This window comes from Streptococcus sanguinis (assembly GCF_003943735.1).
In the GTDB taxonomy this organism is placed as follows: domain Bacteria; phylum Bacillota; class Bacilli; order Lactobacillales; family Streptococcaceae; genus Streptococcus; species Streptococcus sanguinis_E.
Map to the genome: position 1 here is coordinate 1 of NZ_RJMV01000007.1, position 57671 is coordinate 57671.

At 44.5% G+C, this 57671-nt stretch carries 54 protein-coding genes and 2 pseudogenes (1 of these 56 running past the window's edge); 17 read left to right on the forward strand and 39 right to left on the reverse strand.

What is annotated here, in order from left to right:
• Positions 1-233: IS30 family transposase (locus D8877_RS08120; RefSeq protein ID WP_125352983.1), on the forward strand; the 233-nt coding region annotated here is incomplete at its 5' end.
• Between the two features lie 71 nt (positions 234-304).
• Here D8877_RS08120 and D8877_RS08125 read toward each other — a convergent pair.
• Together D8877_RS08125 and D8877_RS08130 are read right to left on the reverse strand one after the other, a co-directional pair.
• Positions 305-856: a CvpA family protein gene (locus D8877_RS08125; RefSeq protein WP_125352985.1), complete on the reverse strand. Its 552-nt coding sequence runs from the start codon at positions 854-856 to the stop codon at positions 305-307.
• 10 nt (positions 857-866) lie between these two features.
• Positions 867-1157 (reverse strand): hypothetical protein, encoded by a 291-nt coding sequence (locus tag D8877_RS08130; RefSeq protein WP_002919703.1) that lies wholly within the window; start codon positions 1155-1157, stop codon positions 867-869.
• A 188-nt stretch (positions 1158-1345) separates the two neighbouring features.
• Between D8877_RS08130 and rnhC the strand changes: the two genes are divergently transcribed.
• The 4 genes from rnhC to D8877_RS08150 all read left to right on the forward strand — a co-directional run bounded on the left by rnhC (position 1346) and on the right by D8877_RS08150 (position 6330).
• Positions 1346-2236: a ribonuclease HIII gene (gene rnhC, locus D8877_RS08135; RefSeq protein WP_185760203.1), complete on the forward strand. Its 891-nt coding sequence runs from the start codon at positions 1346-1348 to the stop codon at positions 2234-2236.
• 3 nt (positions 2237-2239) lie between these two features.
• Positions 2240-2869 (forward strand): signal peptidase I, encoded by a 630-nt coding sequence (lepB, locus tag D8877_RS08140; RefSeq protein ID WP_002901501.1) that lies wholly within the window; start codon positions 2240-2242, stop codon positions 2867-2869.
• Positions 2870-2928: 59 nt separating this feature from the next.
• A complete protein-coding gene (recD2, locus tag D8877_RS08145) occupies positions 2929-5292 on the forward strand; it encodes an SF1B family DNA helicase RecD2 (protein WP_125352990.1) in 2364 nt (787 codons plus the stop codon).
• A 93-nt stretch (positions 5293-5385) separates the two neighbouring features.
• Positions 5386-6330 (forward strand): hypothetical protein, encoded by a 945-nt coding sequence (locus tag D8877_RS08150; protein ID WP_125341131.1) that lies wholly within the window; start codon positions 5386-5388, stop codon positions 6328-6330.
• 314 nt (positions 6331-6644) lie between these two features.
• On the opposite strand, the gene D8877_RS08155 is transcribed toward D8877_RS08150, so the two are convergent.
• From D8877_RS08155 to dinB, 5 genes are all read right to left on the reverse strand, one after another.
• Entirely contained in the window at positions 6645-7283 is a 639-nt protein-coding gene (locus D8877_RS08155) for a TetR/AcrR family transcriptional regulator (RefSeq protein ID WP_046164935.1), read from the reverse strand.
• Positions 7284-7358: 75 nt separating this feature from the next.
• On the reverse strand, positions 7359-8114 hold the full coding sequence (locus D8877_RS08160; RefSeq protein ID WP_125341132.1) for a CPBP family intramembrane glutamic endopeptidase: 756 nt from the start codon (positions 8112-8114) through the stop codon (positions 7359-7361).
• Positions 8104-8898 (reverse strand): CPBP family intramembrane glutamic endopeptidase, encoded by a 795-nt coding sequence (locus D8877_RS08165; RefSeq protein WP_125341133.1) that lies wholly within the window; start codon positions 8896-8898, stop codon positions 8104-8106. The genes D8877_RS08160 and D8877_RS08165 overlap by 11 nt, the downstream gene beginning before the upstream one ends.
• Positions 8899-9216: 318 nt before the next feature.
• Positions 9217-9543 carry a hypothetical protein gene (locus D8877_RS08175; protein ID WP_125341134.1) on the reverse strand — a complete coding sequence of 109 codons (327 nt, stop codon included), beginning with the start codon at positions 9541-9543 and terminating at the stop codon, positions 9217-9219.
• 211 nt (positions 9544-9754) lie between these two features.
• Positions 9755-10819, reverse strand: coding sequence for a DNA polymerase IV (gene dinB / locus D8877_RS08180; protein ID WP_125341135.1), 1065 nt, complete (start codon positions 10817-10819; stop codon positions 9755-9757).
• A 369-nt stretch (positions 10820-11188) separates the two neighbouring features.
• On the opposite strand from dinB, the gene pflB reads away from it, so the two are divergent.
• The 5 genes from pflB to D8877_RS08205 all read left to right on the forward strand — a co-directional run bounded on the left by pflB (position 11189) and on the right by D8877_RS08205 (position 17506).
• Positions 11189-13504, forward strand: a complete 2316-nt coding sequence (gene pflB, locus D8877_RS08185; RefSeq protein WP_125341136.1) for a formate C-acetyltransferase — start codon at positions 11189-11191, stop codon at positions 13502-13504.
• A 159-nt stretch (positions 13505-13663) separates the two neighbouring features.
• Positions 13664-14440, forward strand: a complete 777-nt coding sequence (locus tag D8877_RS08190; RefSeq protein WP_002901514.1) for a threonine/serine exporter family protein — start codon at positions 13664-13666, stop codon at positions 14438-14440.
• A gap of 4 nt (positions 14441-14444) precedes the next feature.
• Positions 14445-14912, forward strand: a complete 468-nt coding sequence (locus tag D8877_RS08195) for a threonine/serine exporter family protein (RefSeq protein ID WP_002916038.1) — start codon at positions 14445-14447, stop codon at positions 14910-14912.
• Positions 14913-15056: 144 nt separating this feature from the next.
• Entirely contained in the window at positions 15057-16235 is a 1179-nt protein-coding gene (locus D8877_RS08200) for a hydroxymethylglutaryl-CoA synthase (RefSeq protein ID WP_125352992.1), read from the forward strand.
• Positions 16232-17506 carry a hydroxymethylglutaryl-CoA reductase, degradative gene (locus D8877_RS08205; protein ID WP_125352994.1) on the forward strand — a complete coding sequence of 425 codons (1275 nt, stop codon included), beginning with the start codon at positions 16232-16234 and terminating at the stop codon, positions 17504-17506. The genes D8877_RS08200 and D8877_RS08205 overlap by 4 nt, the downstream gene beginning before the upstream one ends.
• A gap of 39 nt (positions 17507-17545) precedes the next feature.
• Here D8877_RS08205 and fni read toward each other — a convergent pair whose 3' ends face one another.
• The 8 genes from fni to gla all read right to left on the reverse strand — a co-directional run bounded on the left by fni (position 17546) and on the right by gla (position 25515).
• Positions 17546-18553: a type 2 isopentenyl-diphosphate Delta-isomerase gene (gene fni, locus D8877_RS08210; protein ID WP_125353030.1), complete on the reverse strand. Its 1008-nt coding sequence runs from the start codon at positions 18551-18553 to the stop codon at positions 17546-17548.
• Positions 18534-19553: a phosphomevalonate kinase gene (locus D8877_RS08215; RefSeq protein ID WP_125352996.1), complete on the reverse strand. Its 1020-nt coding sequence runs from the start codon at positions 19551-19553 to the stop codon at positions 18534-18536. The genes fni and D8877_RS08215 overlap by 20 nt, the downstream gene beginning before the upstream one ends.
• Positions 19543-20490, reverse strand: a complete 948-nt coding sequence (gene mvaD, locus D8877_RS08220) for a diphosphomevalonate decarboxylase (protein ID WP_125352998.1) — start codon at positions 20488-20490, stop codon at positions 19543-19545. Before mvaD ends, D8877_RS08215 begins: the two co-directional genes overlap by 11 nt.
• On the reverse strand, positions 20472-21350 hold the full coding sequence (mvk, locus tag D8877_RS08225) for a mevalonate kinase (protein ID WP_125341142.1): 879 nt from the start codon (positions 21348-21350) through the stop codon (positions 20472-20474). The genes mvaD and mvk overlap by 19 nt, the downstream gene beginning before the upstream one ends.
• Positions 21351-21500: 150 nt before the next feature.
• Entirely contained in the window at positions 21501-22436 is a 936-nt protein-coding gene (locus D8877_RS08230) for a serine hydrolase domain-containing protein (protein WP_125341143.1), read from the reverse strand.
• Positions 22433-23167, reverse strand: a complete 735-nt coding sequence (locus D8877_RS08235) for a CppA N-terminal domain-containing protein (protein ID WP_125341144.1) — start codon at positions 23165-23167, stop codon at positions 22433-22435. Before D8877_RS08235 ends, D8877_RS08230 begins: the two co-directional genes overlap by 4 nt.
• Positions 23168-23262: 95 nt before the next feature.
• Positions 23263-24546 carry a DUF308 domain-containing protein gene (locus tag D8877_RS08240; RefSeq protein WP_125341145.1) on the reverse strand — a complete coding sequence of 428 codons (1284 nt, stop codon included), beginning with the start codon at positions 24544-24546 and terminating at the stop codon, positions 23263-23265.
• Between the two features lie 63 nt (positions 24547-24609).
• Positions 24610-25515 carry an aquaglyceroporin Gla gene (gene gla, locus D8877_RS08245; protein ID WP_125341146.1) on the reverse strand — a complete coding sequence of 302 codons (906 nt, stop codon included), beginning with the start codon at positions 25513-25515 and terminating at the stop codon, positions 24610-24612.
• A gap of 104 nt (positions 25516-25619) precedes the next feature.
• On the opposite strand from gla, the gene D8877_RS08250 reads away from it, so the two are divergent.
• The gene (locus tag D8877_RS08250) at positions 25620-27908 is read left to right on the forward strand and encodes a Xaa-Pro dipeptidyl-peptidase (protein ID WP_125353000.1); all 2289 of its coding nucleotides are present in this window, start codon (positions 25620-25622) and stop codon (positions 27906-27908) included.
• A 38-nt stretch (positions 27909-27946) separates the two neighbouring features.
• Here the strand turns inward: D8877_RS08250 and D8877_RS08255 are convergent, their stop codons facing one another.
• Positions 27947-28360 (reverse strand): glycosyltransferase, encoded by a 414-nt coding sequence (locus D8877_RS08255; protein ID WP_185760204.1) that lies wholly within the window; start codon positions 28358-28360, stop codon positions 27947-27949.
• A 169-nt stretch (positions 28361-28529) separates the two neighbouring features.
• Here D8877_RS08255 and D8877_RS08260 point away from each other — a divergent pair, with 169 nt between their 5' ends.
• Positions 28530-28829, forward strand: coding sequence for a YbaB/EbfC family nucleoid-associated protein (locus tag D8877_RS08260; RefSeq protein ID WP_002919734.1), 300 nt, complete (start codon positions 28530-28532; stop codon positions 28827-28829).
• A 117-nt stretch (positions 28830-28946) separates the two neighbouring features.
• On the opposite strand, the gene D8877_RS08265 is transcribed toward D8877_RS08260, so the two are convergent.
• Positions 28947-30701, reverse strand: coding sequence for a glycerophosphodiester phosphodiesterase (locus D8877_RS08265; RefSeq protein WP_125353002.1), 1755 nt, complete (start codon positions 30699-30701; stop codon positions 28947-28949).
• Between the two features lie 90 nt (positions 30702-30791).
• Positions 30792-31286: a DUF536 domain-containing protein gene (locus D8877_RS08270; RefSeq protein ID WP_002896624.1), complete on the reverse strand. Its 495-nt coding sequence runs from the start codon at positions 31284-31286 to the stop codon at positions 30792-30794.
• A 300-nt stretch (positions 31287-31586) separates the two neighbouring features.
• Between D8877_RS08270 and aao the strand changes: the two genes are divergently transcribed.
• Complete coding sequence (gene aao / locus D8877_RS08275) at positions 31587-32762, forward strand: aminoacetone oxidase (protein ID WP_111676581.1); 1176 nt, start codon at positions 31587-31589, stop codon at positions 32760-32762.
• Between the two features lie 59 nt (positions 32763-32821).
• On the opposite strand, the gene D8877_RS08280 is transcribed toward aao, so the two are convergent.
• From D8877_RS08280 to D8877_RS08315, 8 genes are all read right to left on the reverse strand, one after another.
• Entirely contained in the window at positions 32822-33562 is a 741-nt protein-coding gene (locus D8877_RS08280; RefSeq protein ID WP_111676583.1) for a MerR family transcriptional regulator, read from the reverse strand.
• 104 nt (positions 33563-33666) lie between these two features.
• Entirely contained in the window at positions 33667-34413 is a 747-nt protein-coding gene (locus D8877_RS08285; RefSeq protein ID WP_111676585.1) for a class I SAM-dependent methyltransferase, read from the reverse strand.
• A 113-nt stretch (positions 34414-34526) separates the two neighbouring features.
• Positions 34527-34865 carry a branched-chain amino acid transport AzlD family protein gene (locus D8877_RS08290; RefSeq protein ID WP_111676587.1) on the reverse strand — a complete coding sequence of 113 codons (339 nt, stop codon included), beginning with the start codon at positions 34863-34865 and terminating at the stop codon, positions 34527-34529.
• Positions 34855-35550 (reverse strand): AzlC family ABC transporter permease, encoded by a 696-nt coding sequence (locus D8877_RS08295; protein ID WP_111676589.1) that lies wholly within the window; start codon positions 35548-35550, stop codon positions 34855-34857. The genes D8877_RS08290 and D8877_RS08295 overlap by 11 nt, the downstream gene beginning before the upstream one ends.
• A 9-nt stretch (positions 35551-35559) precedes the next feature.
• Positions 35560-36570, reverse strand: a complete 1011-nt coding sequence (gene tsaD / locus D8877_RS08300; RefSeq protein ID WP_125353005.1) for a tRNA (adenosine(37)-N6)-threonylcarbamoyltransferase complex transferase subunit TsaD — start codon at positions 36568-36570, stop codon at positions 35560-35562.
• A complete protein-coding gene (rimI, locus tag D8877_RS08305; RefSeq protein WP_125353008.1) occupies positions 36560-37012 on the reverse strand; it encodes a ribosomal protein S18-alanine N-acetyltransferase in 453 nt (150 codons plus the stop codon). The genes tsaD and rimI overlap by 11 nt, the downstream gene beginning before the upstream one ends.
• Positions 37009-37695, reverse strand: a complete 687-nt coding sequence (tsaB, locus tag D8877_RS08310; protein WP_125353010.1) for a tRNA (adenosine(37)-N6)-threonylcarbamoyltransferase complex dimerization subunit type 1 TsaB — start codon at positions 37693-37695, stop codon at positions 37009-37011. The genes rimI and tsaB overlap by 4 nt, the downstream gene beginning before the upstream one ends.
• 9 nt (positions 37696-37704) lie before the next feature.
• On the reverse strand, positions 37705-38169 hold the full coding sequence (locus D8877_RS08315; RefSeq protein ID WP_000225125.1) for a MarR family winged helix-turn-helix transcriptional regulator: 465 nt from the start codon (positions 38167-38169) through the stop codon (positions 37705-37707).
• A gap of 132 nt (positions 38170-38301) precedes the next feature.
• Here D8877_RS08315 and D8877_RS08320 point away from each other — a divergent pair, with 132 nt between their 5' ends.
• From D8877_RS08320 to rnjA, 3 genes are all read left to right on the forward strand, one after another.
• The gene (locus tag D8877_RS08320) at positions 38302-39354 is read left to right on the forward strand and encodes an SDR family oxidoreductase (protein ID WP_002903702.1); all 1053 of its coding nucleotides are present in this window, start codon (positions 38302-38304) and stop codon (positions 39352-39354) included.
• Positions 39355-39701: 347 nt separating this feature from the next.
• Positions 39702-39932 (forward strand): DNA-directed RNA polymerase subunit epsilon, encoded by a 231-nt coding sequence (rpoY, locus tag D8877_RS08325; protein WP_125341156.1) that lies wholly within the window; start codon positions 39702-39704, stop codon positions 39930-39932.
• Positions 39933-39935: 3 nt separating this feature from the next.
• On the forward strand, positions 39936-41618 hold the full coding sequence (gene rnjA / locus D8877_RS08330) for a ribonuclease J1 (protein WP_002929089.1): 1683 nt from the start codon (positions 39936-39938) through the stop codon (positions 41616-41618).
• A 27-nt stretch (positions 41619-41645) separates the two neighbouring features.
• On the opposite strand, the pseudogene D8877_RS12550 reads toward rnjA, so the two are convergent.
• The 12 genes and pseudogenes from D8877_RS12550 to leuS all read right to left on the reverse strand — a co-directional run.
• A pseudogene (locus tag D8877_RS12550) lies at positions 41646-41729 on the reverse strand (DNA alkylation repair protein); the annotation flags it as partial.
• 120 nt (positions 41730-41849) lie between these two features.
• Positions 41850-42263, reverse strand: a complete 414-nt coding sequence (locus D8877_RS08340) for a hypothetical protein (RefSeq protein ID WP_125341157.1) — start codon at positions 42261-42263, stop codon at positions 41850-41852.
• 104 nt (positions 42264-42367) lie between these two features.
• Positions 42368-42786: pseudogene (locus tag D8877_RS08345) on the reverse strand (hypothetical protein).
• Positions 42787-42854: 68 nt separating this feature from the next.
• Positions 42855-43274 carry a GNAT family N-acetyltransferase gene (locus tag D8877_RS08350; RefSeq protein ID WP_125341158.1) on the reverse strand — a complete coding sequence of 140 codons (420 nt, stop codon included), beginning with the start codon at positions 43272-43274 and terminating at the stop codon, positions 42855-42857.
• A gap of 54 nt (positions 43275-43328) precedes the next feature.
• Entirely contained in the window at positions 43329-44675 is a 1347-nt protein-coding gene (glnA, locus tag D8877_RS08355; protein ID WP_002896640.1) for a type I glutamate--ammonia ligase, read from the reverse strand.
• Positions 44676-44706: 31 nt separating this feature from the next.
• The gene (locus D8877_RS08360) at positions 44707-45072 is read right to left on the reverse strand and encodes a MerR family transcriptional regulator (RefSeq protein WP_002896641.1); all 366 of its coding nucleotides are present in this window, start codon (positions 45070-45072) and stop codon (positions 44707-44709) included.
• An 80-nt stretch (positions 45073-45152) separates the two neighbouring features.
• Complete coding sequence (locus tag D8877_RS08365) at positions 45153-45677, reverse strand: FUSC family protein (RefSeq protein WP_009659795.1); 525 nt, start codon at positions 45675-45677, stop codon at positions 45153-45155.
• A gap of 183 nt (positions 45678-45860) precedes the next feature.
• The gene (locus D8877_RS08370; RefSeq protein WP_125341159.1) at positions 45861-46526 is read right to left on the reverse strand and encodes a COG3942 and LysM peptidoglycan-binding domain-containing protein; all 666 of its coding nucleotides are present in this window, start codon (positions 46524-46526) and stop codon (positions 45861-45863) included.
• A gap of 172 nt (positions 46527-46698) precedes the next feature.
• Positions 46699-51219 (reverse strand): antigen I/II family LPXTG-anchored adhesin, encoded by a 4521-nt coding sequence (locus tag D8877_RS08375; protein ID WP_125341160.1) that lies wholly within the window; start codon positions 51217-51219, stop codon positions 46699-46701.
• 345 nt (positions 51220-51564) lie between these two features.
• Positions 51565-52761 (reverse strand): phosphoglycerate kinase, encoded by a 1197-nt coding sequence (locus D8877_RS08380; RefSeq protein WP_002910741.1) that lies wholly within the window; start codon positions 52759-52761, stop codon positions 51565-51567.
• A 244-nt stretch (positions 52762-53005) separates the two neighbouring features.
• Entirely contained in the window at positions 53006-53695 is a 690-nt protein-coding gene (locus tag D8877_RS08385) for a VIT1/CCC1 transporter family protein (RefSeq protein ID WP_002916094.1), read from the reverse strand.
• A 179-nt stretch (positions 53696-53874) separates the two neighbouring features.
• A complete protein-coding gene (gene leuS, locus D8877_RS08390) occupies positions 53875-56376 on the reverse strand; it encodes a leucine--tRNA ligase (RefSeq protein ID WP_142999427.1) in 2502 nt (833 codons plus the stop codon).
• A 164-nt stretch (positions 56377-56540) separates the two neighbouring features.
• Here leuS and D8877_RS08395 point away from each other — a divergent pair, with 164 nt between their 5' ends.
• Positions 56541-57104: a methyltransferase family protein gene (locus D8877_RS08395; protein ID WP_048772119.1), complete on the forward strand. Its 564-nt coding sequence runs from the start codon at positions 56541-56543 to the stop codon at positions 57102-57104.
• 67 nt (positions 57105-57171) lie between these two features.
• Here D8877_RS08395 and D8877_RS08400 read toward each other — a convergent pair whose 3' ends face one another.
• Positions 57172-57671, reverse strand: the 3' end of a protein-coding gene (locus tag D8877_RS08400) for a glycerol dehydrogenase (RefSeq protein WP_048772116.1). The gene runs 595 nt beyond the window's last position; the window shows 500 of its 1095 coding nt (coding positions 596-1095); its start codon lies off the right edge, out of view; it ends in the stop codon at positions 57172-57174.

Below are 57671 nucleotides of genomic sequence, written 5' to 3' on the forward strand. Positions count from 1 at the left end.
TTAGGAATAGACTTTTAGGAATAGACTTTTACTTTGCGGACGCTTATTCATCTTGGCAAAGAGGAAGTAATGAAAATTCAAATGGTTTGCTTAGAGAATATTTTCCTAAGAGGACTAATCTAACCGACATTACTGATGAATCGTTAGTAAATGCTTTACTTGCTATAAATCACCGTCCAAGAAAATGCTTAGGTTACAAAACAGCATTTGAGGCACTTATGGATGAATTTTAGATTTGTTGCACTTTTTATTGCAATTTATCTAGTAAAAAAGAACTCAGCTAGCAGGCCAACTGAGTCGTCTTTTATCCGATAACTTGATTCACCCAGAGATCTTTGAGGATATTGGATGTGATAGGGGTATACTTGACAATAAAGCGAATCATGAAGCTGCTGTTGAGCCGCTCCTGAACCATCTCCATCGGCACCGTCGCTAAAATAGTCAGGCACATTCCCAAAACAAAAATAGAGATGCAAACAGCGATGGCTCCGCTGGTCACATTGTACCATTTGGTATCCAGCTTATTGGGGTAGGGAATCAGATTCGCAAAAATCCCGAAAAAGCGCCCAAGGATGTAGACAGCCGTAAAGATAATGAGATAGGCCAAACCAGCATAAAAAACCTGGTCCAACTGAAAAAGCTGGGAGCTAGGGAAAAAGTAGGTCGAAGAGCCCTGAATTGCGCTGGCATAAGGTACCCAAAGGCTGATAAACTTAGCCAAGCTCTTATAAAAAGCTCCAGCCACCAGCATAGAAACCATGGTTGCAGCAGCATAATAGCCCTGCAGAACAATACCACGCGAGTAGCCAATATAAAAGCTCCAGGCCAATATTAGTAAAATAATAATAGAAAACATTATTTCTCCTCTATTTACCCGACTTTTCTCTCAGCTCACTGAGCATTTTGTGACGAAAATCTTCTAGTTCTTTTTCCTTGTCGTCAAACTCAATCTCGCGGCTGAGCTGGGTAGATAGACTATTGACCGCCAGCAAAATCGCCAGAACTTCATCATCTGCCGCAGGCATCTGCTCTTTGATAGCCTTGTATTTTTCCTTTGCTACCCGTTCCACTTCTTCCATAAAGAGATTATCGTGTTCTGTTGTTAGAGTTAAGGTCTTGTTTCCAAATGTAAATTTATATCGATTCAAATTTGCCATAAAATCACCTCATTGTATTATATCAAAAAAGAAGCCCTTTGTCAGTTATTAAAACACTTGGAACTAGACAGGGACTTTCTTTTTCATCTTTTTTGACATTGTAAACAGCGGTGCTCTCCTACAAAATTTTTGTAGGATTTTCAATCTTATGGCTTTCGACTTTTCCTTTTTATGGTACAATAGGGGGTATGGAAAGTATCACCCTCAGTCCCAAACAGCAAGAAATTCAGGCTTTTGTTGAGAAATATCAGAGCCAGCTGGCTCCCAGCAAAAACCCGCATATTCAATATTTCTTCCGGCTGGATCAGGCGACGGTCAGTATCTTTAGCTCTGGAAAAGTTCTCTTTCAAGGGGCAAAAGCTGCTCACTACGCTGGCTTTTTTGGCCATCAATCAGACAAGTCCAGTTCTAGTCCTGCTTCTCAGAATTTTGCCCTCATTGGGACAGATGAGGTCGGAAACGGCTCCTACTTTGGAGGTCTAGCCGTCGTAGCTTCTTTCGTTACTCCAGACCAGCATGACTTTCTGAGAAAACTGGGTGTCGGTGATTCTAAAACCTTAAACGATAGCAAGATTCGCCAACTGGCGCCGGTCTTGAAAGAAAAGATTGCCCACCAAGCTCTGCTCTTATCGCCAGAGAAGTACAATGAAGTCATCACTTCTGGCTACAACGCCGTCTCTGTCAAGGTAGCCTTACATAATCAAGCTATTTACCTACTGCTGCAAAAAAGTCTAAATCCTGAAAAAATCGTCATCGATGCCTTTACCAGCCAGCAAAACTACAATAAATACTTAAAGCAGGAAAAAAATCATTTTCCAAATCCAGTAAGTCTGATTGAAAAGGCTGAAGGTAAGTTTCTAGCTGTTGCGGTCAGCTCTATTATCGCTCGTGACCTCTTTCTGGAAAATCTAGAAAATCTCAGTCAAGAGTTAGGCTATACCCTGCCTAGCGGAGCCGGAAGCAAGAGCGACCAAGTTGCCAGCCAGATTCTTCAAGCCTACGGAATGGTCGGTCTGCAGCATTCTGCTAAACTCCACTTTAAAAATACTGAAAAAGCACAAAAACTTCTAGAAAGGTAACCTATGAAAAAATCAAATACTGCCGTTGTCATTCTCAAAGAATGGGGGCTCTTTATCATCTTTATCTCCATCATTATCCTATCACGGCTCTATCTCTGGTCCCCTGTAAAGGTAGATGGCCACTCTATGGACCCTACGCTGGCCAATGGGGAATATCTACTTGTGCTTAAATATCAGTCTATTGACCGATTTGATATCGTTGTCGCCACTGAGACAGATAATGACGGAACGACCAAGGAGATTGTCAAGCGGGTTATCGGTATGCCGGGTGATACTATTCAGTATGAAAATGATACTCTTTACATCAACGGCAAAAAAACAGACGAGCCTTACCTGACGGACTACATCAAAAAATTCAAAGAAGACAAGCTCCAATCCACTTATACTGGGGATGATTATGATGACAATGGTGTATTTTTCAGAAAACTCGCTGCTCAGGCTCAAGCTTTCACTGTTGATAGTGAAGGCAGCCCTGTCTTCACCATCAAGCTTCTGGATGATGAATACCTGCTTCTGGGTGACGACCGGATTGTTTCCAAGGATAGTCGCCAAGTCGGTACCTTCCAAAAAGAACAAATCCAGGGCGAAGCCAAGTTCCGCTTCTGGCCACTGCTGCCTTTTAAGACCTATTAAGCATACCGAACTCAGTTGAACGTCAGCTGGGTTCGTTTTAAAAGAAGAACCTATAAACTATGGAATTTTACTTTTCAGGAACGATCGAACGGATTATTTTTGAAAATCCCAGCAACTTTTTCCGCATCCTGCTTTTAGATATTGAGGATACAGATGCCGAGGATTTTGAAGATTTTGAAATCATTGTCACCGGATCCATGGCAGATGTCATGGAAGGCGAAGACTACACCTTCTGGGGCAGTCTCGTCCAGCACCCCAAATATGGCCAGCAGCTGAAAATTTCTCGCTATGAGCGAGCAAAACCCAGCAGCAAAGGCCTAGTAAAATACTTCTCCAGTGACCATTTCAAGGGAATCGGGGTCAAGACTGCTCAAAAAATCGTCCAACTCTACGGAGAAGATACCGAAGACACCATTGACAAGATTTTAGCAGAGCCGGAAAAGCTAACCCAGATAAACGGCTTAGCAGCTAAGAACCGCGAGGCCTTTGTCGCCAAGCTCAGACTCAACTACGGAACTGAGATGGTACTAGCCAAGCTGGCAGCCTACGGCATTCCCAATAAGCTGGCTTTTCAAATCCAGGATACCTACAAGGAAGAAACGCTGGACATTGTCGAAAACTATCCCTATCAGCTGGTAGAGGATATTCAGGGGATCGGATTTAAAATCGCTGACCATCTGGCAGAAGAGCTAGGCATCCAAAGTGATGCCCCTGAGCGATTTAGAGCAGGTCTTGTCCACACCTTGCTGACCCAGTCTATGGAGCGGGGAGATACCTATGTCGAAGCTCGTGATTTACTAGAACATACCATCGAGCTCTTAGAAAGCTCACGCCAAGTGGAGCTGGACCCTAGTCTAGTCGCTGATGAGCTGGCCCATCTGATTGAGGAAGATAAGGTCCAGAATGTAGAGACCAAGATCTTTGAAAACAGCCTATTTTTTGCTGAAGAAGGAATAAAAAGTAATCTGGTTCGTCTGTTGGAAAAAGGAGAGCAAGACTGCTTTGACGCAGATAACATTACTGCGGCTATCCAGCAAGTGGAGGAGAACTCCGGTATCTCCTATGATAGTATCCAAAAAGATGCTATCCGTCAGGCTATCAATCAGAAGGTCTTTATCCTAACCGGCGGACCGGGTACTGGAAAAACTACCGTTATCAACTGTATCATTGCAGTCTACGCCCAGCTTCGCGGTTTGGATCTGCGAAAGGTCAATGATCTGCCTATTCTGCTGGCGGCTCCCACTGGACGTGCTGCTCGTCGCATGAACGAATTGACCGGTCTTCCTAGCGCTACTATCCACCGCCATTTGGGAATGACTGGCGATGATGATACCAGTCATTTGGATGATTATCTGGATGCTGATTTTATCATTGTGGATGAATTTTCCATGGTGGATACTTGGCTGGCTAATCAGCTGCTCAGCAATATCTCCTCTCAGACCAAGCTCTTGATTGTCGGAGATGCGGATCAGCTGCCCTCTGTCAGTCCAGGTCAGGTACTGGCAGACTTGCTGCAGATACCAACTATTCCACAGACTAAGCTGGAAACCATCTATCGGCAGAGCGAGGAGTCTACAATTGTCACACTGGCTAGCCAGATTCAGAAGGGCATTTTACCAGCAGACTTCACAGAGAAAAAAGCGGACCGCTCTTATTTTGAAGCTAAAAATGAGCATATCCCGCCTATGATTGAGAAAATCGCTAGCGCAGCCATTCGCAGCGGTATCCCAGCTCAAGATGTTCAGGTATTGGCACCTATGTATCGGGGGCCAGCCGGCATTGACCAGATTAACAATCTTATGCAAAATCTCATCAATCCTGTAGAGAAAGAGGAACTGACCTTTGAAGCTCCCGACTGTCAGTATCGCCAAGGAGACAGGGTTATCCACTTGGTCAATGATGCCGAAAGCAATGTCTTCAACGGTGACTTAGGCTATATCAGCGACCTGCTGCCTGCTAAGTACACCGACTCCAAGCAGGACGAGCTGACCATTGACTTTGATGGCAATGAACTTGTTTATCAGCGCAGCGAGTGGTATAAGATTCGTCTAGCCTACGCCATGAGCATCCACAAGTCTCAGGGCAGTGAATTTCCCGTGGTCATCTTGCCCATCACCAAGAGCAGTCACCGGATGCTGCAGCGCAACCTCATCTACACTGCTATCACCCGCGCCAAGAGCAAGTTGATCTTACTTGGGGAAAAAGCAGCCTTTGACTATGCTGCAAAAAACACTGGCACCGCCCGCAAAACCTATCTCATCGAGCGCTTTGGCGACTTTCCGCAAGCTGAGAGTAATATCCACAATACTGTGGATAAAATGAAACCACCTGTGGAAAACTATGTCCTGACTGAGGAAAATTTCCAGAAAATTGACCCTATGATTGGGATAAGAGAAGAGGATATAAAGGGAATTTTTAAGTAATCCTTGACTCCCTTCTTTGCTCTGTGTATAATGCTAAAATGCGGCTATACGACCAGACAAAACAACAATTAACTTTCTTCAAAGGAGATATTAATGAAATACAATAAATATGCCTCTCTAATAAAATGGGTGCTTGTAGGATGCTGTCTCATCTTATTTGGTACCCGTTCATCAACAAGAATTAAGGATATCAGTGTGGAAACCTTGCGAAAAGAAGGAAAAATTCTTTCTGCAAAAATCTCTGACACCTCCTACAGCCAAGCAATACAAATTACTCATATTGATGGACCGGTTGCAGAGTTAAAAGAAGATCATGACTCAACCTATTTCTACAGAGTAACTTATATAGATAAAAATGGTAGGGAAGCCGATATTGGCCTGCGCAATGATTCTTCAACTAGCCGCTTCGTAGATGAACTAGAAAAAGCGAATACTTTAGGAGGAGAGCCAAAATGGTTGATTGCCTCTGTACACTCAGCTTCAGGTATTCCTGATTACGCTAAAATCATGAACTCGTATCTATTTAATGATGAAAATAACCAACAACTGAAATACTACATCACTCTCTCTGATGACAAAGAATTCCAAAAAAGTGGAACAACTTCCTTCACTTTCTTCACCTATATTGCTATATTCTGCATTTTGATCGGGTTCATCCGTTATTACTTAAACCATAAAAGATTGAATGATTTTTTCAAACTCTATCCCGAGTTGAATGAAACGCTGGATCAGATTGAAAACAATGGTGGCTATGTTGACCCAGATATCCGTGTCTTCTTTTACAAGAATCATCTGGTCAGTTACAAATCTAGCTTTAAAACATGTGACATACATGACGCGCTAACAATTTATCATCATAGCAATTCATTCATGATTTCTATCTTTCCAATCATCAGAAAAAATGAGATTCGGGTTGTCCTTTCTGATGGCAACGAAGAGAAACTGCCTCTAAGACATCAAAACGTTTCTAAAACTGATCTTGCTTTAACTCGTTTAAAAAATCAAATCCATGACAAATTTCCAAATATTGAATTATAAAGAGGACAGCAAGCTGTCCTCTTTATATTAACTTTCTACAATTGTATTTGGAAAATTCGGTGTACCAATCATCGCTTAGCTTCGTTTTAAGTATGTCAGAGTCTGTTCCATCAGATCGTCACTAAGAATATCAATGCCAATAGATTCCAGCATAAAGCGGATAGAGCGGAGACGCTCAGCCTGCTTTTCAAAACTTTTCTCTGAAAATCGACCCCCTAATCGGCCTGACCGAGGAAGATATCCACAGTATATTCAGCACATAAATAAAAAGGCTGGGACAGAATTAAATTTTTTAGTTCTGTCCCAGCCTTTTTTTATTCCTTATTTTTCTGGCTAAAGAGCTGCAGGAGCTCGTCAGTAAAGATATCCAGACCGACCGAGGTCATCATAAACTGCAGAAAATGGAAACGTTCTGGCAGTTTTTCGGGCTCACTTTCAAAAGCGGTCCCATGCATCCAGAAGTTCACCAGCAGCAGAAAAACTTCTGCAGCCTCTTCCGGATACTGGGTCTGAAGGGAGCCATCTGCCATCCCTTTTTTGATAATGTCACTGACCACAGGGGCGCCTATCCGCAGATTGTCCCGCATCATGGTCAAAATAAAGCCCGCGTCCTTCTCATACTCACCCACAATGCCGTCCGTAGCCCGGGCTGTCTGACTTTCCAGATTAGACTTGAGGATGGTCTGCAGCTGCTCCCTGCCAGTCAGATTTTCCGTAGCCTTGAGCCACTGCTTCATCTCTTTTTCCATCAGCTCCTGCCGGCTCCTCAACACCGCAAGGACAATCTCATCTTTTGACTTGAAATGATGGTAGATAGCCCCCTTGGAGATGCCCGCCGTCTGAGCAATATCCTGCATACTGGTCTTTTCGGACCCCTTTTGGATAAAGAGCTGGGTTGCTGTATTTAAAATTTTTTCTCTCATGGCCTGGGATTTGTCTTTTCGCTGCGCCATTCTGTTCCCCTTTGTTTCTAATATAGCTTCATTCTACCAAAAAAGCCGGAGAAATACAAAATCATAAAAATATCTTTAAGCCTTGTCTTGCTGATCCCTTTGATACCAAAGATAGATACTGTAAGCCGCCATCAAGATATAGCCTAGGAAAAAGAGCGGATTTTCCGTCCCCTTCCCCAGGAAAATGCCTTCACCAATGGTATTAATGGCCCCGTGGAAAAGAACACAGTAAAGGATGGACTGACTGACCTTGTAAAGAGCCGCCAGCCAGAAACGGGCGAGCAGGCAGGCGGCAGTAAAGACTAGAAAAGAAGTCCCTGCCTGACTGCTGCCGGGGGTAAAGAAGAGGGGCAGATGCCAGACAGCCCAGATTAACCCAGTTGTTACAGTTGCTAAGGGAAAGGGCAGAAGCTTTTCCAGAGTCGGCTGCAGGAAGCCCTGCCAGCCCACCTCTTCATTGCCGCCTGTCAAGAGAGTGGTTACCAGAGCCAGAACCAAGACATTCAAAAGATTCAAATTTGGCAGCGGCTTGGTCACAAAGACAATGGAAATCGTGAAGAGACCCACAAAAATCAACAGATAAGGCCAGCTTCCTTTCCTGGCAAACTTGATAAAAGTCAGCATTTCTTTCAAAGACTTACCTAAGATAAGCTTGGCACTTATAGCAGGACCAAATGTTCCCACTATCGTGAGCAGCGGAGGAAGCAACGGCACTCGCCCTTTCAGCACAGCCGAGAGAATCCACGCAGACCAAGTGATACCAAAAGTCCAAAGCAGAAAAATTAGAATTTGCTTGACAGATGAGGAATCTTTATAGTTTCTAGCTTGCATCTTTCTCAGCTCCTTTCCGATTGCCCTTCCAGTACCACCAGCCCAGCAGCAAAATTGTCATCACGGCATTCGCAGCATGAAAACTAAGAGACGTTCCGCCCTTGGTAGCTGCTCCTACGATAACTGTCTGGGCAAAGTTAATGCAGCCATGAAAGACCATGCAGGCAAAAACAGACGCTGTCTGCTTATATAGAACAACCAGACAAAAGCTAGCCATGACACAAAATAGAATATAAAAAGGCAGGGAAAGCTGGCTTTGACCTGTTCCCGGAATCAGCCAGAGTGGCAGATGCCAGGCAACCCAGATGAGACCTGTGATGACCGTAGCAATCGGAAAAGAAAACTTCTTCTCCAAAGCTGGCTGCAGCACTCCCCGCCAGCCCAGCTCTTCATTCCCGCCACCAGCAAAGGTGATAAAGGTCCAGCCCAAAGGAAACATGAGTATGGCATTGAGCGGCGGTAATACAGGATTGGCAATAAAGAGAGTCAAAATCCGAATCAGGCAGAAGACTAGCATATACAGCCACCAGCCCTTAGCATGAGAAAAGATAAAGGACAGCATTTGCTTCGGTTTAGAAATGTTAAGGCTGATAAAGCTCCCTAGAGCTGGGCCAAAAGCCCCTATCAAGATAAAGACAGTTCCCAGAGTTTCTGCGCCATTGGTGATCTGCAGCGCAGATAAAATATAGAGAATCAGCCAGGATCCCCAGCTGATACCAAAGGTCCAAGCTAAGAAAGGCCAAATATGCTTGGGTTCTGGCCCTACATGTGTTTGTGTGTTCATATGATAACTCCTTATCAAATGTAAAATAGTGAAAAGTCATCCGAAAACTGGACAAAGACATCCTTTACTCTCAGTCTTTCAGATGATTACCTGTTTTGAAACGCAGATTTTTAAAATCCGACCATTCGGTTTGTTTTATTATAAAAAATAAAGACCTGCGCCAAATAGAAAACGTAGTCTTTTAGTCCTTGCCTAAACTAAAAAGCAAAGATGGACTAATTGGTGCTAAAAGATACGTCAGCATCGTCTAGATACTGCCTGCTGCTTTTAGTTTCTAAGTTGTCCTGACTCTGATGCTTAAGACAGGCCATTTCTCTGCTACTTGCTCCTTTCTTGATTTTGCAATCGCCGGATATGCCAGAGATTGGAGGCAAGGCTCAGACCCCCTACTGCCATAATACCCAGTCCTCGCCAAGGGCTAAAGATAGAAGTCAATAGGCCACCAGCAAGGACAGCATATCCAGCTTTGACTCCCCACTTAGAATAGCGTATGCCATTCTCACCCTGTGTCATCTTTTCTAGCCACACCTTACGTTTTTCTGCCTGCTGCTGCAAAAACTCTTTCTGACCTTCCCGCTGCCGATCCAGCTCCTGATTAAACTTGAGGATGTGCTCGCTTGTTTTTTCTATTACAGATTTCTTCATTTCTGCTCCTTTCTTTTTAAAAACCGACCAGGCGGTTTTTTATTTTATAAACTCAGTATAACAGACACAGAAAACTTTGTCCAGTATTTTTTCAAAAAAGATTATTTTTAGTTAATGAAAATCATCAGACAACTTAGAAACTCGTCACAAGCAACTTCTCATACTAAAAGCTATATCTAAAAAAGCCCGGTAATGAACCGAGCCTTTATCTTTATTCAAACCCCGTCACTGTCAACCCTAGCAGACGAATACCTCGTGGTTGTTCTTCCAAGCTATCGTAAATCTCATGAGCCGTTCGCTCGATTTGCTCCTTGTCTCGAGTGGCTAGATTCAAACTTTTCCTTTTAGTCAAGGTGGAGAAATCAGCATAGCGGATTTTCAGAACGATGGTTCGTCCTTTCTTATCATGCTTAGTCAAGCTATTTTCTACTTTCTGAGCCAGCAGGGTCAGCTCTTTCTTGATATCCTCCTCACTATAGAGCAGTTTGGCATAGGTTCGCTCCTTCCCAATCGACTTACGGATGCGATTGGACTTGACTGGACTATTACTGATGCCACGCGCTTTACGATAAAGATCAAAACCAAAGCGGCCAAACTTATCAATCAAGGTCATTTCTGGTATCTTGAGCAGATCTGCACCGGAATAAACACCCATTTCATGCAGTTTTTCAACGCTCTTCTTACCAACTCCATGAAACTTGGCAATGTCCATAGGCGCCAGAAAGGCCTCAGCCTCTTCGGGTAGAATAACAGTCAGACCATGAGGTTTCTCATAGTCACTGGCAATCTTGGCCAGAAACTTATTATAAGAAACGCCTGCCGAAGCCGTCAGTTGCAGCTCATTCCAGATATCGTGCTGAATCAGCTTGGCTATTTTGACTGCGGATTTAATCCCAAGCTTGTTTTCCGTTACATCCAGATAAGCCTCGTCGATGCTCATTGGCTCAATCAAGTCCGTATAGCGTTTGAAAATCTCTCGAATCTGCAAGCCGACCGCCTGATATTTTTCGTAATTCCCCGAGATAAAAATCCCCTGGGGGCAACGCTCATAGGCTTCTTTGGAGCTCATAGCCGAATGAACTCCGAACTTTCTGGCCTCATAATTGCAGGTGGAGACGACACCACGACCGCCAGTCAAGCGTGGGTCGCTGCCGATGATGACCGGATGCCCCTTTAACTTAGGATTATCCCGCTCTTCCACCGAAGCGAAAAAAGCATCCATATCAATGTGGATAATCTTCCGAGATGTATCGTTAATCAGTGGAAAAATCAGCATGCCCTCCTCCTTTCTCCTACCATCAATCTCAGCTTACAAGCTTTCACAAAGTCAGCCCATTTTGCTCAAATAAATCTGAAACAGTTTTTCGTTCTGGCAAAAAGTATTTTAAAAGTAAGATTCTTCGTCAGTAATTTTTATGTGACATTTTAATTACTTTTATTATAACTTTTTTACCCATTTTTCCAAAATATTTGAAAAGAGTTATGTTTTTCAAATCTATAGTACACATCCGCGACTTTTTACTTTCTGTATTATAAAAGAAAGTCTTTCTTTCTGCCGAAAATGGTTTGTGAAACCGATTACCGTATGATATACTTTACTTATAAATGTAACAGTTTATGTTGCTAGAATAAAGAGGAAAATCAAATGGTTGTAAAAACAGTTGTTGAAGCTCAAGATATTTTTGACAAAGCTTGGGAAGGCTTCAAAGGTGAAGACTGGAAAGAGAAAGCAAGTGTTTCTCGCTTCGTTCAAGCTAACTACACACCTTATGATGGAGATGAAAGCTTCTTGGCAGGTCCTACTGAGCGCTCACTCCACATCAAGAAAATCGTAGAAGAAACGAAAGCTCACTACGAAGAAACTCGTTTCCCAATGGACACTCGTCCAGCATCTATCGCTGATATCGATGCTGGTTACATTGACAAGGACAACGAACTGATTTACGGTATCCAAAACGACGAACTCTTCAAATTGAACTTCATGCCAAAAGGCGGTATCCGCATGGCTGAAACTACTTTGAAAGAAAATGGATACGAACCAGATCCTGCTGTTCATGAAATCTTTACTAAATATGTTACTACAGTAAATGACGGTATCTTCCGTGCTTACACTTCTAACATCCGCCGTGCTCGTCACGCCCACACTGTAACTGGTCTTCCAGATGCTTACTCACGTGGACGTATCATCGGGGTTTACGCACGTCTTGCTCTTTATGGAGCTGACTACCTCATGGCTGAAAAAGTTCGCGACTGGAATGGTTTGACTGATATTGACGAAGAAACAATCCGTCTGCGCGAAGAAATCAACCTGCAATACCAAGCACTTGGTGAAGTTGTAAAACTTGGTGACCTTTACGGAGTAGATGTTCGCCGTCCTGCCTTTGACGTTAAAGAAGCTATCCAATGGACTAACATCGCCTTCATGGCTGTCTGCCGTGTCATCAACGGTGCTGCTACTTCTCTCGGACGTGTACCAATCGTTCTTGACATCTATGCTGAACGTGACTTGGCTCGCGGTACTTACACTGAATCAGAAATCCAAGAATTTGTTGATGATTTCGTTATGAAACTTCGTACAGTGAAGTTTGCTCGTACTAAAGCTTACGACCAACTTTACTCTGGTGACCCAACCTTCATCACTACTTCTATGGCAGGTATGGGTAACGACGGACGTCACCGTGTTACAAAGATGGACTACCGTTTCCTTAACACACTTGACAACATTGGTAACTCTCCAGAGCCAAACTTGACTGTTCTCTGGACTGACAAACTTCCATACTCATTCCGTCGCTACTGTATGCACATGAGCCACAAGCACTCTTCTATCCAATACGAAGGTGTTACAACTATGGCTAGAGACGGTTACGGTGAAATGAGCTGTATCTCTTGTTGTGTGTCTCCGCTTGATCCTGAAAATGAAGAACAACGCCACAACATCCAATACTTCGGTGCTCGTGTAAACGTGCTGAAAGCCCTTCTGACAGGTCTCAACGGCGGTTACGACGATGTTCATAAAGACTACAAAGTATTTGACATCGAGCCTATCCGTGACGAAGTTCTTGAATTCGAATCAGTTAAAGCGAACTTTGAAAAATCTCTGGACTGGTTGACTGACACTTACGTAGATGCCTTGAACATCATCCACTACATGACTGACAAGTACAACTACGAAGCTGTTCAAATGGCCTTCTTGCCAACTTACCAACGTGCTAACATGGGATTCGGTATCTGTGGTTTTGCCAACACTGTTGATACCTTGTCTGCTATCAAGTACGCAACTGTTAAGCCAATCCGCGACGAAAACGGCTATATCTACGATTACGAAACAATCGGTGATTACCCACGTTGGGGTGAAGATGATCCTCGTTCAAACGAATTGGCTGAATGGTTGGTTGAAGCTTACACAACTCGTCTGCGCAGCCACAAACTGTATAAGAATGCAGAAGCTACTGTGTCTCTTCTGACTATCACATCTAACGTTGCTTACTCTAAACAAACTGGTAACTCACCAGTCCATAAAGGAGTGTACCTCAACGAAGATGGTAGCGTGAATTTGTCTAAATTGGAATTCTTCTCACCAGGTGCTAACCCATCTAACAAGGCAAAAGGTGGCTGGTTGCAAAACCTTAACTCTCTTGCTAGCTTGGACTTCAGTTACGCAGCTGACGGTATTTCCCTGACAACTCAAGTATCACCTCGTGCGCTTGGTAAGACTCATGACGAACAAGTAGACAACTTGGTAACAATCCTTGATGGTTACTTTGAAAACGGTGGACAACACGTTAACTTGAACGTTATGGACTTGAAGGATGTTTACGAGAAGATTATGTCTGGCGAAGATGTTATCGTTCGTATCTCAGGTTACTGTGTAAACACTAAGTACTTGACTCCAGAACAAAAGACTGAATTGACCCAACGTGTCTTCCACGAAGTGCTCTCTATGGACGATGCTTTGAGCTAATAAACGACTAAGGACTTACAAACCATTTGAAAGAAGATTGGAAATCTCCAATCTTCTTTTTTGTATTTCAGACTTCAAATGACTGCCAACTTGATGATATTTTTAAGAGGCTTTATGGTATAATGGTTCTATTGCTATACTAGGAAAAGGATTGGGGAAATGACAGAGAAAGGTATCAGGGAAGAAGCCAAAGATTTCAATCTGGCAGTAGATGTTATCATGCTAGCCGGGACACTGCTGCTGCAGAGCGGATCCGAGACCTATCGGGTAGAAGACACCATGATTCGCATCGCACATTCACAAGGGATCATCGACTGCAATGCCTTAGCAATGCCAGTGGCTATTTTCTTTTCGATTGAAAATACAAATGTTTCACGGATGAAGCGCAATCTCAAGACCAACTACAACATTGAGAAGGTCTGCGATGTCAATCAGGTCTCCCGTCAGTTGGTTACAGGAGAAATCAGCCTTCAAGAGGCTTTTGATGAGCTGAATCGCCTCAAAGTTAAGGAGCTGCCCTATAATAACAAGCAGCTGATTGCAGCAGCAACGCTCAGTGCTCCCTTCTTCTCCATCATGTTTGGCGGAAATTTCTACGATGCTTTAGGCGCGGCCATTGCTACCTTCTTTGGCTTTGCCTTCTCTTTGTATGTTGACAAATATATCCGTATCCCTTTTGTGACAGCTTTTGCCGGAGCCTTCGTCTTTGGACTGCTGGCTCATATCTGGACACGCTATTCTGGTTTTAACTCCACAGATGATTTGATTATTGCGGGTTCTGTCATGCCTTTTGTGCCCGGCATTGCTCTGACCAACTCTGTGCGTGACATCATGACCAACCATATCAACTCTGGGATGAGCAAGCTCTTTGAATCGCTCCTCATCACTCTTGCTCTCGGTGCAGGTACCTCTGTCGCCCTCCTTATTATGAAATAAGCCTATGACAATCTTGACTTTCTTACTGCAAGCAGTTGCCAGCCTACTAGCTATCATTACTTTTTTAATCGTTTTAAATGTTCAGCGCAGTATGCTGATTCCCGGCGGAGTGCTAGGCATGGCTATTTGGCTGCTCTATCTCCTGCTCAAAGGACCGACCAACGTCATCATAGCAACCTTTGTGGCTGCTATCCTTGGTTCCTGCATCAGCCAAATCCTAAGTATCATCTACAAAACGCCTGCTGTTGTTTTTATTTTGGCCATTCTAGCCCCCTTGGTCCCAGGCTACATTTCCTATCGGACGACTGCCTTCTTTGTCACTGGTGACTATAGCCAGGCCATGATTCACGCCACTCTGGTAGTCATTCTAGCCTTGGTCATCTCAATTGGCATGGCCAGCGGCACCGTCGTACTCAAGCTCTATCACTACTTGAAAAAGCGTCAAACCAAACTCACAGCAAACAAACAGTAGAGCCATCTGCTGTTTTTCTTTTGGAAAATACATCTTAAGCCTGATTTAGCTGAGATTAGATGTTTTTGTAAGAGTTTTATTCCTAAGTATGGTAAAATAGTCTTCGGAATATACTAGAATAAAAGGATTTAAAGAGGTCTTATAATGACAATCGGAATCGACAAAATCGGTTTTGCGACCAGTAATTATGTCTTAAAATTAAATGATTTAGCGGCAGCCCGTGGGACTGATACAGAAAAGCTTAGCAAGGGACTCTTGCTCAAGGAACTAAGCATTGCTCCTCTGACTGAGGATATTGTTACCTTGGGAGCAGCGGCAGCAGAGCCCATCCTGACAGCAGAGGACAAAGAAAAGATTGATATGGTCATCGTGGCTACTGAGTCAGGGATTGACCAGAGCAAGGCGGCAGCCGTTTTTGTCCACGGCCTTTTGGGTATCCAACCCTTTGCCCGCAGCTTTGAAATCAAGGAAGCCTGCTATGGAGCAACTGCTGCACTGGACTATGCCAAGCTCCATATCGAAAAACATCCAGACAGCAAAGTTTTGGTGTTAGCTAGCGACATTGCCAAGTATGGCATTAACACACCTGGCGAACCAACTCAGGGAGCGGGAGCTATTTCTATGCTAATTAGCAGGAATCCTCGTATCCTCGCTTTCAATGATGATAATGTAGCTCAGACACGTGATGTCATGGATTTTTGGCGCCCAAATTACTCGACAACGCCTTATGTCAACGGGCTCTATTCAACCCAGCAGTATCTGGATAGCTTAAAGACAACTTGGACGGAGTACCAAAAACGCCACAAGCTGGCTCTCAAAGATTTTGCGGCCTATTGCTTCCACCTGCCCTATCCAAAACTTGCTCTTAAAGGTCTCAATAAAATCATGGATAAAAGCCTGCCTCAGGAGCAGCAAGACCAGCTCAGAGAGAACTTTGAAGCCTCCATTCTCTACAGCCAAAAAGTTGGAAATATCTATACAGGCTCCCTCTTCCTAGCCCTCCTGTCTCTTTTAGAAAACTCTGACAACCTCAAGGCTGGCGATCGGATTGCTCTCTTCGGCTATGGCAGCGGAGCTGTCTCTGAAATCTTTAGTGCCAATTTGGTAGAGGGCTATGAAAAGCATCTATCCAAGACACGCCTAGAGGAATTAGACCAGCGTCAGGCTCTTTCCATCGCAGACTACGAGCGCATCTTTTTTGAAGAAGCTGATCTGGATGCGGAGGGCAATGCCAGCTTCTCTGGCTATGAGGAACAAAGCTTTGCTCTGGCGGAAATTGCAGAGCACCAGCGTAAGTATATCAAAGTTGAGAAATCATCATGAAAGTAAACTGGACTGGATTTTCCAAAAAAACTCCTGCTCAACGGCTGCAGATGCTGAAAGAAAAGGGGCTTTTACAAGATGAACATTGGCAGCTTCTAGACAGTCAGCAGACTTTGCCTCTGGAAACAGCCAATCAGATGAGCGAAAATGTACTGGCCACTCTGGCCTTGCCCTACTCTCTGGTGCCAGACTTTCTGGTGGATGGCAAAAGCTATCAAGTTCCTTTTGTGACAGAAGAGCCATCTGTGGTAGCAGCGGCTAGCTTTGCCGCTAAGATTATCAAACGTTCAGGCGGATTTGAGACAGAGGTCCACAAACGCCAGATGATTGGGCAAATCGCCCTCTATCAGGTTGAGAAAGCAGACCAAGCTATCAAAGATGTTCTCAGGAAAAAGAAAGAGTTACTGGAACAGGCCAACCAAGCCTATCCATCGATTGTTGCTCGTGGTGGAGGTGCTAGAGATCTTTGGCTGGAGCAAAAGGATGACTTCCTAATTTTTTATCTGTCTGTAGATACGCAGGAAGCCATGGGAGCCAATATGCTCAACACCATGCTGGAGGCCCTCACCCTTCCTCTGGAAGAGCTGACTGGCGGTAAGAGTCTGATGGCTATCCTGTCAAACTATGCAACAGATAGCCTGGTAACAGCCCGCTGTGTCATCGACTATCGCTTTCTCAGTCGGGATAAGGCTGAGGCGGAACTTCTTGCGGATAAAATGCAGCTGGCTAGCAAATTAGCCCAGGTCGACCCTTACCGGGCAGCTACCCACAATAAAGGCATCTTTAATGGTATTGATGCTTTGGTGCTGGCTACTGGAAATGACTGGAGGGCTGTGGAAGCCGGTGCTCATGCCTATGCCAGCCGAGACGGATCCTACCGCGGCCTCTCTACTTGGACTGCAGACCTAGACACACGGCAGCTTCATGGTCAGATGACCCTGCCCATGCCCATTGCGACTAAGGGAGGCTCCATCGGCCTCAATCCCGCAGTGGCAGCCAGCTTTGACTTTCTAGGGCAGCCTCAGGCCAAGGAATTGGCTTCCCTTATCGTATCGGTAGGATTGGCGCAAAATTTCGCTGCCCTCAAAGCCCTTGTCAGCACTGGCATCCAAGCCGGACACATGAAATTGCATGCCAAATCTTTAGCATTGCAAGCTGGAGCCCGAGACGAAGAAATTGCTGTTGTAGCCAATCGCTTAACAGCCAATAAGACTTTTAACCTCGCTGCTGCTCAGGAAATACTAGCTAATCTACGAAAACAGGACAAGTAAAAAGGCCTTGATGGCCTTTTTTGTATGTCTTTATGCTATTTATTTAATCTGTTCCTGAGCTTCTTTCAGCCGTCCGTAGAGTAGATAGGGTACACTCTTTAGTTCTTGCAAGTTTCGGCAGGACAGGGCACACATAATGAGGCGCAGATCTGATTTCCAGCCTTCTACAATATCAATAACCTCTTCCACTGAGTGATTTTCCACCAAGTCCAGCATGGTGCGAGAGAGACCGACTGCCTTGGCTCCTAAGACAAGGGCTTTGATCATATCCAAAGGATGGCGGACACCTCCACTAGCCAAGAGTTCGACCTCATCGCGAAGTGGCTGAAGCGCTAACAGACTCTGCAGAGTAGATTGCCCCCAATCATTGAGGTAGTCACGATTGCCACCCCGCTGATTTTCAATATAAGCAAAGCTAGTGCCACCACGTCCTGAAATATCAAAAGTCTGAACCCCCATGGAGCGCGCTTCTTCAACAGTAGAGCGGTCCATGCCAAAGCCAACTTCTTTAAGAATTAGGGGAAGATCCAGCCGCTGACTATAATCCGCCAAGTGCTGTCTCCAAGAGCGAAACTCCCGCTCGCCCTCCGGCATCAGCAATTCCTGCATGAGATTAACATGGACCTGCAAAAATAGGGGCTGCAAATCAGCTATCGCCTGCTGGGCGGCTTGATAAGGCTTGTCTAAGCCGATGTTGGTAGCTAGCAATAAATTAGGCCGACCAGCCGCCACCCGATAGGAAGGATCAGAAGGATTTTTCAAGGCTGCGCTGTAAGAGCCAGTTACAAAAAGAAGGCCACAACTTTCAGCTACTTGAGCCAGCTTTTCATTGATCTGGCCACCTTTTTGGCTGCCGCCAGTCATGGCATTGATGTAAAAGGGAAACTCCCAGTCACGGCCAGCAAAGTGAGTAGATAGGTCAATCTCTGCCAAATCATACTTGGGCAGAGAACGGTGAACCAGTTCCATTTCATCAAAACTGTTGTAACCTGGACGCTGCTCTAAAGCGTATTTGATATGGTCGTCCTTACGATTCTGGCTCATCATGACCCATCCTTTCTCTGTATAATAGCTCAATGCCAGCTTCTTGCCAGGCTTGAATTAGTTGCTTGCTAGATGCGGCATCAAAGCTGAGAGCAATCCCGCAGTCACCACCGCCGGCACCACTGCTCTTAGCCACACAGTTCAGTCCCTCTGCCGCTTCTTTTAAGACTTTCAGCCTGTCTGTATAGATAACCGGACTGAGTGTTTCTAATAGCTGACTAGCCTTTTCCAAACTGGACTGAATAACGGGCTGCTCTCCTGCTAATAAAGCTCTCTCCAAAGCATCAACCTGCGTCCTACTGCCTGTCAAAAAGGACTCTGAAATAGCTGACTTGACCTGATTGACCAAGTACTTAGAGATAGCTGGCTGCTTGGTCCAGCCAACCAGAAAATCCATGACTAAGCAAGGCTTAATACTGCGAATTTCAAAACCCCAATCCTCTGCTAGTAATTGCTGTAAATCAACTTTGTCCATGCGCTCGCGGACCAATTCTCTATCAAAAGACCGATAGTATATCAAGTCTTCATAGGCAATACAGGCCAAATCTCCCATGGAACCATTGTCTCCGCACTTGAGGAGAACGTAGGAAGCCAGCTTAAAGAGCAGCTTTGGCTCTAAGTCCAGCTCATAAAGTGCTCCCATAGCCTTGATGGTCAGAATAACAACACTACCGCTGGAGCCAATACCGAACTTCTTGCCGTCCCTTTCCATCTTGCCACTAATCTTTAGAGAAAAAGGCTGAAGTTGGTAGCCTAAGGTCAGCAAATAAGTGTTCATAACCCCTATCGTCTCCTGAATCAAGGCATAATCAGGGTCTGGCTCTAGGTTAGCGCTGTGTTCAAACATATCTGATGTCAAGCGATAGTCAGGCGCTGTCTGGATTTCTCCCGTCATATAGATAGGAATGGCTTTGATAATGGCTGGCTGACCGGCCGTCAGCACTGCATATTCACCCGCCAGATAGAGCTTGCCGCAGGTTTGGACTCTTGCACTAGCTTTCATCAGACAAGTCCTTTGTTTTGGAGACGATAAGTCGGTAGTCCTTCTCAAATATAGCAACCAGATGGTCTAGGTCTTCCTCCAAGCAGAGCACCTTGACATTGGGCCCCGCGTCCATGGTAAAGTAGCAACGCTCGCCCTGCTCCCGCAGCTTTCTGACAGCATCCATAGCTTGGTAAGACTCATCTGTCAGATAAGAGAATGGTGGATAAGCTTTTTCTGTCGTGGCATGCATCCGAAGAGCATTTTCTTCCGTCAGCTGACCAACCTTGGCAAAATCATTGTCCCGTAAATAACCCAGCATGGCCTGATAATCTAAGGCAGACTGGGTAATCCAATCTGGGAAAATGGTGGAAGTTTTAGCACAGAGCTCCATACCGTCGCGGCTGGAAATAGGCTTTTTCTCATCGTGCAGAACTAGCATAATCATAGCTAATTTCAAATCCGTCTTGACTGGATAAATGGCCCCACTGTCCTTATCCCAGGCTGCTAGCGGGCCAAAGAAAGACCGAGCAGAGGACCCTGAAGCAAATTTGGCCAGCTGAGCCAGTTCTTCCGTCTGATAGCCCGTCTGAAAATAAGCATTGCAGGCCTTGACTAGGGCTGATAGACCACTGGAGCTGGAAGACAGACCCGCTGCTGTTGGCATATTGTTACTGGTATCAACTCGGACAAAACCATCTTCTGGAGAGCGAAAACGGTCAATAATCTTACTGATTTTAGCATGTTCTGCTGGGCTTTGCAGCTGACCGTCAATATAAAACTCATCTCCAGTTGCTGTATCTGGCAAAGGACTTAGTTGCGTCTCGGTATACATATTTTCCAGTGTCAGCGAGATACTGCTAGTAGACGGAATCATCTTTTCTGCATCTTTCTTCCCCCAATATTTGACAATTGCAATATTGGCATAGGATTTGACACTTACAGGCTTTCGATCCATGTGTTAATGGCCCCTTTCTCTCTCAGTAAGGCGGCTAAGGCCTCCGCCTGATTTTTTTCTCCTACAAGAGCAATGACACAGCCACCCAGACCGCCGCCGCTCATTTTAGCACCCAAAGCTCCATTTTCAAGAGCTACCGCTACCAACTCATCCGCTTTCTGGCAAGACACTCCTAGCTTGTCTAACTTCTCATGAGCCTTGGTCATAGCTTGCCCCATTGTCATCAGGTCCTTGATAGAAATAGCCTTCTCAAGGATTTTCGTTAAATTCCCCAATTCCTGCAGCAAAGGCAGAGCCTTTTGACCCTGACTTTCTACAGCACGGATGGCTTCGCGGGTATGACCGTGAATACCAGTATCTGCAATGACTAAAAAGGCATCCAGATTTAGCTCAATCTCGCTGAAACCGAAATTGCGGATGAACTTAATAGCTACATCGCTAAGGCAGGTCTTGGCATCAAGCCCGCTGGGATTCATATGGGCAATCATCTCAGCCCGATTGGCTAGAATCTCCAGTGTCTGGTCATCCAGTTCTTCCTCAAAGTAGTCAAAGACAGCCCGAATAGCCGCAATACTAACTGCGGCTGAAGAACCCATTCCCCTCTTCTCAGGGACCATAGACTCCACCTGACAGCGAATCTTAGATCCCTGCCGACCGAGATGTTCCAGACAGGCAAAAACAGCCATAGACAGTGTATCCTCAGCGTAGAGGGTCCAGGCCCGCTCAGACGGAAAGACCCGACAGGTCACTTCGATACGATTAAGAGGCAGGGAAATGGCCGGATAGCCATAGACAACCGAATGCTCTCCCATTAAAATAATTTTACTGTGTGCCTTGCCGACACCGATTTCTTTTGTCATATTCTTCTCTTGTCTGTAGATTCTCTCTATCTTATTTTAATATACTTTGGCAAAAAAAGCGATTTTTATTAAGAGAAAATCACTGGGGCTAGAGACCGATATTTATATAGGCAGACATGATAAAACTCCGGGGCTGGCAGCCGGAGTCTTTTAAAGTTCTATTCTTATCAGGTCCATCAGCTGGTTACGATCCAAGATCCATTGAGCCCGCTCGTCTTTTTCATAGGTCCGGTTGGATAGGAAAATAGCCGCCTTTTGCTCCTTGCGATTATACATGATAAAGGTTCCCGTGTAGCCAGTATGATCCAGCCAGCTGCCCTCCAGATTCCAGGCTAGACTGCGCCTTTTGCCTGGCTCCTTGGAAAAATTCTGGGTCAGATGGTCCGCAAAGTCATCCTGCAGATAATGCTCCAGAAAAACTTCTAAATCCCTTAGGGTTGAAAACAAGCCAGCACTGCCAGCATGGACACCCAGCACACGCGCCTTGGGATCATGAACCTGACCATCCTGGACACCGCGAACGGTCGGCACAGCTCCTGGAACTGGTCCAAAACCTGTCTCAGCCAGACCCCAAGGCCGGAAAATCTGACTTTGAAAAATCTGATCCAAAGACTGACCGTAGATTTCTTCCAACATAAAGCCCAAGAGCAGAAAATTCACATCCGTATAGCGAAAGGTCTTATCTTCAAGCACCGTCAAATGATTAAGCGCTGCTTTCAACTCTGGAGCTGTCAGCTGATCACGATTGGGAATAAAGGGATCCAGCCCAGATGTGTGGGTCAAAAGCTGACGCAAGGTCACATCTTCTCGATGGAAGGCCGGATAGTAATGCTGCAGGGGCAAATCCAGCTCCAGCTTGTCCTGCTCATACAAAAAGGCTGCCAGAGTACCAACTCCGACCACCTTGCTGACGCTAGCCAAGTCATAGACCAAACCCGCTTGAGTGGCCTTTCCTTCTTGCGGATCTGCCAGACCAAAGTAGAATTCCTGCCACCGGCTAGCTTGATACAAGGCCAGACTAGCACCGGGATAGATACCGTCTTTCAGCTGTTCTTGGATTTTACTGATGATTTTTTCTAGAGTCATGCTTCAAACCACAATTCAATCTTGCTAGAATCCTGACTCAACAGGAACTTATCTGACTTGGGTACAAAGACCTCTTGTTCTTTAAAGACAGGACGCAGGGCAGCGGTTTCTAAACGATTGACCTGAGCTTTGAGCATGGTCAAATCCCAAGTTAGGGCACTGTCTGCCTGCAAGTCTTGTCCCTCTGCTTCTGTAAAGGTCAGAAAATCCAGCGCATTTTCAATCTTGCTGTAAAATTCTTGGGCTGCATTGGCATCAGGCACACGAATTTCTACCGTCTCTATCTCAAATTGGCTAAGACCGATGAAGTCCTCTTGCTTTTCAAAGGCAGGAGCCTCCGCCACTTCTTTCAGACCTGCTCTATTCTCTTCTGCATGCAGGAGAACTAGGTCGCCTTCTGGCGACAGGGCTTCAAAAGCATAGCCTTTCTCTCCTTGATACAGCTTTGTCCAAGCAGGCTTTTGAGCCAATAAAGACTCGATTTCTTTAGCATCTGCAATCTTGACAACAATTTTGGCTAATTTTTTAGGGCCTTTAACTCGCCGAGACCGCATGCTGGGTGATTCTTCCAGCTGCAGTTTCTCAGTCTTGGTCTGATCTCCCAAGGACAGAAAAGCAGCTTCCTCTAAAAGGGCCTTCATGCCCAGCTGATTTACAAAAAATTCTTGATTTAAATGACGATTATTTATCTTTAATACAGGGATAATTCTAATAATATGATTCGCGCTCATAATTCCTCCAAACCATTTTATTGTAATGGATTTTCATCTTTTTGACAAGAAATTATGCGCAAATAAACAATTTTTAAAACAAGAAGGCCTTGGATTTATTGGTAAACAGTCTGAGCAATGACCAAACCTCTAGCGGACTCAAACTCGTACTGCAGATAGGACTGGTAGGTACCGGGCGCGATAATCCCGCGAATATCCAGAATATCTGTCCCAGCCTGCCCAATAATCGAATCTGCTAGCAGGCAACAGTTGGTTGACAGGACAAAATAAGTCTTGAAACGACTGGTTTTAAACTTATATAGCTGCGCCCCTAGTTCATGCTTCAACTTGTAGGAGTATGTTGGCTGCCCATTTTTCAGTTCTGCTGGCGGCTCCCATTCCACCAACAGCTGATCGATTTCAGCCAAGCGCTTTTCAACCGACTCCTTCTCCTTATCCGTCAAAGCCAAAGAATAACCAAAGAGTGTTTTCTTACTTTCTTTTTTGCAAAGCTCAATATAGACACCTTTAGGAACCTTGAAAAGAACACCGTCTCCAATCATGCCCTTGCATCGCTCAGAAAAAACATCATAACTGCCATAAGAAATCACTTGTCCCTGATAACAAATATCTACATGACCTATGGCTCCTAATAAACTTGTCTTTGAAGTATGAACCAAGACCTCTAAGTCCGCTTTTTTCTCTCTATTCTTAACAAGACTATAAACATTTTTACGATCAGAAGCTGTATCTCCCTGAATCAATCGATTAAAGTGTTCCAGATTTTCTACCGGAATAAAGGCTGCAAAAATAATAGGGAGGTTAATACGAATTTGCCTACGCAGCCGATGTTTTTCACGGTCATTATCAAAAAAGAGGCCATCCCGGATATTGGACATTCCCAGCATCATCAAATAGATTCCCAAAATCAAAAACTGCAAGTGTCCGTCAGTCGCAGGCGAAAGAATACTGGTCAGCCCAATTCCACCATAGAGAACGGTATCAAATAGATAGCGCAAGCCGCCCTTGACATGATTTTGCCGATAAAGCAGATAGGTCATTCCGTAAATACCGGCCGTCAAGAGCTGGTAGCTACCCAAACTAATAATCACGATATTGACAGGCACATCACTGATTCGGTTGAGCCAGCTGATACCCATGGCGACTGCAATCTGAAGCAGACTATGCCAGACAGCCCCTTCTTTCTTGCGCGTAAAAACATGAAGAAAAATATTTACCAAGCCAACAACCGTCAGATAAAGCGAAATAAAATCGAAGGCCAGCTTGGTAAATCTGAAGCCATTGACAATGATAATCAGGCCAAAAACAAGGGCTAAAAAACCAAAGAGTAAGGTTCTGCGGCCACTGATCTTATGATATTTTGATGCTTGCATCTCCATCTTTACCTTCTCTATCGTTCGAAAAAAGAGTTGAGGAAATCCCCCAACTCTGATCTTATGTGCTTATCCGTAGATTGTTTTAAACAAGAGGACCGCTGTGATACCTGCAAGAATCGGTGCCACAACTGGAACCCAAGAATACCACCATTTTGAATCACCCTTGTGTTTGCCCAAAACAGATTCTGGCAGGATGAAGTGGAGGATACGAGGTCCGAGGTCACGAGCAGGGTTCAGTCCAGGTCCAGTAGGGCCTCCCAGTGAGGTTACCAAAGCCATTACCAAGAACCCAAGTGCTAGGTGAGCGACTGAAAGGCTACCAACTTGGAATGGTGCAACTTGGTCTTTAGCCTGAGATATTGCAGCAGCAATCTGTTCTTTAGGAACTGAAGTCCCTTGTGCTGCCATCTGAGCAGCTTGCGAATTGATAGTTGCTTCAGCTTTGCTCAACAATTCTGCTCCAAAGAAGTTCTTGGTCAAGCCCATAGCAGCAAAGAAAAGAACAAAAGAACCAACAAATTCATTGATAAAACCATTGAACAAGGCTGCTTTACGTGATTCAGGCGTGCCATGGTCTAGACTAGAGATGGTAGAGAAAGTACCCAAAATATTATTAGGATTTTCTGTTCCCAAATAGTAAGGACGGTGGGTCGCAACGACTAAAGCCTGTCCGAAGATAGCTCCCAAAATCTGCGCTGCAATGTATGGTGCAACCTGTGCCCAAGGGAAATAACCGCTGACAGCCAGTCCCAAAGTAAAGGCAGGGTTGATATGGTTACCGGACACATTACCAAACATCAAAGCTGGAATCATAACCCCCATACCGTAACCGACAGCGATGACTAACCAACCGCTCTGATGTCCCTTAGTTCCTTTTAATTCAACGTTGGCAACAGCTCCGTTCCCCAAGATAATGAGGATAGCTGTTCCTAAAAATTCTGTGGCGTATTTAACGACCCATTCGAAATCCATTTAGTGATACTCCTTAAATATTTTTTAGACAAAGTCTATTTTATCAAGTATAATGGATAATGTAAAGGTCATTTTTAATAAAAATAAGAAAAAGAGGGAAGAATATGCGTTTTAATCAGTATAGTTATACAAGAACGAATCGGGAAAATATGTTGATAGAATTAGCTGAATTAGGCTTTTTTTATGACAACAATCGCTCTGATAAGGAAAATCTTGAAGATTTTCTCCGCACCAGCTTTTTCACTTATAAAAATACAGATTATCCCTTGAAATCCTGGGCTGCTGACAGCCAAACAGACCTGCTGAGCTTTTTCCAGTCTGACAGAGAACTGACGGCGTCTGTCTTTTATACCGTGGCCTTTCAGCTGCTTGAGTTCTCGCCCTTTATTGATTTTACAGATGTTGAGGCCTTTCGCAAAGAAACAGGCTTTCCCATTACCTTTGGAGACTTGTTGGAAAACCTCTACCAGCTGCTCAACACTCGAACAAAAAATGGCAACCTCTTAGTTGATAAGCTAGTCAGCGAGGGTTTAATTCCCGAGGACAATAGCCACCACTACTTCAACGGCAAGAGCCTGGCAACCTTTTCCAGCCACGACACCATCCGTGAGGTGGTTTATGTGGAATCACGCGTGGATACTGATCGAGACGGTCGTCCAGATCTCATCAAGGTCAGCATCATCCGTCCCCGCTATCAAGGACAAGTCCCTGCCGTCATGACTGCTTCTCCTTATCATCAAGGAACCAATGATCCCGCCAGTGACAAGGCGCTTCATGATATGAATGTGGACTTAGTAAAAAAAGATCCTCATCAAATCACAGTACAAGATCCTGAGCTTAAATTGCTCCAACTGGATTCACCGGCTCCTGCCCAAGAAGTCTCTGAAGCCGAGGAAAAATTAGGTCATATCGGCACCTACACGCTCAATGATTACTTGCTGCCCCGCGGCTTTGCCAATCTCTATGTGTCTGGCGTAGGAACTAAAGACTCTGAAGGACTGATGACCAGCGGCGACTATCAGCAGATCGAGGCTTATAAGAACGTTATTAATTGGCTCAATGGCCGCTGTCGAGCCTTCACCGACCACACTCGCCAACGTGAAATCAAGGCCACTTGGTCCAACGGAAAAGTGGCTACGACCGGTATCTCCTATCTGGGCACAATGTCCAACGGGTTGGCAACGACTGGCGTAGATGGTTTGGAGGTCATTATCGCTGAAGCTGGGATTTCTTCTTGGTATAATTACTACCGCGAAAACGGCCTTGTCACAAGCCCTGGCGGCTATCCAGGAGAGGACTTTGAATCCCTGACCGAACTGACCTACTCCCGCAACTTGAGGGCTGGCGACTACCTGCGCCATAATGATGCTTATCAGCGAAGCCTAGAGCAACAGCGCAAAGACCTAGACCGGCAAACTGGGGATTACAATCAATTTTGGCATGACCGCAACTACCTTCTCCACGCAGATAAGGTCAAGGCCGAAGTCGTCTTCACCCACGGCTCTCAAGACTGGAATGTCAAGCCCCTCCATGTCTATAATATGTTTCGGGCCTTACCGCACCACATCAAAAAGCATCTCTTCTTCCATAACGGTGCCCATGTTTACATGAACAACTGGCAGTCCATCGATTTCCGTGAGTCTATCAATGCTCTGCTGAGCAAGAAACTGCTGGGTTGTGAATCAGACTTCGAACTGCCTACAGTCATCTGGCAGGACAATAGCCAAGCTCAAAGCTGGCTGACCTTGGAAGACTTCGGCGGGCAAGAGCAGAATCTTCATCTCCAACTAGGCCAAGACTGCCAATCTATCCAAAATCAATATCCAGAAGAAGACTATAATCGCTTTGCCAAAAACTACCAAAGCTTTAAAACTGAGCTTTTTGAAGGTAAGGTCAACCAGATTACTCTGGACTGGACCTTGGAAAAGAACCTATTTCTCAACGGAGCGAGCCAGCTCAATCTTCGCCTCAAATCCAGCACTGATAAAGGACTGATTTCTGCTCAATTGCTGGACTTCGGACCAGCTAAACGCCTCACACCAATTCCTACTCCTATTGAGCCTAGAGCCATGGAAAACGGCCGCTACTATATGCTAGATCATCTGATGGAACTGCCTCATAGTGAAACACCATACCGCGTCATCACCAAAGGTTTTCTCAACCTCCAAAATCGGACAAGCCTACTGACGGTCGAAGAAGTCACTCCTAACCAATGGCTGGAATTTTCCTTTCAACTGCAACCAACCATCTATAAAATGAAAAAAGGCGACCAACTGCGCCTCGTCCTCTACACTACAGACTTTGAGCATACCGTTCGTGATAAGACCGACTATCAGCTGACGGTAGATTTGGAACAATCTAGTCTGGATTTGCCGACCATGACATCACATTAATAAAACCTAAAAGGCGCTGAAATTCAGCGCCTTTTCTTTTATCGTAGATTGAGATATTCCTCTGCATATTTTTTATAATCCAGCTTTTCCTTGCGGTTCATAGCAAAGAGCATACTGCCTGTGAGATAGTCATCGTCTGAATCAGGAATTAACATAATAGCAATATTTTTATCTTTCTCAGGAAAGACGATAGAAAATGTTCCGCCATTATCTTTCCGAGTCAGGCCATAATAACTCACTCCATTCTTAAAACCAACTGCATTTTGAGTATACTCATACTCTTCTTCGTTGACAATAATGGTCTTATCTTTTATTTCAATGGTCTTTTGTTCACCGCTAGCGTCCTGTACATTCCATTTTCCCTGAATTTTGGGGCTGCCGCTGCAGCCAATTAGGATGAAGAGGGATGAGAGCACTACCAACAACAAACCTTTTATCTTCTTGTTTTTCAAGTTGTCTTCTCCTTGATATATAGATTCATGACCATTCTACTATAAATGCTAAATCTTTGTCAAACCTCTTAGAAATGTTCTTCTTGCCACTTTTTCAAAAAATGATATAATTTGAAGAGTGAAGATTACCAAGGGCTTAGCCCTTGCGAGAGAAAGGAAAGAAAATCTTATGATGAACATGCAAAGCATGATGAAGCAAGCACAAAAGCTTCAAAAGCAAATGGAAAAAGGACAGGCAGAACTAGCTGCAACAGAATTCACTGGCAAATCAGCCCAAGATTTAGTCGTTGCTAAACTGACAGGCGATAAAAAGGTAGTCAGCATTGACTTCAATCCAGCCGTTGTGGATCCTGAAGATTTGGAAACTCTGTCAGAGATGACTGCGCAAGCTCTGAATCACGCGCTGGCTCAGATTGATGATGCCACTCAGAAGAAAATGGGCGCTTTCGCAGGCAAATTGCCTTTTTAAGCAAGATAAATAACCTTACCTCTTGACTAAACATAAGTCAAGAGATACTCGAACCAACAAAAAAGACTGAAAAATCTCAGTCTTTTTTTGATTTATAGGCGTTTCCTCACTAGCCCACTACACAAAATTAAGCAAATCTGCTGCCTTACTCATCAAAAGCACGGCATAGTCGGGATTGTTTTGCAGCTCCTTGATAGAGCTCTGCACCAGCTCTAAATCATCGGTAATCATCCCATCAACGCCCAGACGGAAGGATTTGCCAATGCTGTCTGCATCATTGATGGTCCAGTCGTAGAGCTGCTTATCTGTCGTCCATAGCTTATCGACAAAGTTTTCATCAAGGGTCGAGTACTCCATCGTATAGCCAGAAGCCTGCGTCCGTGGGAAAATAGTATTGTAGGGTAGGATAAAAAAAGTCGGTATGCTCTCATCATACTGGAAAGTCTTGTCAATAACCTGATAGTCCAAAGACTGAATCTGATGGCCATAAACCTTGATATTAGCTCCATATTGGCTCAGGAAACGGTCCATCATATCGTCTGAGTCCAAGCTGCTAGTCTTGATTTCTATCAAGAGTCGCTGCCCCATCTGATTGGCTCGTTTGAGATAAGCATCAAAACTGGAAATTTTGGCAGTGTGTCCATTTTCTGAAATATCTAAAGCCGTCAGCTCTTGCAGAGTCAGCTCTTGCGGTCTAGCATCGATGCCGGCCAAAGCTTCTAGATTGGCATCGTGCATCATGACAAACTGGCCATCCTTGGTCTCCTGAACATCCATTTCGATATAGTCTGGCTTGAGCAGAGCTGTCTTCTCAAGCGACTCAACTGTATTCTGGACACCATTTCCCTGCGAAACTCCACGATGCGAGATGGTCAGAGGGACGTTTTCCAAGGGCAGATTGAGATAGGCAAAGCCTTCAAGGGCAAAGACAGAGCTAGTGACCAAAAGGATAAACCAGCGCATGAGAGGCAGGCCTTTTCTGTAGCGGTATTCAGACAGCTTACTGTCTGTCAGAAAAGCCACAAACTTAATCAGAAAGTAGGCTACCATAAAGTAATAAGCCAGCTTGATGAGGCAGTAATTGACAACCGCTGCTGTCAAGGCTATCTGATTGGACTGGCCATCCGCATACTGCTGCAACACTAAAATCGGAATGCTGCTTAAAAGAAAGAAGAGAAAGCTCTTGGCCAATATCCAAAAGAGCTGCCAAGTATAGCGAATCAAGTGCCCCTTGGTCTTATCCAAACTATACCTAATCGCATCTCGTAGGCGGAAATGCTCAAAAAAGAGCTTGGGCAGGGCAAACATTAGGCGGACAGCTATCAAAAAAAGCAGAAAACCTAAAGCATAGATTGATAATTTCATCCATAAGGCCGTCTTGAGATAGGTCACGATAAATTCTGGAATCAGAATTTTATTCAAGTAGTAGATTTTAAGAATTTGCCGCAAAAAGGGAAAGATAAAGCCCATATACAGTGCAATGAAGAGGACCTTGCTGGGTCGGGCGTAGCGAATCAGCGAGCCGCTGTCTTTGAAACTTTTCTTGATAAACTGAAAAGCGCTTCGCTCTTCCTCATCTAAAAGATTGCGGAGCCCCATAAATATCAGTCCAATCTGAAAATAAGCGACAAAGAGATTGGCTGCAAAAAGCGCTAGAAAGGCCAAGCCAACCCAGACATTTGAAGTCAGAACCTTCAGGGCATTCGTATAAGATAAGAAGAGGTAGCCTGTCTGCTTGAGCAGAGTCTCTGCTGCAAAGGAGTTGAAAGGCACCCAAGCCAGCTCCATGAGCATAAAGACCGTGAAAAAGAGCAACAAAATTTTATCAAGATTACGATAGAGACGTAAAAGCCCTAGTCTTTGTGATTTCATTTTCTTCCTTTATGTTGTAAACAATACAAAACTTGCTAAAAAGCGATTCTTATTTAAAACAAGGTTGAGACAGATGTCCCAACCTTATTTTTATTTTCCAAATAAACGTGCCCAGAAGCCCTTGCTTTCCTGCTCCTGCACCTTTTCCTTGGCTTCATCCAACTCCAACAGCAAGGTTTCACGCTCATTCATAGCCTTAGCTGTTAGCTGCTGCTGCTGGTCCAGCTGCTTGTCCTTTTCAGCAATCTGGACATCCTTGATGCGCAGCTGCTCATCTTTCTTAGCCAGCTGGCTGTCCTTGGCCTTAAGCTGCTCATAGAGACGCACAATCTCAGCATTTTTTTCGTCCACCAAGATTTCCATCAGCTCGCGTTGCTTCACATCTTCGCTAACAGGTTCATCTTCAAAAATAGTTTTCTTATAAATCTCTTCCAGCTTAATCAAGCCGCTGCGGGTCACCACCGTGACTCCTTTTTCATTCTTTTCCGTATCTTCTGGCGGCAGTGCCTTGACACGATTGTTAATCGCCTGGCGGCTAACTCCAAGAATCTCGGCTAACTCGCTGACTGTCTTTTCAATTGCCATAATTTCCTCAAAAACTTTTTCTAGTTTGTAGATACCTAAATCTTATCATATCAAGCCTTAACTGTCAAATTTCACAATATTTTTTGAGCCTGACTCCTATCTTTTTAGCCCTTTTTTATGATACAATGAGACAGATTAGTCTAATAAAAGAAATGAAAAAATCGAATGAATTTAGAAGCCTAGAGATATTCAGCTACAGCCTTCCAAGAGGATCTGCAAGACAGCAAAAAGGCATCCGTAAGGATATACCAGACTTCCAACCAACAGATAAAAACCACTTTCCACGAAAGGAAAAGACCAATGAAGTATTTCGACACAATCATCATCGGAGGAGGACCGGCTGGCATGATGGCTGCCATTTCCAGTTCTTTCTACGGACAGAAGACCTTGCTCCTTGAGAAAAATAAACGATTGGGAAAGAAACTAGCTGGTACAGGCGGCGGCCGCTGCAATGTGACCAATAACGGAAACCTGGATGACCTCATGGCTGGCATTCCCGGTAACGGTCGCTTTCTTTACAGCGTCTTTTCCCAGTTTGACAACCATGACATTATCAACTTTTTTACTGAGAACGGCGTCAAACTCAAGGTCGAAGACCACGGCCGAGTTTTCCCAGCGACAGACAAGTCCCGCACCATTATCGAAGCTTTGGAAAAGAAAATTGCAGAGCTGGGTGGTACTGTCATCACCAATACCGAAATTGTCTCCGTCAAAAAATCCGATAGCCTTTTTACTGTCAGAGCCAGCGACCAGACTTGGACCTGCCAGAAATTGATTGTGACGACTGGCGGCAAGTCCTACCCTTCAACTGGCTCGACAGGATTTGGCCACGATATTGCCCGACACTTCAAGCATACAGTAACCGACCTAGAGGCTGCTGAAAGTCCTCTTATGACTGACTTTCCTCACAAAGCGCTTCAGGGGATTTCGCTGGACGATGTGACCCTGAGCTACGGAAAGCATGTCATTACCCACGACCTGCTCTTTACCCACTTTGGCCTATCAGGTCCGGCAGCCCTGCGCTTGTCTAGCTTTGTCAAGGGTGGCGAAACCATCTATCTGGATCTTCTGCCACAGATGAGTCAGCAGGATTTGGCAGAATTTTTAGAAGAACATCGGGAAAAATCGCTGAAGAACTGCCTGAAAATTCTCCTGCCCGAGCGAATGGCAGACTTTTTTGCCCAACCCTTTCCCGAGAAAGTCAAACAACTCAATCTCAGTGAAAAAGAGGCTCTCATCAAACAAATCAAAGAATTGCCCATCCCTGTCACTGGCAAAATGTCCCTGGCCAAGTCCTTTGTAACCAAAGGCGGCGTCAGCCTCAAAGAAATTAATCCCAAAACTCTGGAAAGCAAGCTTGTTCCCGGCCTCCACTTTGCTGGAGAGGTCCTAGACATCAATGCCCACACAGGCGGCTTCAACATCACATCTGCCCTCTGCACCGGCTGGGTAGCAGGAAGCTTGCATTATGAGTGATTGGGAAAATATTTAAAAGTAATTAAAAAAAGTGGTCGAGGTACACTCTCGACCACTTTTTATTCTGCATTTGTCCGAACATAAGCCGCAATCACATCTGCTGTGTACTGGGCAGTTCCTAGTCCGAATTGATCGATATTCTTCTTGAATTCTGGATTGTGGACATAGCCCTGACCGATGTGGGCAAAGACTTGCAGTGAGCAGTCAAAGCCAAAAGTGCGAATGGCTTGTAAGAGACGTGTAGCCTGCTCTTGATTTTCCGCTGCTTCAACTGGCAAGCCTTGTTGCATATTCTCTGCCAGACTTTGAAAAACTTGATTGAAGGCTGCGGCAGATTCTTCTTCCCGTCCATTTTGACGAGTCAATGCTTCTGCCATGACTTCTTGCCCGTATTCTTTGACAGCTTCTTGATGGTATTTTTGATTGTCTTCGTAGGTAAAACCTGCGAATTTTTCTTTCATTGTCATCTTTCTTTCTCCCTTTTCATCTTGGATGGTTTTTTGCAAGGTGGAAATCAAGGTATCCAAGCGGTCTCTTTCCTGCTTCAAATACTCTAATTGCCTAACCAGATGCGGCAATAAAGTCTGTTCATCCTGACTCAGCAGCTCTGCTATTTTCTCCAAAGAAAACCCCAGATACTTATAGTAAAGGATGACCTGCAGCCTCTCTAAATCAGCTTGGCTGTATATCCGATAGCCATTTTCTAATTTGTCAGGGACTAAAAGTCCGATTTTGTCGTAATGATGCAGGGTTTTGACAGAGACTCCCGAAAGCTGCGCAGCTTCTTTGATATGGTACATGATAGACCTCCTTACCACTATAGTATAAGCCCTGACCTAAGGTCAGGGTCAAGCTTTTTTAGAAATTTTTTTAACCGCCTTAGAGTTTCCAAAGCGGCTAGTATTTATTTGCGAGAAACCATAGCAATAAAGCCCAGTTTTTCCTGATTCTTTTGGAACATCTTAAACATCTTCATAAATTGACTGTAGTTTTCTTTTTTAAGGGCATTGAAGCAAATTTTCAGAGTGCCGCCTAGTCCTTCGTCATATATCATCCCTCGAAGGCTCATCAAGGTCATTTCACCGACAAAGGTGTCCACACGGTCAAAAGCATGAGAACGTGCCAGCTGAATCCAAGATCCCTCGGTTAGAGGCCCCACATTGACATTAATCGCACGAGATAGCTCTTCCCGGACATTCTCATCTTTTTGCTTGAGCATGACGTCGTGGGTGAGGAGCACTCCACCTGGCTTCAGCACCCGGTAGTACTCATCCATACATTTGGCCTTCCCCTTATCCGTCTGCATGGTCAGCATGGCTTCATTGATAACAATATCAAAAGAATTGTCATCATAAGGCAGCTTCATAGCATTAGCCTGCTCAAATGTGACGAGTTCACTCACACCAGCCTTGTCTCCATTAAGCTTAGCCTGAGCCAGCGCAGCCTTATCCAAATCAACTGCAGTAATTTGGCAGCCATATTTTTTAGCTAGCTCGATTGTTGTGGTCCCCATATTACAGGCAACCTCTAGAACTTTCTTATCGCTGGAAAAATGCCCCTGCTCAATCAGCCAGTCCGTTGCCAGCTTGCCACCGGGACGAAGGCGTTTCTTTCCTAATTTTGCTAAAAATTTATGACCTGCTTCTGCCATTTCCGAACCTCCATGATTTTTATTGCTTCCATTATAGCATAAAATATTATATTTTCAGATAATTCTTAGAATTTAACAAAAAAACAGACCGATTCAATCTGTCTTGTATCTCTTTACAGCCCAAGAAATCCAGCCAGATAGCGCAGCAAGGCCACCAAGACTACACCAAATACAACAGTTGCAATTAAGTTCTTATACTTAAAAGCCACATAGCTAGTCGGAAAAACAGCCATTAAATCCAGCCATTTAAAACTCGGCAGCTGACCTGTTTTAGCATTGGTGACACTAGACAGGATAAGGGCAAAGATAATGGAAACTGGCAAATATTTGAGGAAACGCTCTACCATAGGCGGAAGCCCCTTGTACTTGACTAGGATAAAGGGCAAAACCCGTGGAATCCAAGTGACTAGAGCTGACAAAAGAATAACCAGCAAAATATATTTACTTATCATCCAAAATCACCCCCACTGTACAGCCTAGCAAGGTTGCAAAAAGCACCGCCAGCGAATTTTGAAGCAGCATAGTTAGGACTAAGTAGGCAAGACCCACCACACCTAAGACCAAAAAGAGCTTCTTTATCTTGACTCGTCGCAGCATGATTGTAAACTGAGAAGAGAAAATGCCAATAAACATGGCGACTAGGGCAAAGTCCAGGCCAAAGCTCTCAGGATTGGGCAGAAGGGCACCAAGGGCTGTTCCCAAAACAGATCCCAAGATCCAAGCAGTATAACCCATGAAATTGTTACCCATCATCCAGCTGGCAGCAATCTCTTTTGTATGCACCTGCTCCCCCATCAAGACTCCATAAGATTCATCTGTTAAAAAAGACCCAATGACAATGTTCTGCATCAAGCTAGACTTACGAAAAAGAGTTGATGCATGCAGACAGAGCAGAAGATGCCGAATATTGATGAGAAAAACAGTCAGTGCAATGGCTAAGACCGGCGCCTGCTGGGTAAATAAACCAATCATGGCAAACTGGGCACTGCCGGCATAAACCAAAATACTCATCAGCCCCATCTCCAAGGGATTCATATAGGGTGCCGCCATGATGCCACAGGCTAGGCCAATCCCAATATAGCCCAGAGCCGTTGGCACTGCCGCCTGTGCCCCCTGTTTAAATGTCTGCCCGCGCATTCTTCTCCTTTACTCCATCGTTTCAAAAGCCAGACTTGGCTTAGCATTGAGGTCCAAACTGGCAAAATTCTTCTTATTCCACTCACTGACACTGGCATAGGCAATCATACCAGCATTGTCACCGCAGAGCCGCAGAGGCGGAATGATCACCTTAACATCCTGAATCTCAGCTGCCAAACGTTCTCTCAGGCCTTGATTGGCCGCAACACCGCCCGCTATGACCAGAGTCTGGACTGGATATTTTTCCAGCGCTTTTTTAGTCTTGGCCATGAGAATATCCATGACCGCTGCCTGAAAGCTTTCTGACAAGTCTTGATTAGACAAGTACTCTCCTTTTTGTTGGGCATTGTGGTGCAGATTGATAAAGGCTGACTTGAGACCGGAAAAAGAAAATTCCAGATTGTCTTCCTTGATCATTGCTCGCGGAAAATCATAAATATCCTGTCCTTGATGAGCCAGCTGATCAATCTCCCGACCTGCTGGATAGGTCAGGCCCATAACGCGACCGACTTTGTCATAGGCTTCACCGACCGCATCATCGCGAGTTTCCCCCACAATCTTATAGTCACCAGCCTGACTGACATAGACCAGCTCAGTATGGCCGCCACTGACCAAGAGAGCCAGCAAGGGAAATTCCAAGGGCTCCACGCTCTGGGCTGCCATCAGGTGTCCAGCCATATGATTGACCGGAATCAAGGGAATATCATGAGCCCAAGCAAAGGACTTGGCCGCTGCCAAGCCGACCAGAAGCGCCCCGACTAGACCAGGACCATAGGTAACGGCCACTGCTGTGACCTGCTCCTCGCTAATCCCTGCTTCTGCCAAGGCCTCCTCAATGCAAACCGTAATGACCTCTACATGATGACGGCTGGCCACTTCCGGTACCACTCCGCCAAAACGCTTGTGGCTCTCAATCTGACTGGCAATGACATTGCTCAAAAGCTCGGTTTCATTCTTTAGAACCGCCACACTAGTCTCGTCACAAGACGTCTCAAAAGCTAAAATATATCTATCTTTCATGGTCCTCTCTTTTCATGACAATCGCATCTTCCACCGGAGCATGGTAGTAGGCCTTCCGTCGCGCGATTTCTTCAAATTTTTCTTTTTTGTAAAATAGCAGAGCTGGCCTGTTTGACTCCCTAACTTCGAGGAAAATCTCCTTGTCGGTAGGCAAAAAGTCAAATAAGGCTGTCGCGATTTTCTGTCCCTGGTAACTAGGCAATACAGCAATCTGCAGGACTTCTGCTTCAAAGTCTGTCTCCTGCCAGACTAAAAAGCCGACAAGCTGACTCTCATCTGCTGCTAGCGCACAACTGTTCACATCCGACCGCAGAACCTCTTCCACTTGGTCTGCGGTCCAAGGACTGACCTCATAGACTGCAAGTAAGAGCAATTCCAGTTCTTTGGCGAGAGCGGCCGCGTCCACATCCGAGCCGTCGCTCCATTTTCTCATCTCAATCATAGGCGCTGAATGTAAGAATCACTAGATGCCTGATGGGTCTTGAGCCAATTTTCCTCGGCTTCTACCCGCTTGAGATAGTTAGGAACAAAGTCATGAATAGACTGGGCTGGCAGGTCTAAACCGAGACGACCAATAGCTGCCGCATCTGGTAAAGTCGGCTGAACCGATACCCCAGGAAGAGCAGCTTCAATCTGCTCCGCAAACACTGCAGTCTCTCCGACAAAGGTGACTGGCTGATCAGCAACGCCAGCTATTTCCAAAACCTCTGCCAATGGCAGATGAGCCTCCGGCCGTACAGACTGACCAGACTGATAAAAGCCAGCATAGACATTATTGCGGCGGGCATCCATGACAGGAATGACCAAACCTTCCACCTGCTCTGGGACTAAAGCCAGCAAACTAGACACACCGACCAGCTCAATCTTGAGGGTATGAGCCAGAGTCTTGGCTGTCGCCACCGCCATTCGCAGACCTGTGTAGCTGCCCGGACCCTGAGCAACTACGATACGATCCAAATCCGTCGGCTTCATGTCCAGACTATTCATCAGAAAATCAATAGCCGGCATCAGGGTAATGCTGTGGTTTTTCTTTATATTTAAAGTCATCTGCGCCAGCAAGGTCTCGTCCTCTAAAATCGCGAGCGTCAGCGCCTTACTTGACGTATCAAAAGCTGCAATCTTCATGCTTATCCTCTATTTTTCCTCTTGCCGCCAAAGTGAGCGGCGTTTTAATTTGTCTTCGTAGAAACTATCTACCAAAAATTCCTCTAAAATCTGGCTAAAAGCCTCCAAATTAGGCACTTGCTGCGCCAAGTGTTTTCCAAAAATCGCTTCTTGCTCAGCAATCTTGGGCAGCAAATCCGCTCCAGCAGCAGTCAAGCTCAAGCGAGAACTGCGCTTGTCCTTGCTAGAAATTTCCTTCTTGACCAAGCCTTTTTTAATCAAAGCCTGCACCAAGCGACTAGGGCTTTTTTCCTCACAAATCAGGGATTCCCCCAAGCCCTTGAGAGACAGCGGAGCATGTTCGCCCAAAACGAGCAAGACCTCGCTTTGATTGGGCGTAATTCCCAAAGGCTCTAGCAACTTCCCATATTCTCTCGTCGCTAAGCTCTCTGCACTTCTAAACAAATAGCCAAATCGAATTCCTTCTGCTACCACGCTGCTCTCCTTTCAAAAATCACTTCTATACTATTTTACACTAGATTAGGTAAATTGTTGACAATTTTAGTTAAAAAATATAAAATCTTAAATAGATGATATATCATCTATTTGCAAAAGGAGGAAAAACGGATGACCCCAAACCCTACAAATCAAAAACCAGCTAGAACAATGACCCACGCTTTTGTGACTGGTGCGACCGGTCTTTTAGGAAATAATCTCGTGCGTGCTCTGCTAAAAGAAAACATTCAAGTGACCGCTCTCGTTCGCTCCGAGGAAAAAGCGCGCAAACAATTTGCCGACCTGCCTATCCAGATTGTCAAGGGGGATATTTTAGAGCCCGAAAGCTATCGTGACTATCTAGCAGGCTGCGACAGCCTCTTTCATACCGCTGCTTTTTTCCGCGATAATTATAAAGGCGGCAAGCACTGGCAGGAGCTCTACGACACTAATATTATAGGCACAAATAACCTCCTAGAAGCTGCTTACGAGGCTGGTATCCGCCAATTTGTCCATACTTCCTCCTGTGTCGTACTGGAAGGTGAGGCCAATCAGCTAATCGATGAAAGCATGTCTCGCTCAAAAGATACTCCTTTTGATTACTATCGCAGCAAGATTTTGAGTGAAGAGGCCGTTCGTGATTTCTTGGACAAGCATTCAGATGTTTTCGGTTGCTTTATCTTGCCGAGTGTAATGTTGGGTCCTAGAGACCTTGGTCCGACCTCCAGTGGGCAGCTGATTATCAATTTTGTAGAGCAAAAACTTCCAGGTATCTTAAAGGCTAGCTATAATATGGTGGATGCTAGAGATGTAGCAGATATTCATCTCCGCGCCATGAAATACGGACGCTCAAAGGAGCGCTATCTGGCAGTTGGACGGCAAGTGACCATGACAGAATTGTACCAAATACTGGAAAAAATCACTGGCGTTCCCGCCCCCAAGCGCAAGATCTCCCCTCTTTTCGTCAAAATCTATGCCCAAGCAAGTGAGCTCTACCACCGGCTCACCAAAAAACCAATTTTGGTTACCAATGAGCTCGCTCATCTCATGGCCGAAGAATATCTCAAAAGTAATTTTAGCTTTGCCAAAACCGAGAGCGAGCTAGGCGGACAGCATCGCCCTCTCGAAGAAAGCTTAGCTGACGTGGTAGATTGGTACCGCAAGCACGGCTATTTCGCCAAATAAGCAGCCCTCAAAATCAAGTGACCAAATGTTCATCGCTTGATTTTTCTTTTTGTCAAGCCGCTTTGGCTGAAAAACCGTCTCTGAAATTCACCGTCCCGACTTGCTTCCTAAGCTCATTCTATGGTATAATTACAATAATAATTAAACATCAGGTCAATTTCATTACTCTTACTTTTCCATAAGATACAAGGCTAAAACAGCATTTTAGCCTCTTCATTTGAGTAAGCCCTATCAGAAGTCACAGCAATCGCTCACTTTCCATTTATCATTTTTAATTTATCATGTGAAGAAATGCGCTAACGCCTGCCTTCTTTTATTTTTTAGACCTTATCACAGAAAGGAATCTTATGATTTACAAAGTTTTTTATCAGGAAACAAAAGAGCGCAGTCCGCGCCGTGAAAAGACACGTGCCCTTTATTTAGAGGTCGAAGCAGCTAATGAATTGGAAGGCCGCATTCAGGCTCGTAAGTTAGTCGAAGAAAACGCCCCTTACAATATTGAATTTATTGAGCTCTTGTCTGACAAACACCTCGAATACGAAAAAGAGTCAGGCACTTTTGAATTGACGGAGTTCTAACCCATGGCATATACCTTAAAACCCAAAGAAGTTGGCGTTTTTGCGATTGGTGGGTTAGGCGAAATCGGTAAAAACACCTACGGGATTGAATACCAAAATGAAATCATCATCGTGGATGCCGGTATCAAGTTCCCAGAAGACGACCTGCTAGGAATCGACTATGTCATTCCCGACTACTCTTATATCGTGGAAAATATTGACCGCGTTAAAGCTGTTCTCATCACCCACGGGCACGAGGACCATATCGGCGGTATTCCTTTCCTGCTCAAGCAAGCCAATGTTCCTATCTATGCTGGTCCTTTGGCCCTGGCCCTCATTCGCGGCAAGTTAGAAGAGCATGGACTTTTGCGTGATGCCAAGCTCTATGAAATCAATCAAAACACAGAACTGCAGTTCAAGCATCTGAAAGCTACTTTCTTCCGGACAACCCACTCTATTCCTGAGCCCCTGGGAATTGTCATTCATACGCCGCAGGGTAAGATTGTCTGTACAGGTGACTTCAAGTTTGACTTTACACCAGTCGGTGAGCCGGCCGACCTGCACCGCATGGCTGCTCTGGGCGAGGAAGGTGTGCTCTGTCTCCTATCTGACTCGACCAATGCTGAAGTCCCAACCTTTACCAATTCCGAAAAAGTTGTCGGCCAGTCTATCATGAAGATCATTGAAGGCATTAATGGACGGATTATTTTCGCCTCCTTTGCTTCAAACATCTTCCGGCTCCAGCAGGCAGCAGATGCTGCTGTCAAGACCGGTCGTAAGATTGCGGTCTTTGGCCGTTCCATGGAAAAGGCTATTGTCAATGGGATTGAGCTGGGCTATATCAAGGTTCCCAAGGACACCTTCATCGAGCCAAATGAACTCAAGGACTACCCAGCTGGTGAAGTGTTGATCATGTGTACTGGAAGCCAGGGTGAGCCTATGGCAGCCCTGTCTCGGATTGCCAATGGCACCCACCGTCAGGTTCAGCTGCAACCAGGAGATACAGTTATCTTCTCATCTAGTCCTATCCCTGGTAATACGACCAGCGTTAACAAGCTGATTAACATCATTTCCGAGGCTGGTGTAGAAGTGATTCACGGTAAGATTAACAATATCCACACCTCTGGACACGGTGGCCAACAAGAGCAGAAGCTCATGCTTCGCTTGATCAAGCCTAAATATTTCATGCCAGTCCATGGTGAATACCGTATGCAGAAAGTCCATGCAGGCCTAGCCGTTGATACTGGAGTACCAAAAGACAATATCTTCATCATGAGCAATGGTGATGTGCTGGCTCTGACAGCTGACTCAGCTCGTATTGCCGGCAGCTTCAACGCTCAGGATATTTATGTTGATGGGAACCGCATTGGTGAAATCGGAGCTGCAGTCCTGCGCGACCGTAAAGACCTGTCAGAGGACGGTGTGGTTCTGGCCGTTGCGACGGTTGATTTTGAGTCCAAGATGATTTTAGCCGGTCCAGATATTCTCAGCCGCGGCTTTATCTACATGCGCGAATCAGGTGACCTCATTCGCCAAAGCCAGCGTATTCTTTTCAATGCCATTCGTATTGCACTCAAGAATAAAGATGCCAGCGTCCAATCTGTCAGCGGCGCTATCGTCAACGCCTTGCGTCCTTTCCTCTACGAAAGCACCGAGCGCGAACCCATTATTATTCCGATGGTGCTTACACCAGACGAAGACAACTAAAAATAAGCTTTGCTAGACTAGCAAAGCTTATTTTTCTGCTTTATTTTTTGTTCGCGAAGCATGCTTGATAATCCAAGCGCAACTCGGACTCAATTCTTCCTCTTTCTCAGCCAGAAACAGAGACAACTCATTCAAGGCGCCTGAAATCATATGAGCTGCCATATCCAGATCAATAGAGATAAGTCTTCCTTCTTTAAATAAAATATCTAATTGCTCACTCGAATGAAAGAATTACTTAAATTCATCGCCATCAACACTTAAATAATTTACCAATGTCATGGCACCTATATTGAATTCTCCCTCAGGTATATCTATCATGACATGCCAACCAGAATTTTCAATATGATTGAACCTTCCATAAACATCAATAATATCTCCCCCGCCTTTGGGAGTACCATTTCCGACTTGATTCCATTGCGTTTCTTCCCAATCAATTTGCACTGATTCAATTTTAGGATTTTGTGACTTCACAAATTTTTTAATCTCTTCCTCTTGTGACTTTAAATAATCTAGCTGTTTCTCTTTTATGGATTGTAAATTAGCTTTGCCATCTGAAAACAAATTACTCTGTTTTAACATATGTAGACTACCTACTCCAATAACAAGGGCAATTAGTACCAACCAAATGATTTTATATTTCTTCATTCTCTTACTCCTAGACCTTAGAAGTTACATATGCTGTAATGCATGACCGCTGAAAGGGACATGTTAAATTTACATATAAATTATAATAGATTTTTAAATTGCTATCACTCAAAAATGTCTCCTCCTGCTCGTAGCGGACTACCTTGCATGATAGAATCGATATCCGCTTTCCCATTTTCTACATCAACTAAAACACTCCAACTCGAGTCTTCGATATGGTTAAATCCTCCAAAAATTCTTATCACTTCTCCTCCTCCCCACGGAGTACCATTGCCTACTTCTTCCCAGTTTGTTTCCTCCCAATTAATCTCCACTGACTCAATTTTTGCGTTTTGTGACTTGATAAAATCTTTAATTTCTTCCTCATGCTTTTTCAATTCATCCAACTGCTTTTCCTTTATCGTTTGCAAGTTTGGCTTTTTGGTTATACTTTTTTTAAGCTCTCCTGATTTCCAAGAAAAAAAGCTCCACCGATAATTCCTAGAGTTACTAAAGCTATGGCTATTGTTTTCTGCCTTTTCATTTCTTATTCCTTTTAACAGTCATTATCATTATTATAGCATAAAAAACAGAAGCCAAATTGGCTTCCGTCTATTTGAGAATGGCTCCGTCTAAGCGCTTGATAAAATGATATTTGGTAATGCCCTTTTGCGGGACATCTGCTAAACTGGCGTAGATTTCATAGCCTTGCTTGATGTAAAAATCCTTGGCTTGATAAGATTTAGTGGACAAGGTAATGCTAGTTACTCCAGCTTCTGCAGCCTTTTCTTCTAATTCTGCCAAAAGACTTGCTCCCAAACCTTTTTTATGATGTTCTTTATCCACCACCAAAGCCTTGATGTGAATGTTTTCCAACACCTGTTGGGCATGGAGCAAGGCAATTAACTGGCCATCTTCCTCCCGCTTTAAATAATAATCTTGAGGTTCAAGTTTTTCAAGCATATCTGGACCAAAATAGGCTTCATATTGCTCATCGAAAACCCGCTTGATAAAATCATGAAATTTTTCCATCTCTCTCCTCCTCCACAAAAAAGCAGGGGATATGCCAATCCTCCTGCTCTAAGTTTAGTATAAATCTAAATAGTTATCCACTTCCCATTGAGAGACAAAGGTTGCATAGCTAGCCCACTCGATACGCTTAGCTTCTAAGAAGCTCGTATAGATATGCTCGCCAAGAGCCGCTTTAACGACTTCGTCTTCTGTCAAGGCCTTCAAGGCATTGTGAAGAGTAGACGGCAGGTCTGTAATTCCAGCTTCCTTACGCTCCTCTGGAGTCATGATATAGATGTTTTCTTCGATTGGTGCTGGAGCTTCGATTTTATTCTCAACACCGTGCAGGCCAACTTCCAAGAGAACAGCCATAGCAATATATGGATTGGCCATCGGGTCAACGGAGCGCAACTCCAAGCGAGTCCCCATACCACGAGAAGCCGGCACGCGCACCAACGGTGAACGATTGCGTCCCGCCCAAGCGATATAAACTGGTGCCTCATAGCCAGGAACCAGACGTTTGTATGAGTTAACCGTTGGGTTCATGATAGCTGTGTAGTTATAGGCATGGTTAATCAAACCACCCAAGAAATGGTAGGCTGTTTCTGACAGCTGCATACCCTTTGGATCTTCTGGATCGAAGAAGGCATTATTTCCGTCTTGATCAAAGAGGGACATGTTACAGTGCATACCAGATCCCGCAATGCCAAACTTAGGCTTAGCCATAAAGGTTGCATACAGACCATGCTTACGAGCAATAGTCTTCACAACCAGCTTGAAAATCTGAATTTTATCACAAGCACGGAGCACTTCGTCATACTTAAAGTCAATCTCGTGCTGGCCGACTGCGACCTCATGGTGGCTAGCTTCTACTTCAAAGCCCATCTTGGTCAGGACATTGACGATTTCCCGACGGGTATTGTCTGCCAAGTCTGTCGGCGCCAAGTCAAAATAGCCACCCTTATCATTTACTTCCAGCGTTGGATCGCCATTTTCATCCAGCTTAAAGAGGAAAAACTCTGGCTCTGGTCCGAGGTTAAAGGACTTGAATCCCAGTTCTTCCATATGCTTGAGGGCACGCTTGAGGTTGCTGCGAGGATCCCCTAGAAACGGTACATGATCTGTCGTATAAACATCACAAATCAGACCCGCTACACTGCCATTTTCATCCCCCCAGGGAAAGACCGTCCAAGTATCTAGATCAGGATAAAGATACATATCTGATTCATTGATACGGACAAAACCTTCAATGGAAGAACCATCAAACATGGCTTTATTGGATAAGACCTTGTCAAGCTGTTCATCCGTGGCAGGAATTTCCACATTCTTCATAGTTCCTAAAATATCAGAGAACATAAGACGAATAAAGGTAACATTTTTCTCTTTTACTTCGCGACGGATATCAGCTGCTGTAATAGACATTAAATTTCTCCTTGTAATTCAAACAAAATAGCTATGGTCGACGCATCTGACCAAAGGTTGGCAGAGAAGAAGCAAAACGGCCTTGCTGCAAGATGTCATGATGCAGGGCACGGCGGACATCTTTGTCACTAATGGTCTTGCGGGACTTGGCTTCACGCTCAGCATATTTCCTCTTAATCGCAGCGATATTATAGCCTTCCGAAATATAATCCTTAATTTCTAAAAGGCGGTCCATATCATTCAAAGAATACATCCGACGATTTCCCTCATTCCGAGCAGGGGTAATCAGATTCTGGTCTTCATAATAACGGATCTGACGGGCAGATAGGTCCGTCAGTTTCATAACACTGCCGATGGGAAAGACTGCCATGTTTCGGCGAAACTCTTTTTCCTTCATTCAAATTCCTCTCTACGCACTATTATAGGACGAAATAAATCTTATGTCAAGAAATAATGTCAGATTTTCTTACACGGATTTTATTTTTTCTTTTCAAAGATGGCTCGCAGCCGATCTATATCAGAATTTACCAGAATTGCAACAAATACTCCCATGAAGGTTTCAAATATTCTGGCAAAGACATACAAGATGGTATCTTCCGGCCGAATGGACAGGGTAATAATCAGCATGGCAGATACTCCACCAATGACTCCAGCCTTGTTGTTCATGGCGACATTGGTCATGATTGTCAGCATGGTACAGACCGGCACCAAAAGGAGGGTGACCCAATACTGCTCCTTAAAAACACTATTGACAATGAAAAATAGCAGAGCGTAAAAACCACCGATGCTATTTCCTAAGATTCGCGATGTCCCGAAGTGGACACTCTGATCAAAATCCTCACGAAGACTAAAGACTGCAGTCAAAGCACCGATTTGCAGGCCTTTCCAACCAAAAAGCCCAAAGAGCAGTAGAATGATGAAAACAGCCAGACCGGTCTTAAAGGTACGCATGCCCAGACGAAATTTCGATTTATCAAACTTGTACTTATTGAAATAACTCATTAGTCTCCTTCCAGGAAATCCTCCCTCTCTTCATTTTAACATATTTCGCCTCAAAAAAACTCTTTCTGCTTAGGAGATTTCCCACACAAAGAAAAAGCCCTATCTGCTACTGCATCAAGAACTCTATCCTATCAAACAAAGCAGGCTGAGATAATCTTCATCCCAGCCTCGTTGTTATTATCTTTAGTTTGGATAAATGTAGGTAACTCCACCCATAAATTCATTCGGGTTAAAGTAGCCACGATAGTTGTTAATTTGCTTTTGGCGATTGTAGTTCGCTTCTAGAACTTGAATTGAGCTGTCGCTTTGCACATCTGTCACATAAGCAACGTGTCCATATTCACCGCCATCCCAAACTGCAATAGCCCCTGCTACTGGGACATTTCCTGTTGCATAACCCTGAGCACCAGCATTGATTGCCCAAGTATTAGCATTGCCCCACCAGTTACTTGCCCAAGGCGCCATTTCTTTCACGCCCCAAGTACATTGGCCGATTGGGTAAGAATTGCCATAGTCAGTTGGCGTATTTAAGACAACATCTTCAGTATCAGATACCAAAGCAGCATCACTTGTCGCTTCATAAGCTGGAGCGCTGTAAGGATTGTATGTCTGAGCCAAAGCAGTGCCATTTACTTGCAACACATCTCCTGGGTTAATCGTATCAAAAATTGTCTTTCCATTATTGGCAGCAAGTTCGTAAGGATTCATTCCATTGGCACTAGCAATGGCAAAAAAAGAGTCCCCTTGCTGGACAACATAAGAATCTGCATGAACAGCTTGAGCGCCGATTGTCGCTAACAAAGCTGTGGAAGTTAAACCAAGAGTCGCTTTAGCAAATGTTTTTTTCATAACTGTTTTTCTCCGTATAATTTGATGATAAAAAAATCATACCTCATTTACATGTCAGTTTTTTTAGAGTTATATTTTTGTCATGTTACAAATGATTTAGACTTTTGCTACATGAGATTTTGCAGTATTTTTAAAGATAAAAAGGCTAGGGATTCCCTAGCCTCATCTATTATCAGTCTTCTTTACGTCTCAATTTTCCTAGACCTAAAGCACCAATAATGGCTGCTAAACCTAGATATGGCAGATAGACTGCATCTTTGGCTCCCGTTTCTGGCAGAAGAGAAACAGGAATCTTTTTAGCCACTGGAGTTGGATTGGTTCTTCTTGGATCGTTTACATCTGAAACAATCAGATGCTGTGACTTAGGAGTGACTGTTGTAACTGTATTTGAAGCATAGACTACGTGGTTGACAGTATTGATGTAGGTATTTTCAAAAGTACCCGCAGCAATCCGCTTCATCTGTAGATAGGTTTCAGCCTGAAAAGCTGAATCCAAAGAAATAGTCTCTAAGAATTCTTCTTTGAAACGAATAGAAATCAAGCCTTTCTCAAGATCAATATTCGCAGATGTATACTCAGTCAAGTCTGTACCAGCCTTTATCACCTTACCATCTTTGAGCGTGATGTCTACTTTGGCAAAGGTTTTGTAAGCCCCCGTGTACTCATCGCCTCGTTGATCATAATCATCCACAAAGCTATAGTCTGTCAAATCTTCAGAGTGGTTAGCAGGGATCAAGCCGCCGATGAGACGGTAGTTAAAGTGCTGTCCCAAAGCAAGCTCCTTGCCATCCAAGTTTTCTGCATTTGTCGGATCAAGGCTCAATGTAACATCCTTTTCAGGGCTGATTTTGGGAACATTGTTCACAACGACCTTAGTCGCATAACCATTTCCAAAGTCAATTTGATAAGCCCGGTTCTCGAATTTACCGCCTGTGCGCCCCATTCCTTCTTTGACAGCCATAGGGCTTGTTATCGTCAAAGACTTACCTGTTACGACATATTGGTCATAAAAGGCTTGGGCATCATCTGCTGCAAAGAGTTGGAAAGAACCTTTAACAGTGATATTGGCCTTTTGAAGGAGCTCTCTAACTGCTGCAGGGGCTGTTTCAAGGCTCTCGTAGTGGGTCACTGTCACACCTGCCACAGCTTTGCCATCCGCATCTACTAGCTTGACTAATTCCGGACGAAGTTCAAATGCTTCTTCTGGATAGTCATCTACATAGTAGAAACCTTTTTGAATCGTGCTCTTAGATGACTTGTCACCCTTATACTGGTCCAAATCCCAAGTCAGCTCGTAGTAATTGGTCGAACCAGCCAAGACTTCCTTACCATCAATCACCAATCCTGCCTTGTTTTTATTGACCTTGGTTGGCTTGATGTAATTATTGCTAGGATTGTCTGAATCGTCTGGCTTGCCTGGCGTAGTCACGCGTACGACATTTGAGCGGACACCATAGGCATCATTGACTGTCAGGGTGAAATTATTAGTATAGGTTGCGCCATCATTGAGTACTCGGCCGACTACTGTTGGAAAGAGCGTAGCAACTTCTTTGGTCCTATCAGCGTTATAAGTAGCTAAGGTTGCTGCAGTTGCTTTAAATGTCACTTTGTGACCAGCCTTATCATAGCTGACGTCAAAACCTGCGCTAGCAGCTTTTGTTGCTTCTAAGTCAACTTCATAACCACTTGGCAGTGGATCAGCAATGACAAAGGAAGTCGTTTCACTGCGTCCAGCTGAAAGATCTTCTGTCTTTAGAGCAAACTGAACAACTGATTGTTTAGCGACTAGAGTCTTATCAATATTGCTGCCTTGGTCATTTTGAATCTCTTTATGAATCTGCGGTTGAGATTGCAAGAGATGATAATGATAGTGCACAGTCGGAGCCACTGGTGCTGCTGGCTCTTTTTGATAAACAGGCTCTGCTGGTGAGGTTGGCAGCGGGCTATAAGTTGGTTCTACCGGCTTGTTAGGCTCCGGTGTATCTGGTGTACGAGTTGGCGCTTCCGGCTCCTTCTCATAAGTCGGTGCTGCCGGAGGTGTTGGCTCCTTTTCATAGGTCGGTTCTACCACTGCTGGCCGAACAGTTTTTTCCACTTCATAGCTTGGCTCAGATGGCTTACTAGGCTCTGGTGTATCCGGTGTACGCGTCGGTGGCGTCGGATCTTTTTCATAAGTCGGTGCTGCCGGAGGTGTTGGAAGAGCCTTCGGTGTTGGTGTAGTTGGAGCTGGATCCAAAGGCTTAAGCGCTTCTTCGCTTGGCACTGCAGGAGCTGTAGGAGCTACGGGCGCTTCCGGTTCTTCTACTGTGATGATTGGCAGATCATTCGCTCGAACATCACCATTAATCGCAAACCAAATATTTGGTTTCTTAGGAGCTAGTTTGTCAGCCCTACGTGGATCAGTAGCTTCTGGCTGGCCTAACACTTCAGAAGAGGAAATCGTTCCAATCGTCATGCTGTTGGTTGTACCAGAAATTTCCACCGCTCCTGCCCCATACCATGAGTTAGGAGCATCTGTAGTGTCCCAGCCTGAGTCCGGCTGAGCATTCTTATACATGGTAAAGCGAGATCCGCCAACTCCTTTTTTGAAGTTTTCAGACTCGGTCGCATAGATTTGGCCGTTCTTTTCACCAATAGATGAACCCGAAATCTTGTTGAAAGTTCCGGTATAATCTTTGGCCATTTCGATAGAGTTAGCTTCACGGTTGAGGGAAGCCACGGACATCAAGGCCTGGTCAAAATTAATCGGTTGGCCTTTATCATCATAAAAGACAAATTCCGTCTTCACAAAGAGAGAGGTTGCATCTTCAAAATTTCCTGTATAAGCTGAAGCAAACACTCCCATGGTTGGATCTTTAAAAATACCTAACCAAGCCTTATCATTGCGGAATTGGGAGCTTGGATCAAGAGTATAAGTATAAACGATTTTAGAAACTTTTTTCCCTCGATAATAAGTTCCCTGAAGATTTGTATAGGTTGCTGTTGCAGACTGACCGCGGCTCAGCAAAACAGAAGACCATTCAGTCGGCCCTTTACCACTTGTTACGTTAGAACTATAGTCTGCATACTTGCCAACCGTACCAAAGCTTTCCTGCTGATTGGTCTGATAGTTAGCATTTTGAATATCTGTTACTTTGAAGTTGTCCAACTGGAAGAGTTTCTTAGAAAACTCTGCAGTGTTCTTCACAGCGGCTTCCATGCCAGCATAGCTGACAAACTCACCAGTTGTAGTCAGTGACAGATCAGCATTAGGTTCTGATTTGAAAACCAGACTTTGCGCAATTGGACGGCTCAGATGCCCGTCTTCAGTCTTCTTTGCTTCTGCGATAGCCAGTCCAGCCTTAATCTTGGCCTGTTCAGCATCATACTTAGCCTTATCTTGCTGATACTTGGCTAATTTTGTATTATAGACAGCCAAATCAGCATTATACTGGGCCAACTGAGCTTGATAATTTGCTTGGGCTTGAGCATTACGCTTCTTGATTTCTTCATTTTCAGCTGCTATAGTGGAATTCTTAGCTTGGTTCTCTGCCAGCTTTTGCTCATATTCTTTTTGAGCTGCTGCATTTTCAGCTTCAATTTGAGTCTTTTTAGCTTCATAAGCTGCTAAATCTGCTTCATATTGAGCTTTTTTATCTTGATTTTCCTTTTGGATACGGGCCAATTCTGCCTGATAATTCGCCTGAGCAGCTTGATATGCCGCTTCATTATCAGCATTGGTCTTTCGGACAGTAGCTAAATCTGTTTGATATTGGGCAAGTGCTGCCTCGTAGGCCGCTTTTGCAGCCGCATTCCTCTGTTTAATAGCTTCATTATCAGCAGCAATCTTAGCATTGGCAGCTTCATTGTCAGCCAAAGCTTTTTCATACCGAGCCTTAGCTTCCGCATTCGCTTTTTGAACACGGTCCAGCTCACTTGCATAAGCCGCCATAGCCGCATCATAATTAGCCTTTGTTTCCGCATTCAGTTTTTGAACACGAGCTAATTCTGCATCATAGGCAGCTTTAGCTGCTTGATAGGCTGCCGCATTATCCGCATTCGTCTTTTGAACCGCTGCTAAATCTGTTTTGTACTTGCTCAGTGCTGCTTCATAATCTGCTTTCAGCTGAGCATTTTCTGCTGTGATCCGAGCTACTTCTGCTTGATGAGCAGCCAAATCTTTAGCGTATTGTTCCGCTGTCGCTTTGTTTTCTGCTGTAATCCGAGCTACTTCCGCCTCGTAGGCTGATACTTTTTCTTTGTACTCCTTGACCTTGGCATCAATCTCGGTTACCTGCGCTTGATAATCTGCTGCAATCTCCGCTTTTTTGTCTGCTGTTTCTTGAGCAGTCTGGGCTACTCCTTTGTCAACAGCTGGGTCTTTGACCACTGTCAGCCCAGCTTCTTGAGCCTTTTTGACGCTTTCATCTAAACCAGCTGTTGGAACAGTCACTGTCACACCGCCAACTGCCTGACCTGCTCGCGCCTGACTCTCTTGAGATGCCTGACTGGCTGCCCCTTGAGCTTGAGGCAGATTAGTCGCTGCATTTCCAGTACCTACCATTTCAGTATTGACAGGACTATTGGTATCAGATACCACTTCATCTGCTCTTACTTGCATCGTTGACGTTAAAAAAGCCGCACCTAGAACAGCACCGCATAAAGTTTTAACAGCCTTGTTTTTCCGAAAACCAAAAACTTCTTTTTTCTTCATTTTTCTCCTCCCCCTGCTAACTTTTACAGTCTGCAGTTATCCCAAGCCCTCCGAAAATCAAAAAATAATTGAAACCTCCTACTGGAAGCTCCATTCTCATTTTGACTCTCTGTAAGCATCAGAATATATACCTTTATCCTATCAAGTTTTCCCTCGTTTTGCAAGCATTTTTTCCTCAGTTTATTTACCTTTTTTATTTTTTAGACATTAATCGAATAATGTCCGTTTTTGATTTTCACTTCCCTCTCTGTTCCACAGATTTTACGTAAAAAAGAAAGGACCAGTCTTTACTAGTCCTTCTCTTATTATAGTTTTATAGAATATTAAATATTCTAGGTTTACTGCTTATTTTTCAGTCAGTGCTGCAAGTCCTGGCAATACTTTACCTTCAAGGAGTTCCATTGATGCACCACCACCAGTAGAAATCCATGAGAACTTGTCTGCACGGCCAAGGTTGATGGCTGCAGCAGCTGAGTCACCACCACCGATGATTGATTTTACGCCAGGTTGTTTCACGATAGCGTCCATAACACCGATTGTACCAGCTTGGAAGTCTGGGTTTTCAAATACACCCATAGGACCATTCCAGACAACAGTTTTCGCGCCAGTCAAAGCTTCATCAAATTTAGCAATAGATTTAGGACCAATATCCAATCCAAGGAAGCCTGGATCCACTGCTTCACCTTCAGTATCTTTCACTTCAGTGTAGTCAGCAAATGCATTTGCTTCTTTAGAGTCAACTGGCAAGATCAATTTACCGTTTGCTTTTTCAAGAAGAGCTTTGGCAACATCCAATTTATCTTCTTCTACAAGTGAGTTACCGATTTCGATACCTTGCGCTTTGTAGAATGTATAAGTCATCCCACCACCGATAAGGACTTTATCAGCTTTTTCAAGCAAGTTTTCGATAACACCGATCTTGTCAGATACTTTTGAACCACCAAGGATGGCTACGAATGGACGTTCTGGAGTTTCAACTGCTTCTTGGATGTAGGCAATTTCGTTTTCAAGAAGGAATCCAGCAACAGCTTTTTCAACGTTTGCTGAGATACCAACGTTAGATGCGTGTGCACGGTGAGCTGTACCGAATGCATCATTTACGAAGATACCATCTCCAAGAGATGCCCAGTATTTACCAAGTTCTGGATCGTTTTTAGATTCTTTCTTGCCGTCAACATCTTCAAAACGAGTGTTTTCAACCAAAAGAACTTGTCCATCTTCAAGAGCATTGATAGCTGCTTCCAATTCAGCACCACGAGTGACACCTGGGAAAACAACGTCTTGACCTAATTTAGCAGCTAAGTCTGCAGCTACTGGTGCAAGTGATTTACCTTCTTTGTCCGCTTCTTCTTTGACACGTCCAAGGTGAGAGAAGAGAATTGCGCGACCGCCTTGCTCAATGATGTATTTAATAGTTGGAAGAGCTGCAGTGATACGGTTGTCATTTGTAATCACTCCGTCTTTCAATGGTACGTTAAAGTCTACACGAACGAGGACTTTTTTACCTTTCAAATCAACGTCTTTAACAGTAAGTTTTGCCATGTTACAAAAACTCCTTTTCATATTTTATACGCAACTATTATATCATATTTTCCAAAAGTTTTCTTGATATAAAGAAAATTTTCACAAAAAAGAAGTGCCACGCACTTCTTTCTCTCGAACTTTGGAATTAGAGAATGGGAAGAAGGGCTCTGAACTCATTCAGACAATAGTTAAAGCTGGATTTTTCTCTAGATTTGACAACTCAAAAAGCCAGTAAAACTACTGACTTTAACTCTTCTCATTACTAAATTGCAAAAGCCTGTCCTACTGCATAAGTGACCGCCATGGTTAGAAGACCGATCACAAGATTTCGAAGCATAGCATTTTTGAGCGGTGCTTTGCCCAATCTAGCGCTGGTGTAACCTGTTCCCAAAAGGGCCAAGGCCACGATTAGAACGGTTGCCCAGATACGGACGCTGGCAGGAAGCAGGATAATGGTAATCATAGGAAAAAGTGCACCAACAGCAAAGGCTAAAAAGCTTGATACGGCAGCATGCCAGGGATTAGTGAACTCCTCAATCTCGATTCCATATTTTTCCTGTACCAAAGCCTCCAACGGATCTTGGAGAAAAGCTCGGTTGGTCATGAGTTGAGCAGAAGTCTCACACTCGCCATTTTGAACATAGGCAGCATAGAGCGACTGCCTAGCGATATCCGGATTTTTCTCTAAAAGCTCCCGCTCTCTGGCAACAGCAGCTTCCTCTGTATCCTTTTGAGTAGAAACTGATACATACTCTCCGCCAGCCATAGAAAAGGCGCCCGCAAAGACTGCCGCCAAACCAGACAGAAAGATAATCCAGACATCGTCCGTCGCACTAGCTACCCCGATAACCACACCTGCAATGGAAATAATACCATCATTAGCTCCTAAAACACCAGCCCGCAAGATATTCAGCCGACCACTAAAGTTCGTATCAATTTTATGTTCTTCCACTATTTAAATTTTCTCTTTCCTTTTATTTATAATGATTATAAATAAAACCTAGAACTAATACAAGAGAAAATCGAAAAATGAGAAAAGTTCTACTATTTAAGAGAAAGAAAGGCATTGAAAAAAGAGCCGTTTTAAACGACTCCTTTCTTTATCATCACTATAATGCTGTAACAAACTAATTATTTCACCACGATATTAACCAGTTTATTCGGCACACTAATCACTTTGACGATTTCTTTGCCAGCGATTTCGGACTTGATTTTTTCATCTGCCAGAGCGATTTCCTGCAGTTCCTCACGGCTCAAGTCCTTAGCTACGACTAGCTTAGCACGAACTTTACCCTTGATTTGAACTACGATTTCGACCTCTGCTTCGACCAGTTTGCTTTCGTCATAAGTTGGCCAAGCTACATAGGAAATGCTCTCGCCAGTTTGAGCGACTGCCTGCCAGAGTTCTTCAGCCAAGTGCGGTGCAAAAGGCGCCAGCAATTGAATGAAACCTTTAGCATATTCGACATAGAGTTTTTCTTCCTTGTTGGCTGCGTTGACAAAGATCATGAGCTGAGCAATGGCTGTGTTAAACTTGAGCTCCTCAATCTGCTCTGTGACAGACTTGACTGTTTCGTTGTATACCTTGTCGAGAGCACCATTGTTATCCGCAACAATTTCTTTACTTGTAATCAAACGGTAGACCCGATCTAGGAACTTGCGGCTGCCTTCCAGACCTTCCTCGCTCCAAGCGATAGACGCGTCCAACGGCCCCATGAACATTTCATAGACACGCAATGTATCGGCACCATATTGCTCCACTACATCATCTGGATTGACCACATTCTTCAGAGACTTAGACATCTTAGCAGGCGCCTGCTCTAGTTCTTCTCCAGTTTCGATGTTGAAGAAAGAACCATCGCGTTTTTCCACCTTGTCTGTTGCTACTAGAGCACCGCGACTATCACGGTAGCTAGTCCCCAGAATCATCCCTTGGTTAAAGAGTTTTTGGAAAGGCTCTTTGGTCGGTACCACTCCGATATCATAGAGAAACTTGTGCCAGAAGCGAGCGTAGAGGAGGTGGAGCACAGCGTGCTCCGCACCTCCGATGTAAATATCAACTGGAAGCCAAGCCTTAAGCAACTCTTCATCTGCTAATTTCTCATTATTGTGCGGGTCAATGTAACGCAAGTAATACCAGCTAGAACCAGCCCATTGAGGCATAGTGTTGGTTTCACGGCGTCCTTTGACACCATCTTCCCGAGTCACTTCCAGCCAATCAGTCAGATTAGCCAGAGGGCTTTCACCGGTACCAGAAGGGCGGATATCCTTGGTTACAGGCAAGACAAGCGGCAGTTCATTTTCAGGAACAGCTGTTGAGGTGCCATCTTCCCAATGAATGATTGGAATCGGCTCACCCCAGTAGCGCTGACGGCTAAAGAGCCAGTCGCGCAGACGATAGGTGACTTTTTCATTTCCAACACCTTCCGCTTCCAGCCAAGCAACCATCTTGTCAATCGCGGCAGCCTTGTCTAAGCCATCTAGGAAGCCAGAGTTAATATGCGGACCGTCTTCTGTGTAAGCAGCATCAGCAACATTGCCCCCCTCTAGAACCGGAATAATCTCTAGGTTAAATTGCTTAGCAAACTCCCAGTCGCGCTCGTCATGCGCAGGAACGGCCATGATAGCACCTGTTCCGTAGCTTGCAAGCACATAGTCGGCAATCCAGATGGGGATTTCCTTGCCATTGACAGGATTGATGGCATAAGCTCCTGTCCAGACACCGGTCTTCTCCTTAGCCAAATCAGTCCGAGCCAGGTCGGATTTGAGGCTGGCTGCATGTTTGTAGTCTGCTACTGCTTGGGCTTGTTCTGCACTTGTAATGGCATCGACGAGAGCATGCTCTGGAGCCAAAACAGCATAGGTCGCACCAAAAAGAGTGTCCGGACGAGTCGTAAAGACGGTGAAGTCCTTGTCTGTGTCCTTAATCTTGAAGGTTACATTAGCACCGGTTGACTTACCAATCCAGTTGCGCTGCATCTCCTTGATAGACTCAGGCCAGTCCAGCTCCTCCAAGTCATTGAGCAAACGTTCTGCATAAGCTGTGATTTTCAGCATCCACTGACGCATAGGCTTGCGGACAACTGGATAACCACCACGCTCAGATGTTCCGTCTGGAAGAACTTCCTCATTGGCGATAGCCGTTCCCAGCTCTTCAACCCAGTTTACTGGCACTTCAGCTTCATAAGCCAGGCCTTTTTCGTAAAGCTTGGTGAAAATCCACTGGGTCCATTTGTAGTAGTTGGGGTCAGTTGTATTGACCTCCCGGTCCCAGTCATAGGAGAAGCCAAGAGCGTTGATTTGACGCTTAAAGTTGGCAATGTTTTCCGCTGTAAAGTCAGCTGGGTCATTGCCTGTATCCATGGCGTATTGCTCAGCCGGAAGACCAAAGGCGTCCCAGCCCATAGGGTGGAGGACATTGTAGCCTTGCGCGCGCTTGTAGCGGCTGAGGATATCTGTCGCCGTGTAGCCCTCCGGATGCCCTACATGGAGCCCTGCTCCGGATGGGTAAGGAAACATGTCCAGCGCATAAAAGTTAGGCTTGTCCTTGTCCGTACCTGTCTTGAATGTATAGTGCTCTGCCCAGTATTTCTGCCACTTGGGCTCAATTTCTTTGTGATTATAATAAGCCATTCTTTTCTCCATTTTTTGTACTGTTTCTATTATACCATTTTCAAGGGATTTTGAAAGACGGAATCCAGTTTTCACTGACAAAAACTATAACTCATCTCTAAAGCGTTAGTCTCTGATTGACCTCTAAAATTAAAAGTTGTATAATTCTGGCCGGAGGAATAATCATGAATTTACAAACTATTTTCACTTATGTTTTCTTTGTTATTTTTATTAGCACAGAAATGTGGATTAAAAATAAAACTAAGTCAAACAATGTAAACGACTCTGCAGATAAAGGGAGCCGCTACATCATTATCGGCAGTGTTATCTGCTGCTTATTTTTGATAAACGGGCAATTTCTCGACTTTGTCCCCCACTTACCCAGCCTCACTATCTATCTTGGAATCCTCATCTCCCTAGCAGGGTTCGTATTGCGGGTCTATGCAGTCAATTATCTCGGAAAAAACTTCACACTGGCCGTTCAAACAACCGATAGTCAACAATTAGTAGACCATGGCCCTTATTCTATTGTAAGAAATCCTGCCTATACTGGCAGTATCTTGTCTATCCTTGGCCTATCGATTACCTCATTAAATCCTCTTACAATCATTATCAGTCTTATTTTACTCATGTTAGGATATAGCATTCGACTTAGAGTAGAAGAAAAAGCTTTAGGCAATCACTTTGGGAAAAATTACGAAGCTTATTGCCAAAAGGTTAGATACCGAGTTTTTCCTTACATCTGGTAATCTCACCAAAAAACAAGCCACATTGTCAACCCTACGGTTGAAAGGTGGCTTGTTTTGTATTTTGCTTTTATTTATCCAAATCCCTGACGTATTGGTCGACTGCTAGGATGGCACCTGCAATGTCAGAAGCTGAGATCTCAAATGGCATCTGATGGATGGTTTCGCCCTCAATCGTCGCTTGCTGACCAACTTTGAGCAAATCTTCATAGCTGGCATTTTCTAAATGCATTTCTTTCAGAGTTGTCGGCATACCAATCTTTTGATAGAAGCGAATATATTTTTCCAATTCTTCTTTAGGTCGGTTTTCTAAGAAGAGCTGGGTCAAGGTTCCATAAGCAACTTTTTCGCCGTGGGTCAAGTGATGAATATCGCCTGTAAGAGCTGTAAAGCCGTTGTGGATAGCATGGGCTGCCGCTAAACCGCCGCTCTCAAAGCCGACGCCGCTGAGAAGGGTATTGGCTTCAATGATATTTTCCAGAGCTGGAGTTACAACTTTTGCTTCACAGGCTGCAATAGCCTGCAGGCCATCTGCAAACAGTGTTTCTTCACACTTCTTCGCAATTGCTA

Bases quoted from the DNA above. Each gene is read 5' to 3' on its own strand.
- D8877_RS08125 (WP_125352985.1), bottom strand. From the start codon at position 856: ATGTTTTCTATTATTATTTTACTAATATTGGCCTGGAGCTTTTATATT.
- D8877_RS08130 (WP_002919703.1), bottom strand. From the start codon at position 1,157: ATGGCAAATTTGAATCGATATAAATTTACATTTGGAAACAAGACCTTA.
- rnhC (WP_185760203.1), top strand. From the start codon at position 1,346: ATGGAAAGTATCACCCTCAGTCCCAAACAGCAAGAAATTCAGGCTTTT.
- lepB (WP_002901501.1), top strand. From the start codon at position 2,240: ATGAAAAAATCAAATACTGCCGTTGTCATTCTCAAAGAATGGGGGCTC.
- recD2 (WP_125352990.1), top strand. From the start codon at position 2,929: ATGGAATTTTACTTTTCAGGAACGATCGAACGGATTATTTTTGAAAAT.
- D8877_RS08150 (WP_125341131.1), top strand. From the start codon at position 5,386: ATGAAATACAATAAATATGCCTCTCTAATAAAATGGGTGCTTGTAGGA.
- D8877_RS08155 (WP_046164935.1), bottom strand. From the start codon at position 7,283: ATGGCGCAGCGAAAAGACAAATCCCAGGCCATGAGAGAAAAAATTTTA.
- D8877_RS08160 (WP_125341132.1), bottom strand. From the start codon at position 8,114: ATGCAAGCTAGAAACTATAAAGATTCCTCATCTGTCAAGCAAATTCTA.
- D8877_RS08165 (WP_125341133.1), bottom strand. From the start codon at position 8,898: ATGAACACACAAACACATGTAGGGCCAGAACCCAAGCATATTTGGCCT.
- D8877_RS08175 (WP_125341134.1), bottom strand. From the start codon at position 9,543: ATGAAGAAATCTGTAATAGAAAAAACAAGCGAGCACATCCTCAAGTTT.
- dinB (WP_125341135.1), bottom strand. From the start codon at position 10,819: ATGCTGATTTTTCCACTGATTAACGATACATCTCGGAAGATTATCCAC.
- pflB (WP_125341136.1), top strand. From the start codon at position 11,189: ATGGTTGTAAAAACAGTTGTTGAAGCTCAAGATATTTTTGACAAAGCT.
- D8877_RS08190 (WP_002901514.1), top strand. From the start codon at position 13,664: ATGACAGAGAAAGGTATCAGGGAAGAAGCCAAAGATTTCAATCTGGCA.
- D8877_RS08195 (WP_002916038.1), top strand. From the start codon at position 14,445: ATGACAATCTTGACTTTCTTACTGCAAGCAGTTGCCAGCCTACTAGCT.
- D8877_RS08200 (WP_125352992.1), top strand. From the start codon at position 15,057: ATGACAATCGGAATCGACAAAATCGGTTTTGCGACCAGTAATTATGTC.
- D8877_RS08205 (WP_125352994.1), top strand. From the start codon at position 16,232: ATGAAAGTAAACTGGACTGGATTTTCCAAAAAAACTCCTGCTCAACGG.
- fni (WP_125353030.1), bottom strand. From the start codon at position 18,553: ATGATGAGCCAGAATCGTAAGGACGACCATATCAAATACGCTTTAGAG.
- D8877_RS08215 (WP_125352996.1), bottom strand. From the start codon at position 19,553: ATGAAAGCTAGTGCAAGAGTCCAAACCTGCGGCAAGCTCTATCTGGCG.
- mvaD (WP_125352998.1), bottom strand. From the start codon at position 20,490: ATGGATCGAAAGCCTGTAAGTGTCAAATCCTATGCCAATATTGCAATT.
- mvk (WP_125341142.1), bottom strand. From the start codon at position 21,350: ATGACAAAAGAAATCGGTGTCGGCAAGGCACACAGTAAAATTATTTTA.
- D8877_RS08230 (WP_125341143.1), bottom strand. From the start codon at position 22,436: ATGACTCTAGAAAAAATCATCAGTAAAATCCAAGAACAGCTGAAAGAC.
- D8877_RS08235 (WP_125341144.1), bottom strand. From the start codon at position 23,167: ATGAGCGCGAATCATATTATTAGAATTATCCCTGTATTAAAGATAAAT.
- D8877_RS08240 (WP_125341145.1), bottom strand. From the start codon at position 24,546: ATGGAGATGCAAGCATCAAAATATCATAAGATCAGTGGCCGCAGAACC.
- gla (WP_125341146.1), bottom strand. From the start codon at position 25,515: ATGGATTTCGAATGGGTCGTTAAATACGCCACAGAATTTTTAGGAACA.
- D8877_RS08250 (WP_125353000.1), top strand. From the start codon at position 25,620: ATGCGTTTTAATCAGTATAGTTATACAAGAACGAATCGGGAAAATATG.
- D8877_RS08260 (WP_002919734.1), top strand. From the start codon at position 28,530: ATGATGAACATGCAAAGCATGATGAAGCAAGCACAAAAGCTTCAAAAG.
- D8877_RS08265 (WP_125353002.1), bottom strand. From the start codon at position 30,701: ATGAAATCACAAAGACTAGGGCTTTTACGTCTCTATCGTAATCTTGAT.
- D8877_RS08270 (WP_002896624.1), bottom strand. From the start codon at position 31,286: ATGGCAATTGAAAAGACAGTCAGCGAGTTAGCCGAGATTCTTGGAGTT.
- aao (WP_111676581.1), top strand. From the start codon at position 31,587: ATGAAGTATTTCGACACAATCATCATCGGAGGAGGACCGGCTGGCATG.
- D8877_RS08280 (WP_111676583.1), bottom strand. From the start codon at position 33,562: ATGTACCATATCAAAGAAGCTGCGCAGCTTTCGGGAGTCTCTGTCAAA.
- D8877_RS08285 (WP_111676585.1), bottom strand. From the start codon at position 34,413: ATGGCAGAAGCAGGTCATAAATTTTTAGCAAAATTAGGAAAGAAACGC.
- D8877_RS08290 (WP_111676587.1), bottom strand. From the start codon at position 34,865: ATGATAAGTAAATATATTTTGCTGGTTATTCTTTTGTCAGCTCTAGTC.
- D8877_RS08295 (WP_111676589.1), bottom strand. From the start codon at position 35,550: ATGCGCGGGCAGACATTTAAACAGGGGGCACAGGCGGCAGTGCCAACG.
- tsaD (WP_125353005.1), bottom strand. From the start codon at position 36,570: ATGAAAGATAGATATATTTTAGCTTTTGAGACGTCTTGTGACGAGACT.
- rimI (WP_125353008.1), bottom strand. From the start codon at position 37,012: ATGATTGAGATGAGAAAATGGAGCGACGGCTCGGATGTGGACGCGGCC.
- tsaB (WP_125353010.1), bottom strand. From the start codon at position 37,695: ATGAAGATTGCAGCTTTTGATACGTCAAGTAAGGCGCTGACGCTCGCG.
- D8877_RS08320 (WP_002903702.1), top strand. From the start codon at position 38,302: ATGACCCCAAACCCTACAAATCAAAAACCAGCTAGAACAATGACCCAC.
- rpoY (WP_125341156.1), top strand. From the start codon at position 39,702: ATGATTTACAAAGTTTTTTATCAGGAAACAAAAGAGCGCAGTCCGCGC.
- rnjA (WP_002929089.1), top strand. From the start codon at position 39,936: ATGGCATATACCTTAAAACCCAAAGAAGTTGGCGTTTTTGCGATTGGT.
- D8877_RS08340 (WP_125341157.1), bottom strand. From the start codon at position 42,263: ATGAAGAAATATAAAATCATTTGGTTGGTACTAATTGCCCTTGTTATT.
- D8877_RS08350 (WP_125341158.1), bottom strand. From the start codon at position 43,274: ATGGAAAAATTTCATGATTTTATCAAGCGGGTTTTCGATGAGCAATAT.
- glnA (WP_002896640.1), bottom strand. From the start codon at position 44,675: ATGTCTATTACAGCAGCTGATATCCGTCGCGAAGTAAAAGAGAAAAAT.
- D8877_RS08360 (WP_002896641.1), bottom strand. From the start codon at position 45,072: ATGAAGGAAAAAGAGTTTCGCCGAAACATGGCAGTCTTTCCCATCGGC.
- D8877_RS08365 (WP_009659795.1), bottom strand. From the start codon at position 45,677: ATGAGTTATTTCAATAAGTACAAGTTTGATAAATCGAAATTTCGTCTG.
- D8877_RS08370 (WP_125341159.1), bottom strand. From the start codon at position 46,526: ATGAAAAAAACATTTGCTAAAGCGACTCTTGGTTTAACTTCCACAGCT.
- D8877_RS08375 (WP_125341160.1), bottom strand. From the start codon at position 51,219: ATGAAGAAAAAAGAAGTTTTTGGTTTTCGGAAAAACAAGGCTGTTAAA.
- D8877_RS08380 (WP_002910741.1), bottom strand. From the start codon at position 52,761: ATGGCAAAACTTACTGTTAAAGACGTTGATTTGAAAGGTAAAAAAGTC.
- leuS (WP_142999427.1), bottom strand. From the start codon at position 56,376: ATGGCTTATTATAATCACAAAGAAATTGAGCCCAAGTGGCAGAAATAC.
- D8877_RS08395 (WP_048772119.1), top strand. From the start codon at position 56,541: ATGAATTTACAAACTATTTTCACTTATGTTTTCTTTGTTATTTTTATT.